This is a genomic window from Streptomyces sp. NPDC048420 (assembly GCF_040651535.1).
Lineage (GTDB): Bacteria > Actinomycetota > Actinomycetes > Streptomycetales > Streptomycetaceae > Streptomyces.
The window spans coordinates 149756-204739 of record NZ_JBEZKG010000012.1 but is presented as its reverse complement, the minus strand read 5'-3'; the positions used below and the strand labels follow the sequence as shown (position 1 = coordinate 204739).

The 54984-nt window shown below is 71.5% G+C and carries 55 protein-coding genes and 3 pseudogenes (1 of these 58 running past the window's edge); 35 read left to right on the top strand and 23 right to left on the bottom strand.

The window, feature by feature from the left end; translation table 11 throughout:
* The 5 genes and pseudogenes from AB0D34_RS23920 to AB0D34_RS23900 all read left to right on the top strand — a co-directional run.
* On the top strand, positions 1–335 hold the 3' portion of the coding sequence (locus tag AB0D34_RS23920; protein ID WP_362664525.1) for a hypothetical protein. Its footprint begins 58 nt before the window's first position; only the last 335 of its 393 coding nucleotides appear in the window; its start codon lies beyond the left edge, outside the window; it ends in the stop codon at positions 333–335.
* A 9-nt stretch (positions 336–344) separates the two neighbouring features.
* Positions 345–1016: a class I SAM-dependent methyltransferase gene (locus AB0D34_RS23915; protein ID WP_362664523.1), complete on the top strand. Its 672-nt coding sequence runs from the start codon at positions 345–347 to the stop codon at positions 1014–1016.
* 45 nt (positions 1017–1061) lie between these two features.
* Positions 1062–1700, top strand: a complete 639-nt coding sequence (locus AB0D34_RS23910) for a dihydrofolate reductase family protein (protein ID WP_362664521.1) — start codon at positions 1062–1064, stop codon at positions 1698–1700.
* Between the two features lie 93 nt (positions 1701–1793).
* Entirely contained in the window at positions 1794–1976 is a 183-nt protein-coding gene (locus AB0D34_RS23905) for a hypothetical protein (protein WP_362664519.1), read from the top strand.
* A 90-nt stretch (positions 1977–2066) separates the two neighbouring features.
* A pseudogene (locus AB0D34_RS23900) lies at positions 2067–2342 on the top strand (pectate lyase); the annotation flags it as partial.
* Positions 2343–2376: 34 nt separating this feature from the next.
* On the opposite strand, the gene murQ reads toward AB0D34_RS23900, so the two are convergent.
* The gene (gene murQ, locus AB0D34_RS23895) at positions 2377–3309 is read right to left on the bottom strand and encodes an N-acetylmuramic acid 6-phosphate etherase (protein ID WP_362664517.1); all 933 of its coding nucleotides are present in this window, start codon (positions 3307–3309) and stop codon (positions 2377–2379) included.
* 49 nt (positions 3310–3358) lie between these two features.
* Positions 3359–4234: a MurR/RpiR family transcriptional regulator gene (locus AB0D34_RS23890; RefSeq protein ID WP_362664831.1), complete on the bottom strand. Its 876-nt coding sequence runs from the start codon at positions 4232–4234 to the stop codon at positions 3359–3361.
* 67 nt (positions 4235–4301) lie between these two features.
* On the opposite strand from AB0D34_RS23890, the gene AB0D34_RS23885 reads away from it, so the two are divergent.
* From AB0D34_RS23885 to AB0D34_RS23865, 5 genes are all read left to right on the top strand, one after another.
* Positions 4302–4685 carry a hypothetical protein gene (locus AB0D34_RS23885; RefSeq protein ID WP_362664515.1) on the top strand — a complete coding sequence of 128 codons (384 nt, stop codon included), beginning with the start codon at positions 4302–4304 and terminating at the stop codon, positions 4683–4685.
* Positions 4682–4963, top strand: a complete 282-nt coding sequence (locus AB0D34_RS23880; protein WP_362664513.1) for a DUF4031 domain-containing protein — start codon at positions 4682–4684, stop codon at positions 4961–4963. Before AB0D34_RS23885 ends, AB0D34_RS23880 begins: the two co-directional genes overlap by 4 nt.
* A gap of 105 nt (positions 4964–5068) precedes the next feature.
* Entirely contained in the window at positions 5069–5593 is a 525-nt protein-coding gene (locus AB0D34_RS23875) for a PadR family transcriptional regulator (RefSeq protein ID WP_362664511.1), read from the top strand.
* Positions 5590–6288 carry an ABC transporter ATP-binding protein gene (locus AB0D34_RS23870; protein ID WP_362664509.1) on the top strand — a complete coding sequence of 233 codons (699 nt, stop codon included), beginning with the start codon at positions 5590–5592 and terminating at the stop codon, positions 6286–6288. Before AB0D34_RS23875 ends, AB0D34_RS23870 begins: the two co-directional genes overlap by 4 nt.
* Positions 6285–8582 carry an FtsX-like permease family protein gene (locus AB0D34_RS23865; protein WP_362664507.1) on the top strand — a complete coding sequence of 766 codons (2298 nt, stop codon included), beginning with the start codon at positions 6285–6287 and terminating at the stop codon, positions 8580–8582. Before AB0D34_RS23870 ends, AB0D34_RS23865 begins: the two co-directional genes overlap by 4 nt.
* Before the next feature lie 10 nt (positions 8583–8592).
* Here the strand turns inward: AB0D34_RS23865 and AB0D34_RS23860 are convergent, their stop codons facing one another.
* Complete coding sequence (locus tag AB0D34_RS23860; RefSeq protein WP_362664505.1) at positions 8593–9705, bottom strand: GNAT family N-acetyltransferase; 1113 nt, start codon at positions 9703–9705, stop codon at positions 8593–8595.
* A 26-nt stretch (positions 9706–9731) separates the two neighbouring features.
* Positions 9732–10379, bottom strand: coding sequence for a hypothetical protein (locus tag AB0D34_RS23855; protein WP_362664503.1), 648 nt, complete (start codon positions 10377–10379; stop codon positions 9732–9734).
* A gap of 42 nt (positions 10380–10421) precedes the next feature.
* Between AB0D34_RS23855 and AB0D34_RS23850 the strand changes: the two genes are divergently transcribed.
* A complete protein-coding gene (locus AB0D34_RS23850) occupies positions 10422–11087 on the top strand; it encodes a maleylpyruvate isomerase family mycothiol-dependent enzyme (RefSeq protein ID WP_362664501.1) in 666 nt (221 codons plus the stop codon).
* 89 nt (positions 11088–11176) lie between these two features.
* Positions 11177–11869, top strand: a complete 693-nt coding sequence (locus tag AB0D34_RS23845; RefSeq protein ID WP_362664499.1) for a copper homeostasis protein CutC — start codon at positions 11177–11179, stop codon at positions 11867–11869.
* 108 nt (positions 11870–11977) lie between these two features.
* Here AB0D34_RS23845 and AB0D34_RS23840 read toward each other — a convergent pair whose 3' ends face one another.
* Both AB0D34_RS23840 and AB0D34_RS23835 read right to left on the bottom strand, forming a co-directional pair.
* On the bottom strand, positions 11978–12532 hold the full coding sequence (locus AB0D34_RS23840; RefSeq protein ID WP_362664497.1) for a hypothetical protein: 555 nt from the start codon (positions 12530–12532) through the stop codon (positions 11978–11980).
* A 246-nt stretch (positions 12533–12778) separates the two neighbouring features.
* The gene (locus AB0D34_RS23835; protein ID WP_362664829.1) at positions 12779–14749 is read right to left on the bottom strand and encodes a UvrD-helicase domain-containing protein; all 1971 of its coding nucleotides are present in this window, start codon (positions 14747–14749) and stop codon (positions 12779–12781) included.
* Positions 14750–15119: 370 nt separating this feature from the next.
* On the opposite strand from AB0D34_RS23835, the gene AB0D34_RS23830 reads away from it, so the two are divergent.
* The gene (locus AB0D34_RS23830; protein WP_362664495.1) at positions 15120–15302 is read left to right on the top strand and encodes a hypothetical protein; all 183 of its coding nucleotides are present in this window, start codon (positions 15120–15122) and stop codon (positions 15300–15302) included.
* A 13-nt stretch (positions 15303–15315) separates the two neighbouring features.
* On the opposite strand, the gene AB0D34_RS23825 is transcribed toward AB0D34_RS23830, so the two are convergent.
* Positions 15316–16959 carry a DNA repair helicase XPB gene (locus tag AB0D34_RS23825; protein ID WP_362664493.1) on the bottom strand — a complete coding sequence of 548 codons (1644 nt, stop codon included), beginning with the start codon at positions 16957–16959 and terminating at the stop codon, positions 15316–15318.
* A gap of 146 nt (positions 16960–17105) precedes the next feature.
* Here AB0D34_RS23825 and fxsA point away from each other — a divergent pair, with 146 nt between their 5' ends.
* The 6 genes from fxsA to AB0D34_RS23795 all read left to right on the top strand — a co-directional run bounded on the left by fxsA (position 17106) and on the right by AB0D34_RS23795 (position 25699).
* Positions 17106–17288: an FxSxx-COOH cyclophane-containing RiPP peptide gene (gene fxsA / locus AB0D34_RS23820; RefSeq protein ID WP_362664491.1), complete on the top strand. Its 183-nt coding sequence runs from the start codon at positions 17106–17108 to the stop codon at positions 17286–17288.
* 156 nt (positions 17289–17444) lie between these two features.
* A complete protein-coding gene (gene fsxC, locus AB0D34_RS23815; RefSeq protein WP_362664489.1) occupies positions 17445–18722 on the top strand; it encodes an FxsC protein in 1278 nt (425 codons plus the stop codon).
* Positions 18712–22686 carry an FxSxx-COOH system tetratricopeptide repeat protein gene (fxsT, locus tag AB0D34_RS23810; protein WP_362664487.1) on the top strand — a complete coding sequence of 1325 codons (3975 nt, stop codon included), beginning with the start codon at positions 18712–18714 and terminating at the stop codon, positions 22684–22686. The genes fsxC and fxsT overlap by 11 nt, the downstream gene beginning before the upstream one ends.
* Positions 22687–22830: 144 nt before the next feature.
* Positions 22831–24039 carry an FxsB family cyclophane-forming radical SAM/SPASM peptide maturase gene (locus AB0D34_RS23805; protein WP_362664485.1) on the top strand — a complete coding sequence of 403 codons (1209 nt, stop codon included), beginning with the start codon at positions 22831–22833 and terminating at the stop codon, positions 24037–24039.
* Between the two features lie 35 nt (positions 24040–24074).
* Complete coding sequence (locus AB0D34_RS23800) at positions 24075–25112, top strand: HEXXH motif-containing putative peptide modification protein (RefSeq protein ID WP_362664483.1); 1038 nt, start codon at positions 24075–24077, stop codon at positions 25110–25112.
* A gap of 50 nt (positions 25113–25162) precedes the next feature.
* Positions 25163–25699 carry a hypothetical protein gene (locus tag AB0D34_RS23795; protein WP_362664481.1) on the top strand — a complete coding sequence of 179 codons (537 nt, stop codon included), beginning with the start codon at positions 25163–25165 and terminating at the stop codon, positions 25697–25699.
* Positions 25700–25718: 19 nt separating this feature from the next.
* Here the strand turns inward: AB0D34_RS23795 and AB0D34_RS23790 are convergent, their stop codons facing one another.
* The gene (locus AB0D34_RS23790; RefSeq protein ID WP_362664479.1) at positions 25719–28241 is read right to left on the bottom strand and encodes a helicase C-terminal domain-containing protein; all 2523 of its coding nucleotides are present in this window, start codon (positions 28239–28241) and stop codon (positions 25719–25721) included.
* Positions 28242–28387: 146 nt separating this feature from the next.
* Between AB0D34_RS23790 and AB0D34_RS23785 the strand changes: the two genes are divergently transcribed.
* Together AB0D34_RS23785 and AB0D34_RS23780 are read left to right on the top strand one after the other, a co-directional pair.
* Positions 28388–29422 carry a hypothetical protein gene (locus AB0D34_RS23785; RefSeq protein WP_362664477.1) on the top strand — a complete coding sequence of 345 codons (1035 nt, stop codon included), beginning with the start codon at positions 28388–28390 and terminating at the stop codon, positions 29420–29422.
* A gap of 52 nt (positions 29423–29474) precedes the next feature.
* Entirely contained in the window at positions 29475–30107 is a 633-nt protein-coding gene (locus AB0D34_RS23780; RefSeq protein WP_362664475.1) for a haloacid dehalogenase-like hydrolase, read from the top strand.
* On the opposite strand, the gene AB0D34_RS23775 is transcribed toward AB0D34_RS23780, so the two are convergent.
* Positions 30092–30352 carry a hypothetical protein gene (locus AB0D34_RS23775; RefSeq protein WP_362664473.1) on the bottom strand — a complete coding sequence of 87 codons (261 nt, stop codon included), beginning with the start codon at positions 30350–30352 and terminating at the stop codon, positions 30092–30094. The two genes, AB0D34_RS23780 and AB0D34_RS23775, sit on opposite strands and share 16 nt — an antisense overlap.
* Before the next feature lie 173 nt (positions 30353–30525).
* Between AB0D34_RS23775 and AB0D34_RS23770 the strand changes: the two genes are divergently transcribed.
* Positions 30526–30909, top strand: a complete 384-nt coding sequence (locus AB0D34_RS23770; protein ID WP_362664471.1) for a cold-shock protein — start codon at positions 30526–30528, stop codon at positions 30907–30909.
* Positions 30906–31325, top strand: coding sequence for a hypothetical protein (locus AB0D34_RS23765; RefSeq protein WP_362664469.1), 420 nt, complete (start codon positions 30906–30908; stop codon positions 31323–31325). The genes AB0D34_RS23770 and AB0D34_RS23765 overlap by 4 nt, the downstream gene beginning before the upstream one ends.
* A 16-nt stretch (positions 31326–31341) precedes the next feature.
* Here AB0D34_RS23765 and AB0D34_RS23760 read toward each other — a convergent pair whose 3' ends face one another.
* From AB0D34_RS23760 to AB0D34_RS23745, 4 genes are all read right to left on the bottom strand, one after another.
* A complete protein-coding gene (locus tag AB0D34_RS23760; protein WP_362664467.1) occupies positions 31342–32187 on the bottom strand; it encodes a 1,4-dihydroxy-6-naphthoate synthase in 846 nt (281 codons plus the stop codon).
* Positions 32177–32821, bottom strand: coding sequence for a futalosine hydrolase (locus AB0D34_RS23755; protein WP_362664465.1), 645 nt, complete (start codon positions 32819–32821; stop codon positions 32177–32179). Before AB0D34_RS23755 ends, AB0D34_RS23760 begins: the two co-directional genes overlap by 11 nt.
* Entirely contained in the window at positions 32821–33324 is a 504-nt protein-coding gene (locus AB0D34_RS23750) for a hypothetical protein (RefSeq protein WP_362664464.1), read from the bottom strand. The genes AB0D34_RS23755 and AB0D34_RS23750 overlap by 1 nt, the downstream gene beginning before the upstream one ends.
* Before the next feature lie 62 nt (positions 33325–33386).
* Positions 33387–34787, bottom strand: a complete 1401-nt coding sequence (locus AB0D34_RS23745; protein WP_362664462.1) for an MFS transporter — start codon at positions 34785–34787, stop codon at positions 33387–33389.
* Between the two features lie 336 nt (positions 34788–35123).
* Here AB0D34_RS23745 and AB0D34_RS23740 point away from each other — a divergent pair, with 336 nt between their 5' ends.
* Positions 35124–36050 carry a DUF3027 domain-containing protein gene (locus tag AB0D34_RS23740; protein WP_362664460.1) on the top strand — a complete coding sequence of 309 codons (927 nt, stop codon included), beginning with the start codon at positions 35124–35126 and terminating at the stop codon, positions 36048–36050.
* A 31-nt stretch (positions 36051–36081) separates the two neighbouring features.
* Here the strand turns inward: AB0D34_RS23740 and AB0D34_RS23735 are convergent, their stop codons facing one another.
* Positions 36082–36462 carry a hypothetical protein gene (locus AB0D34_RS23735; protein WP_362664458.1) on the bottom strand — a complete coding sequence of 127 codons (381 nt, stop codon included), beginning with the start codon at positions 36460–36462 and terminating at the stop codon, positions 36082–36084.
* Positions 36463–36849: 387 nt separating this feature from the next.
* Here AB0D34_RS23735 and AB0D34_RS23730 point away from each other — a divergent pair.
* From AB0D34_RS23730 to AB0D34_RS23715, 4 genes and pseudogenes are all read left to right on the top strand, one after another.
* Positions 36850–37225 (top strand): annotated as a pseudogene (locus AB0D34_RS23730) (esterase); the annotation flags it as partial.
* A gap of 132 nt (positions 37226–37357) precedes the next feature.
* Complete coding sequence (locus AB0D34_RS23725; protein WP_362664827.1) at positions 37358–40498, top strand: molecular chaperone Hsp90; 3141 nt, start codon at positions 37358–37360, stop codon at positions 40496–40498.
* A 115-nt stretch (positions 40499–40613) separates the two neighbouring features.
* A complete protein-coding gene (locus AB0D34_RS23720; RefSeq protein ID WP_362664456.1) occupies positions 40614–41468 on the top strand; it encodes a DUF5707 domain-containing protein in 855 nt (284 codons plus the stop codon).
* Positions 41469–41600: 132 nt separating this feature from the next.
* Complete coding sequence (locus AB0D34_RS23715; protein ID WP_362664454.1) at positions 41601–42395, top strand: hypothetical protein; 795 nt, start codon at positions 41601–41603, stop codon at positions 42393–42395.
* A gap of 3 nt (positions 42396–42398) precedes the next feature.
* Here the strand turns inward: AB0D34_RS23715 and AB0D34_RS23710 are convergent, their stop codons facing one another.
* Together AB0D34_RS23710 and AB0D34_RS23705 are read right to left on the bottom strand one after the other, a co-directional pair.
* On the bottom strand, positions 42399–44789 hold the full coding sequence (locus AB0D34_RS23710; RefSeq protein ID WP_362664452.1) for an HAD-IC family P-type ATPase: 2391 nt from the start codon (positions 44787–44789) through the stop codon (positions 42399–42401).
* Positions 44790–44901: 112 nt separating this feature from the next.
* Complete coding sequence (locus tag AB0D34_RS23705) at positions 44902–45180, bottom strand: DUF2530 domain-containing protein (RefSeq protein WP_362664450.1); 279 nt, start codon at positions 45178–45180, stop codon at positions 44902–44904.
* Positions 45181–45292: 112 nt separating this feature from the next.
* Here AB0D34_RS23705 and AB0D34_RS23700 point away from each other — a divergent pair, with 112 nt between their 5' ends.
* A complete protein-coding gene (locus tag AB0D34_RS23700) occupies positions 45293–46687 on the top strand; it encodes an NCS2 family permease (RefSeq protein ID WP_362664448.1) in 1395 nt (464 codons plus the stop codon).
* Positions 46688–46691: 4 nt separating this feature from the next.
* Here AB0D34_RS23700 and AB0D34_RS23695 read toward each other — a convergent pair whose 3' ends face one another.
* Positions 46692–46874 (bottom strand): ribbon-helix-helix protein, CopG family, encoded by a 183-nt coding sequence (locus tag AB0D34_RS23695; RefSeq protein WP_362664446.1) that lies wholly within the window; start codon positions 46872–46874, stop codon positions 46692–46694.
* Between the two features lie 151 nt (positions 46875–47025).
* Between AB0D34_RS23695 and AB0D34_RS23690 the strand changes: the two genes are divergently transcribed.
* Together AB0D34_RS23690 and AB0D34_RS23685 are read left to right on the top strand one after the other, a co-directional pair.
* Positions 47026–47463, top strand: coding sequence for a MarR family transcriptional regulator (locus AB0D34_RS23690; protein ID WP_362664445.1), 438 nt, complete (start codon positions 47026–47028; stop codon positions 47461–47463).
* A gap of 25 nt (positions 47464–47488) precedes the next feature.
* Positions 47489–48838, top strand: a complete 1350-nt coding sequence (locus AB0D34_RS23685; RefSeq protein WP_362664443.1) for an MFS transporter — start codon at positions 47489–47491, stop codon at positions 48836–48838.
* Positions 48839–48984: 146 nt separating this feature from the next.
* On the opposite strand, the gene AB0D34_RS23680 is transcribed toward AB0D34_RS23685, so the two are convergent.
* Positions 48985–49515, bottom strand: coding sequence for a GNAT family N-acetyltransferase (locus AB0D34_RS23680; RefSeq protein WP_362664441.1), 531 nt, complete (start codon positions 49513–49515; stop codon positions 48985–48987).
* A gap of 25 nt (positions 49516–49540) precedes the next feature.
* On the opposite strand from AB0D34_RS23680, the gene thpR reads away from it, so the two are divergent.
* Positions 49541–50113: an RNA 2',3'-cyclic phosphodiesterase gene (thpR, locus tag AB0D34_RS23675; protein WP_362664439.1), complete on the top strand. Its 573-nt coding sequence runs from the start codon at positions 49541–49543 to the stop codon at positions 50111–50113.
* Between the two features lie 186 nt (positions 50114–50299).
* Here the strand turns inward: thpR and AB0D34_RS23670 are convergent, their stop codons facing one another.
* Complete coding sequence (locus AB0D34_RS23670; RefSeq protein WP_362664437.1) at positions 50300–51292, bottom strand: aldo/keto reductase; 993 nt, start codon at positions 51290–51292, stop codon at positions 50300–50302.
* Between the two features lie 121 nt (positions 51293–51413).
* Between AB0D34_RS23670 and AB0D34_RS23665 the strand changes: the two genes are divergently transcribed.
* On the top strand, positions 51414–52343 hold the full coding sequence (locus AB0D34_RS23665; protein WP_362664435.1) for a nuclear transport factor 2 family protein: 930 nt from the start codon (positions 51414–51416) through the stop codon (positions 52341–52343).
* Between the two features lie 102 nt (positions 52344–52445).
* Here the strand turns inward: AB0D34_RS23665 and AB0D34_RS23660 are convergent, their stop codons facing one another.
* From AB0D34_RS23660 to AB0D34_RS23645, 4 genes are all read right to left on the bottom strand, one after another.
* Entirely contained in the window at positions 52446–53360 is a 915-nt protein-coding gene (locus AB0D34_RS23660; RefSeq protein WP_362664433.1) for an RNA polymerase sigma-70 factor, read from the bottom strand.
* 24 nt (positions 53361–53384) lie between these two features.
* On the bottom strand, positions 53385–53768 hold the full coding sequence (locus tag AB0D34_RS23655; protein ID WP_362664431.1) for a DoxX family protein: 384 nt from the start codon (positions 53766–53768) through the stop codon (positions 53385–53387).
* Between the two features lie 75 nt (positions 53769–53843).
* Entirely contained in the window at positions 53844–54473 is a 630-nt protein-coding gene (locus AB0D34_RS23650) for a 1,4-alpha-glucan branching protein (RefSeq protein ID WP_362664429.1), read from the bottom strand.
* Positions 54474–54490: 17 nt separating this feature from the next.
* Positions 54491–54646, bottom strand: a complete 156-nt coding sequence (locus AB0D34_RS23645) for a hypothetical protein (RefSeq protein ID WP_362664428.1) — start codon at positions 54644–54646, stop codon at positions 54491–54493.
* Between AB0D34_RS23645 and AB0D34_RS23640 the strand changes: the two are divergent.
* Both AB0D34_RS23640 and AB0D34_RS23635 read left to right on the top strand, forming a co-directional pair.
* Positions 54629–54823, top strand: a pseudogene (locus AB0D34_RS23640) (aminoglycoside adenylyltransferase domain-containing protein); the annotation flags it as partial. The gene AB0D34_RS23645 and the pseudogene AB0D34_RS23640 overlap by 18 nt on opposite strands.
* 18 nt (positions 54824–54841) lie before the next feature.
* A partial coding sequence (locus tag AB0D34_RS23635; protein ID WP_362664825.1) for an aminoglycoside adenylyltransferase domain-containing protein occupies positions 54842–54984 on the top strand: 143 nt, incomplete at its 3' end.

Here is a 54984-nt window from a genome sequence, read left to right as displayed (position 1 = left end):
TCGTACTGCCGTCCCTCGCCGTAGACCCCCTCACCGGCGCCGGTGACGAACCCTTCCCGCTGGTCGACCTGGGCCGCTGCAACGTACGCACGGCCGAGCGGCTGGCGTCCGTGCTGCGCGGGGTGTGGCCGCCGGTCGGGGCGTACGTCGTGGACGTACGGGACGGGCGGGTGGGGGAGGTGATGGGGCACCTGGGCGGGAGAGTGCAGCTCAGGCCCCTCGGCGGCGGGCGGGAGTGGGACTGTCCGCCGGAGTCCACCGGGCCCGCGCCGCAGGGCGAGGTGCTGCGGGCGAGGGTGCGGAAGGTCAACAGGGAGGGGCGGATGCCCTGCTGAAATGAACCCATGCCTCTCCTGGACGCCCTCGCCCGCTTCAACGACGCCCACCCCTGGTCCCACAACACCCACTACCACCCCTGGCTCATGCGCCGGTTGCCGCCCCGCTTCGACCGCGCCCTCGACGTCGGCTGCGGTGCCGGAGATCTCGTGCGGCTGTTGGCGACCCGGGCGACACATGTGTACGGCATCGACAGTGACGAGCGGATCATCGGTAAGGCAAGGGAGTTGACCGGTCCCGGCCTCCCCGTCACCCTCTCCGTCGCGGACGGGTTGTCGTACGACGAAGGTGCCCCCTACGACGTCATCACCTGTGTCGCCGTGCTCCACCACCTACCCCTGACCGAGACGCTCACCCGGTTCCGGGACCGGCTCGCCTCCGGCGGAACCCTGGTGATCGTCGGTGTCGCCCAGGAGGACACCCGGCTCCAGCAGTTGCTCGGGCTCGTCTCCGTGCCGCTCAACCTGATCAACGGCTGGGTCAAGAACCGGGGGCGGAGGGTGGCCGAGACGCCCGTCGCGATGACCGCCGTGACCCGGAACCCGGACGTCCCCTACACCGAGATCCTCCGCGAGGCCCGCCGGGTCCTCCCCGGTGCCCGGCTGAGGCGTCGGCTGTTCTGGCGCTACACCCTCGTCTGGAAAAAAGTGCGTGGTGATGTCGATTCGGTCAGCCTCTGAACGACGTACAGGTGAGGAACGACATTTACACGAGAGGTGAAAGCCATGCCCAAGGTGCGCGTACACAACGTCACGATCTCCCTCGACGGCTTCATGGCCGGCCCGAACCAGCGGCTGGACGCCCCGTTCGGTGACGGTGTCGGCTGGGGCGACGAGCTGCACAGCTGGTTCATGTCCGCGTCGGAGGACGCGGCCGCGGGGAAGACCGGCGTCGACGTCGACTACTTCGTCCGCGGTGACCAGAACATCGGCGCCACGATCATGGGCCGGAACATGTTCGGACCGCAGCGCGGGCCGTGGCAGGACGAGTCCTGGCAGGGCTGGTGGGGCGACAACCCGCCCTACCACCACGACGTCTTCGTCCACACCCACCATTTGCGCCCGGCGCTGGAGATGGCCGGCGGGACCACTTTCCACTTCACCGACGAGCAGCCGGAGGCGGTGCTCCGGCGTGCGTTCGACGCGGCGGACGGCAAGGACGTCCGGATCGGCGGCGGGGCGGCGGTCATCCGGCAGTATCTGCGTGCCGGCCTCATCGACGAGCTCCACCTGGTGATCGCGCCGATGCTCATCGGACGCGGCGAGCGGCTCCTCGAAGACCTGGGCGAGGGGATCGACGGCTACCGGGTGTCGGAGTTGGTCGGCTCCCCGAACGTCACTCACGCGATGCTGGTCCGCCGCTGACCGTCGGGCGCTCCGGGCGCCCGACGACCCCGGCGACCACCGTTCGGCCTGCCCGGAATGCAAAGATCGCGTGAATTTGGTGAGGATGCGTCCATGACCATCCGCACACGCACGCTCACGCGGCCGACCGCACCCGCGGCCCCGCCCATACCGGTCAGGACCGGCGGCATGATCCGGTTCCGTTCGCTGCGCGCCGTCGGCATCGCCCTGGCCGCCGCCACCGCCGTACTGAGCACCACGGCCCCGACCGCGCAAGCGCAAGCAGAAGCGCCATAGGCACAGGCACAGAAACAGGCACAGGCACAGAAACAGGCACAGAAACAGGCACAGGCACAGAAACAGGCACAGGCGCAGACTCGCCCCACCGCCGTCTGGCCCACCGCCAAGCGCACCGAGAAGGTCTCGAAGACCAAGCCGGTCAGCGGCAACCAGAACTTCGACCTCACCCGCTTCGTCGGCACCGGCGCCCTCGGCGGCGGCGGTCAGGGCGAGGGCCAGGACCCGATCCTGGAGCTGGCCGAAGGTGCCACGATCTCCAACGTGATCATCGGTTCACCGGCCGCCGACGGCATCCACTGCCGGGGCACCTGCACGCTCAAGAACGTGTGGTGGGAGGACGTCGGCGAGGACGCGGCCACCTACGCGTACTCGGTGAGCGTGAGCTAGCCGCTCTCCGTCACCCCGTGGCCGACAGCGCCGCCCGCAGATGGCCGCCCGTCTCCTCCAGGAGGCGGGCGGCCGTCGGGCCGTCCACGTCGGCCAGGATCGTCAGGATCGCGTTCTTCACCTCGCCGTCGGTGGCGGCCAGGGCGCGCTCGACCTCCTCGTCGTCGGCGCCGGTGGCGAGCGCGACGATCCGGCGGGAGCGGGCCCGCAGCTTCTCGTTCGAGGCGCGCACGTCGACCATCAGGTTCCCGTACGTCTTGCCCAGCCGGATCATCGTGATCGTCGACAGCATGTTGAGCACCAGCTTCTGCGCGGTGCCGGCCTTGAGGCGGGTCGAGCCGGTGAGCAGCTCCGGGCCCACGACGACCTCGATGCCGTGATCGGCGGCGGCCGCCAGCGCACTGCCCGCGTTGCAGGACAGGCCGACGGTCAACGCCCCCCGCGCGCGGGCGTGTTCCACGGCTCCCACGGCATAGGGGGTACGACCGGACGCGGACACCCCGACCACCGTGTCCAGGGACGTCACCGCGAGCTCGTCCAGGTCGGCCCGCGCCAGCTCCGCGGAGTCCTCGGCGCCTTCGACGGAGGTGACCAGCGCCTCCCGGCCACCCGCGATCAGGCCCACGACCCGCGCCGGGTCCGTGTTGAAGGTCGGCGGGCACTCGGAGGCGTCCAGCACGCCCAGCCGTCCGGCGGTACCGGCCCCGGCGTAGATCAGTCGGCCGCCGCGGGCCATGCGCTCGGCGACGGCGTCGATGGCCGCGGCGATCTGCGGCAGCTGCCGGGACACGGCCGTGGGCACGGAGGCGTCCTCGCCGTTCATCAGCCGGGCGATGTCGAGGGTGGGCAACCGATCGATGTCGGCGAGCTCGGGTCGGAAGGCCTCGGTGGTCAGCGACTCCAACTGGGCTTGCAGATCGCGGGGGTTGGAGGTGGAGGTCATGGCGGAACGGCTCTTTCTTCTGACTGGCGTCTACCGGGAACTGAGGTCGCTACCGACGGTGCCGGTGCGCGAGGGCTTCATAGGACGCGGCCAGCGCCGGCGCCGCCGTCTCGTACGTCCGCTGCGCCACCCCCACGAACAGACAGTCCACCACCAGCAACTGACTCGTCCGGGACGACATCGCCGCAGGCCGCAGCTCACTCTCCCGGGCGGTGGACGTCGTCAGCACATGGTCGGCGTACTGCGCCACCGCCCCGCCCGGCCGACCGGTGATCGCCACGGTCGTGGCGCCGTGCTCGAAGGCGACCCGCAGCGGCTCGATGACATCCCCGGTCGACCCCGAGTGGGTGATCGCGATGGCGACATCCCCCGCCCGCAGCTGCACCGCGTTCGTCACGGCGAGGTGCGGATCGCTGTGCGCCTGCGCTATCAGTCCTATCCGCAGCAGCTTCTGCGTGAGGTCCTGGGCGACGAGACCGGACGCCCCCACGCCGTACACGTCGATCCGGCGGGCCGAGGCCGTCGCGCCGACCGCCGCCCCCAGCTGCACGGTGTCCAGGCCGGCCGCCGTGTCCGCGAGGGTCTGCTGCTCGTCGTAGGCGAGCTTGGCGACCACGTCCGCGATCGGATCGTCCACCGCGATGTCCGTGGTGATCGCGGGCGCCCGCCCGGACTGCTGCTGCGCGGCGAGCCCGGCGAGGGCGAGGCGCAGGTCGCGGTAGCCGGGATACCCCAGCAGCCGGGCCGTACGGACGACGGTCGCCTCACTGGTCCCGGTCAGCTCCGCGAGGCCCGTGACGGTGAGGGCCGCGCATCCCGCGGGGTCGTTCGCCACGGCCTCGGCGACCCGCTGCATGGAACGCGTCATCGACGGACCCAGCGTGCGCACCTTCGACGCGAGCGCGCTGCCGAAAATTTCCTTCACTTCCTGGGGCACACATGAAAGATATTTTTGGCGCAGGCCCGTGGTCAAGAGCGCGCACAATGGCTGCATGGAGTCGATCGGTCCACTTGAGCAGACCCTGCACACGGCCCGCGCCCTCGTGCTCGCCGACCTGGCCGCGGCCGAGGTCGCGGCGGCGGACGTGGTGTCGATGGTCGAGGACTCCGTCGTACAGCGGCGCTGGTGGGTGGAGCAGTGGCCCGAGGGTGCGGACTTCGTGGCGGGCCTGGTCGCGCAGGACGTCCAGGACGCCCTTCTGGAGCGTTACGGCCGCTGGCCTCTCTGCCCGGTCTGCGGCTCCGGCGACCCGCACGCCCTGGAGGTCGAACCGGAGCTCGGCCCCGACCCGCACTGGGTGTGCCACCAGGCGGGCGTGAAGGTCGCGGCGGTCGGCTCGCTGGGAACCGCGACGGGCGGGACCCCCTCCTCGTGACCGTCTACATCGACCCACCGACCTGGCCGGGGCACGGCCGTATGTGGTCCCACCTCATCAGCGACGTCTCGTTCGACGAACTCCACGTGTTCGCGGATGAGTTGGGCGTCCCCAGGCGGGCCTTCGAGCGCGACCACTACGACATTCCCTCGCACCGGTACACCGATGTGGTGGCCGCCGGTGCGGTGGAGGTGAGCAGCCGGGACGTGGTGCGACTGCTCACGGGGGCGGGGTTGCGGCGACCGAAGGGGCGGGCGGTTCCTCCGGGGTTGGGGTGAACCAGGTTTCGGCTTCGTGGCGGATGTTCGGCGCGGCGGTGTTCCTCGCACCATTCGTGCGGGGCTCGTTGACCGCAACTAGATACTGAGTGTAGATACTGAGGTATGACTGTTCCTCTGGTGCTCCTCGGGCTCCTTGAACGGGAGTCGAGCCACGGCTATGACCTCAAGCGCGACTACGACACCTTTTTCGGCCGGGGCAAACCGCTGCCCGCCGGGCAGGTCTACTCGACCCTGGGGCGCCTCGCCCGTGACGGGAAGGTCGAGGTCGGCGAGACCGGGCCCGGGTCGGGGCCGGACCGCAAGCGCTACGTGATCACCGAGCTCGGGGTCACGCAGGTCGAGACCTGGCTGACCGAGCCGGTCGCGGGTGAACCGCACCTGCAGACGGTGCTGTTCACCAAGGTCGTACTGGCGGTGCTGCTGGAGCGAGACCCCCGCACGTACCTCGACATCCAGCGCGCCGCCCACATGGAGCGGATGCGGGAGCTGACCGAACTGCGCCGGACCGGCAGCACGGTCGACTCGCTGCTCGCCGACCACGGCGTGTTCCACCTGGAGGCCGATCTGCGGTGGATGGACCAGACCGTGGCGCGGCTCGCCGCCCTGACGGCGGAGGTGCGCTCATGAGTTCGGACGACGGCTTCCTCATGGAAGCGCGGAACGCCGTCCTGTCGTTCGGGCAGACGCCCGCGCTGCAGGGGGCGAACCTCTGCGCCCGTGCCGGCGAGATCCTCGCTGTCACCGGTCCGAGCGGCTCCGGCAAGTCCACGCTGCTGCACTGCCTGGCCGGGATCCTCGTCCCAGACTCCGGCGAGATCTGGTTCGACGGCCGCCGCATCGACACTCTGGGCGAGCCCGAGCGCAGCGCGCTGCGCCGGGATCACTTCGGCTTCGTCTTCCAGTTCGGTCAGCTCGTCCCCGAACTGACCGCCGAGGAGAATGTCGCCCTGCCACTGCTGCTGGCCAAGTCCCGCAGGGCGAGCGCGCTGGCCGAGGCCCGATCGTGGTTCGGACGGCTCGGTCTGGACGGTCTCGAGGGGCGCCGGTCGGGCGAGCTCTCCGGCGGACAGGCGCAGCGTGTCGCCCTGGCCCGCGCCTTGGTCGCCCGGCCCACGGTGCTGTTCGCCGACGAGCCGACCGGGTCGCTCGATTCGCTCACCGGCGAGCATGTGATGGATCTGCTGGTCGCCTCCGCACGGGAGGAGGGCACCACCGTCGTCCTCGTCACCCACGAGCCGCGGGTGGCAGCGTTCGCGAAGCGTGAAGTCATCGTCCGCGACGGCAAGGTCACGCCGCTCTTCGTCGAACGGCTCACCTCGTGATCCGCCTCGGCCTGCGCCTCACCCTGAGCGGCGGCAGGGAGGCCGCCGCCCGCCTCGCCGTCATCGTGGCCGCCGTCGCCCTCGGCGTCGGCCTGTTGCTGAGCATCCTGGCGGCCATCAACGCCACCGCCACCCAGAACAGCCGCAACGCCTGGCTCAACACCGGCTCTGGCACGGCGACATCGAGCCAGTCGGCAGCGAAGGCAGACACCGACCCGCTGTGGTGGCTGCTCAGGGCGGACCACTTCGACGGCGAGATCATCGGCCGTGTCGACGTCGCCGCCACCGGCCCGAACTCCCCGGTTCCACCGGGCCTTTCACGCCTCCCCGGACCGGGCGAGTTCTACGCCTCACCAGCCCTCAGCAAGCTCCTCCACGCCACCCCGGCCGCCGAACTCGCCGACCGCTACCCCGGCCGCCAGGTCGGCACGGTCGGCAAGGCGGCACTGCCGGGCCCCGACTCCCTGCTCATCGTCATCGGCCACCGTCCCGACCAGCTCGCGAAACAGCACGACGCCACCCAGGTCACCTCGATCACCACCGCGACGCCCAGCAGCTGCAACGGCACCAACTGCGCTGTCAGGGTGGGCATCGACAGCAGGGGCATCAAGCTCATCCTCTCCGTGGTGGGCACCGCCCTGATCTTCCCGATACTCATTCTCATCGGCACGGCCACCCGGCTGGCGGCCGCCCGCCGTGAGCAGCGCTTCGCCGCGATGCGCCTGGTCGGCGCCACACCGCGGCAGATCTCGATGCTCTCGGCCGTCGAGTCGACGGTCGCCGCGGTCATCGGTACGGCCGTCGGCTTCGGCCTCTTCTACCTCTTCCGTGCGCAACTGGCGGCGGTCAACCTCACGAGTACGCCGTACTTCGCCGACGACCTCACGCTCCGGACCGGCGACATCCTGCTTGTCTGCGTCGCGGTTCCGGTGGGGGCCGCCATCGCGGCCCGGATCGCCCTGCAGCGCGTGCAGGTCTCCCCGCTCGGGGTCACCCGGCGCGTCACGCCACGCCCGCCGCGGGTCTACCGGCTGATCCCATTGGCCGTCGGAATCGCCGAACTCTCCTACACCATCGGCCGGGTGCCCAGGAGCACCAACGGCCAGATCTGGGTCTTCGTCCCGGGAATCCTGCTGGTCCTGACCGGACTCGTCATCGCCGGCCCCTGGCTGACCATGACCGGAGCCCGCGTCCTGGCCCGGCAGACCGCCCGCCCCGCGCTGCTCATCGCGGGCCGACGGCTCGCGGACGACCCGAAGGCCGGCTTCCGCGCGGTCAGCGGTCTGGTCCTCGCCCTCTGCGTCACGAGCGCAGCCGTCGGGATCATCGGCTCACTCAACGCCGAGCGCAGCATCCCGCAGGCCGGCCGGGCGGTCGCCGGCGCCTTGGACGCCAACTACGTCCAAGGCTTCAATCCCACTACCGGGGGTCGGATCGGCAGTGTGCCCCCGCTCTCGAAGGCTGCGCTCGGCGACCTCAACTCCGTGCCGGGAGTCAAAGGCGTGCTGATGATCCACACGAACCCGCTCGGCACCACGGACCCGGCCTATCGCGGCCCACAAGGCACCGCGACCCCGCCGGTGGCCGGCCTGGCCTCGTGCACGGAGCTTGCGCGGATGCCGGCCCACAGCGCATGCGCCTCCGGAGCCCAAGTGGCGTCGGTCACCCAGAACTACGGCAGCTTCGGCACGTACCACTGGATGCACTGGCCCACGGCATGGCCGGCCGCCGACATCTCCGCCCAGCGCCTGGCCCGCCTCCCCGTGCAGGAGATCGTCGTGGCCACCAACGGTTCGACGTCGGCGATCGAACGCGCGCGCACCATCCTCGCGAACACGTATCCCGACCAGGACGTCCCATGGACCGTCCGCGAAGACCACGCCCAAAGCGGCGCACAGCTCGCCGGATACCAGCAACTGGCCAACGTGGTCATCCTGGTCACCTTCCCCATCGCCGGCTGCAGCCTGGCGGTGAGCGTGGCCGGGGGCCTGCGCGACCGCAAACGCCCCTTCAGCCTGCTGCGGTTGACCGGAACACAGCTCGGGGTGCTGCGGCGGGTGGTGCTTCTGGAGAGCGCGGTCCCGCTCCTGGTGGTTGCCGTGGTGGCGATCGGGATGGGCTTCCTTGCTGCCCAGCTGTTCGTACAGGCACAGTTCAGCTACTCGATCCGGGCGCCGGAGATCCAGTACTACGTGATCGTGCTCGCCGGGCTTGTCGCTTCGCTGGCGGTGATCGCGTCCACAATGCCGCTGCTCAGGCGCATCACGGGACCCGAAACGGCACGCAACGAGTAAGAAGAGCTGGTCATGGCCGGGCGGGCAGGACGTACAGCCGCAGCCCCGGCTCCGCCTCTCCGTACGCCTGCTCCTCCTCCACGGTCGCGCGCGCGAACCCGGCGCGGGCGATCACGCGTTGGGAGGGGGCGTTGTCGGGTTCGATGGTGGCGCAGAGGCTGCGGACGTCGTCGCGGGCCAGGGCCCAGTCCGACAGGGCGCGCAGAGCCTCCGTGGCGTAGCCCTGGCCGCGGGCGCTCTCGGCGAGGTCGTAGCCGACCTCCGCGCGGCCGTCCTCGTCGGGTGCGCCGTGGAAGCCCATGCCGCCGATCGCGCGGCCGTCCTCCCGTCGTACGAGGACGAAGAGGCCGAACTCGGGGCGGTGGACGCCCGCTTCGTAGGCCTTGATCGTCATCCCCGCGGCCTCGCGGGTGCCGTCGAAGGGGCCGTCGGCGACCCAGTCGAAGCCGCCGGTGCCGCCCGTGGCGAGGTCGGCGGCGGCCGCGGGGGTGACGCCCTGCAGGGTGAGGCGTTCGGTGGGCAGGACGAGGTTGTTGCTCCAGCGCCACCGCGTGCGCGGGGCGCGGCCGGGCAGCTCGCCGCGGCCGGTGGCCCACAGGAGGGTGCGCCAGGCGTCCGGGCCCGGCTGGACCTCGGGGAAGATCCGGGTCAGGACGTGTTCGGGGAGGTGGGCGGGGGGCTCGTACGCCAGGCCCAGGCCCTCCGCGATGTCGTACGTGTGCAGCAGGACCTCGGCGATGCCCATCGCGGCGAAGCCCTCACGGTTCGCGCTGCGGAAGGGGTAGGGGTGGAAGGCGCGGACCTCGCGCGGGGTGGTGCGGAGCGTGGCGGCGAACAGCGCGCCGCCCGTCTCGATCACCTGGAGGGCGCCCTCGGCGTCGGTGCCGTCTTCGAGATGGATCTCGAAGGGGATGTACGTCTCCTGCGCCCGGCCCGCCAACTGGCCCGCGTACGCGATGAGGTCGCTCGCGATGTGCTCGGCCGTCTCCAGGCAGTTCCAGTCCACCCGGCCTGCCCGCACCGCGCCCCAGTCCCGGTCCACCCCCGTCCGCAGCGTCGCCACCGCGTGCGCGACGGCCTCCGTCACCCGCTCCGCGCCCACGTGCCCGCCCGTGTCTGTCATGCGGGCAGGCTAAGCCGCCGGGCGCCTCAGAGCGACAGCATTTCCAGCTCCGACGCGAGGTTGTAGCGTGCCGTCGCCTCCCATTCACGTGCTCCGTACGGCGTCCTGAACAGACGGGGCAGGGCGAGCAGTTGCCGCAGGATCGCGGACCGGCCCTCGCGGAAGGCGTCGGACGGGACGAAGCCGTACTCCTCGCGTACGGCGGCCGTGTAGGCGGCGTACGCGGAGGGCGGGGCGGCGAGGATCGCGAGGTCGGCGTCGCACAGGACCTGGCCGTTGCGGTCGTCGTCGGCGGGGTCGTGGGTGACGGTGAGGCGGACCAGGCGGGCGACCTCGGCCGTCCCGTCGTCCGGGACCCCGGCTTCGGGGAGGGCGCGTTCGGCGAGCCGGGCGGAGCGGTCCTCGTTCTCCGAGCGCTCGGGGAGGTAGACGGCGTCGTGGAACCAGGCCGCGAGACGCACCAGGTCCGGGTCGGCCGCGTACTCCTCCAGTACGTCGACGTGGTCGAGCACCGCCGTGAGGTGCGTGAGCGTGTGGTAGTGCCGCTGCGGCTCCTGCCAGCGGTCGAGGAGACGGTCGGCGTACGGCGCCGGATCGGGACCGCCCGCCCCGGACCGGGCGCTCTCCAGGGCGCGGGCGAAACGGACGCGGAGATCGTCGAGCTGATCGGCCATGGCGTCATTGTCCCCCCGGGCCACCCCTGGCAGGTTGATCCCATGACTGCTGACGCCGTACGAGACCCCGCACTGCCCGGCCGCCTCCTGACCACCGAACGCGACGCGCTCATCCCCCTCCTGCGCTCCCGCCCGGACGCCGACTTCGCGCTGCCGACCGCCGCGTGTCCGGGGTGGAGCGTGCGGGACGTGCTCGCGCACTGTTCGTCCGCGCTGATCCGGGTGGTGGAGCGTCGGTTGGAGAAGGGCGTGTTCTCCCCCGAGGCGAACGACCGGGACATCGCCGAGCGCGCGGAGTGGACCAACCAGCAGGTCGTCGACGAGCTGGAGCGCGGGATGACGGAGGCGGGCCCGGCGATCGCCCGGACGAGCGGGGTGCTGGATCTCATCGCGCTGGGGGAGTGGGTGCACGCGGGAGATGTGCGGGAGGTGTTCGGCGAGCCGGGGGCCTACGAAGGCGCCGGCCTCCCCGACGCGCTCGCTCTCCTCACCCGCACCACCCGGGAACGCGGCCACCTCCCTCTCCACGCCGACCTCGACGACCTGGACGAACCGCTCCGCCTGGGCGACACAGCCGGTGACCGCACCCCGGCGCGGTTCATCGGGGACGCGGCGACTCTCGTACGGCTGTACTCGGGGCGGTCGGTCGAGGGGCGGACGTACGAGCTCGCCGGGGCGGAGGCGAAGGAGCTGAACATCTTCGGCTGAGACGCGCTGGTGAAGGGGCCCGTGTACCGGCGTATTCTTGAAGTGGACTAGACCTTTAGCCGCCCGGGAACGTCGACGAATGGGGTCCCATGAAGCAGCGTGCAGTCCTGGAGGTGATCGCCCTCGACGTCGAGGACGCCCTCGCCGCCCAGGCCGGAGGCGCGGACCGGCTGGAACTGGTGACCGACATGGCGGCGGACGGTCTGACGCCGACGGTCGCGACGGTCGCCGGGATCCGGGAGGCTGTGGACATCCCGGTGCGGGTGATGCTGCGGTTGTCGGAGGGGTTCGAGGCGGGGGACGTCTCGCGGGTGGTCCAGGTCGCCCGGGAGATGCGGTCCGCCGGCGCTGAGGAGTTCGTCCTCGGCTTCCTGGACGCTTCCGGCGAGGTGGATCTGGCTGCCGTGGAGCGGGTCGTGGAGGTGCTGGACGGGTGCCGCTGGACCTTCCACCGGGCGATCGACCACGCGGCGGACCGAGACGCGCTGCGCAAGCAGTTGGACGGCCTTCCGGGGCTGGACACCTACCTCACGGCGGGATCCGCGGCGGGCGTCGACGAAGGGCTGGCCGTGCTGCTCGCGGAGGCGTCGAGGACGGGGGAGCCGGGGTACGAGCAGCGACTTCTGGTGGGTGGAGGGCTGAGGCTGGACCACGTGCCGGGGCTCCGGGCGGCGGGGGTCGACGCGTTCCACATCGGGGGAGCGGCGAGAGCGGCGGGCTGGGGGATGCCGGTGTCGACGGAGGCGGTCCGCAACTGGCGCCAGGCTTTGGACGAGGGGTGAGTGGACTCCCCCCAGGGGCGCGGGACTGTATCAATCTGCGGCTCCGCCGCGTGGGCGCGACCAGCCCCCACGCGCCCGCACCCTGCAACCACCAGGACCCGGCACCCCCTATCCCTTCAGCGGCCTCAGACACAGGGTCGTGTCGCCCTTCTCGCTGTACTCCAGGTCTGCGAGGTAATCCCCGGAGGGACACGTGGCGTCAACGGGCGCGTTGACGCGGAACTGCGCGTCGGAGGACCCGCAGTCCACGGTCTCGAGATCCTCGTCGGTCCAGGTGCCGTCGTTGCGGACGCACGAGCCGACCGTCAGTTTCTCCTGGCCACCCAGCCCGCCCGGGCCGGCCACCAGCCCGATGACCAGGAGGGCCGTGAACGCGAACACCGCCAGGCCCAGCAGGCCCACCGGGATCAGCGCGAGGATCCCGGCGGGCCGCTTGAACACCGGTTTGCCGGGATCCAGCGGGGGCCGGAAGCCCGGGGTGACCGGCTCGGGGATGCGTCGGATGCCGGACAGCGCGCTGAGGTTGGTCAGCAGGGTGAAGGGCGTGATCAGCACCGACAGCGGCCCCCACCAGCCCAGCACCATCGTGTCCGCCTGCATGTCCCGGAAACTCGCCAGCGCACAGGTGCGGCAGAACACACCCTCCCGCTTCAGGAAACGCATGATCACCAGCATTCCCTGGTGGCCACGGATCGTTGCCGGGGCGGCGGGGGACGCTCCACAGATCTGACAGCCGGCCGGCACCCCGCCGCCGTACTGCTGTGGCCAGGGGGCGGGTGCCGGCGTTTGCTGGTACGGCCCCGAAGGTTGGTGGTACGGGCCCGGGGACGGCGGATACGCGGGGTGCGAGGGTGGCGGCGTGCTCAACGGGGGCCCTTTCAGGGGGACATGGCGGAACGGATCAGCACCCTACTCGGCGAGCTGCGCCGGCAGCGGCGCCGAGTGCGTCACGATCAGCCCGGACACCGCCCGGGTCAGTGCCACGTACAGCCGCCGCAGTCCCGTGCGTTCGTCCGGCTCGCCGTCCACCACGGCCCGCGGCTCGTCCAGGACGACGTAGTCGTACTCCAGACCCTTGGCGAGGGACGCCGGGACCAGGGTGAGGCGGGCCTCGGCCGTCGTCTCCTCACCCGGGGCGAGATACGGGATCCCCGCCGCCGTCAGCGCCTCCGCGAGGGCCGGCACGCGCGCGTCCGCCGCGATCAGACCCGTGGAGCCCTCGTGGCGCAGCAACTCCTCGCACGCGGCGACCACTTCGGCCGTGCCGGAGGTCTCGCGGAGGTCGAAGAAACCCGGGTTCTCACGGACCGACGCGACCGGGGTGAGGCCCGGCGCGATGTGCGGGAGGAGACGGGAGGCGTACGTGATGACGTCCGTCGGTACGCGGAAACCCGCCGTCAGCTCCTCGATCACCCCGTCCGACTTGCCGAGGTGGGCCAGCGCCTCGTCCCAACTCCGCGTCGCCCAGGGCGTGGTGCCCTGCGCGAGGTCGCCGAGGACGGTCGCCGAACCGGTCGAGCAGCGCCGCCCCACCGCGCGGTACTGCATGGGGGACAGGTCCTGCGCCTCGTCGAGGACCACATGCCCGAGAGAGTGCGTGCGCTCCACGATGTCCGCCGTCTCGTCGACCAGCACCGCGTCCGCCGCGGACCACTTGGCCGACTTCACCGACCGCACCGGCTTCGCCCACAGGATCGTCTTCTGCTCGTCCTCGTCGAGGATCCCTTCCGCGTGTACGGCGAGGAAGTCCGCGTCCGTGAGCAGGCGGAGGACGAGTTTCGCCGGGTCGACGGGCGGCCAGATCTGCTTGACCGCCGCCTTCACCGCGGAGTTGCGGGCCACCGCGTCCTGCACCCGGTCGTCAGGGGCCTCCCCGGACCGCTCCATCTGCACCAGCACGGCGTGCGCGATCCGCTGTGGGAGGGCCTCGCGGGCGGCGCCGTAACGGATACCCCGGTCGAGCAACTCCCTGACGATCTCCTCGATCTCGTACGCCGGGATGCGCCACCGGCGTGACCCGCGCACCACCATCACCGGCTCGGTGGGCATGCTCACGTGGGAGTAGACGGCCCGCCTCAGCACCTCCGCCATCCTCGCGTCTCCCTTGAGGACGGCGGCGGGCGCGTCATCGGTGCCACGCACCTCCAGGCCCGCAGCCACCAGGTCGTCGACGGTCGCCTGCTTCACCGTCAACTCGCCCAGCGCGGGCAGCACTTGCTCGATGTAGTGCAGGAAGGACCGGTTCGGTCCGATGACGAGGGTGCCGGTGCGGGCGAGCCGCTCGCGATGGGCGTAGAGGAGGTACGCGACCCGGTGCAGGCCGACGGCGGTCTTTCCGGTGCCGGGACCTCCCTGCACGCAGACCGTGCCGCCGAGACCGGACCGTACGATCTCGTCCTGCTCGGGCTGGATGGTCGCCACGATGTCGCGCATCGGGCCGACGCGCGGGCGCTCGATCTCCTGCTGGAGCAGCTTGCTGGTGGCCGCGGCCTCTGCCGGGTCGGAGAGGTGTTCGTCCTCGTAGGCGGTGATGTCACCGCGGGTGTAGCCGAAGCGGCGGCGCAGCCCGACGTCCATCGGGTCCTTCTTGGACGCCCGGTAGAACGGCTGCGAGACCGGCGCCCGCCAGTCGATCACCATCGGGTCGCCGTCGTGGTCGTGGACGTGCCGGCGCCCGATGTAGAAGCGCTCGCCCTCGGCGCCTTCCGCCTGGTCGGCGCCGGGGGAGTGCAGGTAGTCGAGGCGGCCGAAGAACAACGGGGTGTCGCTGAGGTCGGCCAGCGCCTTGATCCGCTCGCCGATCTGACGGGCCAGAACCTCGGCGTTGACCCAGTTCGCGGTGACGTCCTTGATGTCCAGCGACTCCACGTCCTCGCGCATGGCCCGCAGGGCGGCTCGGGAACCGGCGAGGTGGGAGCGTTCGCGGGCGAGGGGGTCGTCGTCGGTGGGCGCGGGCAGGGCAGACAAGGGGGTGCCTCCGAAGGTGCTGCGGGGTGGGCGGCCGCCGGGTGGGTGGCGGCGAGGTGCCGACCGGTTTCCGTCCGGTCGGCGGCGCTCCGGGAGGGAGGCGGGCAAGAGCGGAGATTTTAGAGGAGGCGGCCGGCAGGCCGCCAACTGTTTTTCGGTCCCCTAGGGGACCGACCCTCAGGCCGCCGGGGGAGGCTCCACCCACAGGGTGTACTCAGGTAGCACAGGGAAAGGGGACCTGGGGCCGATGCCCTCTTTATGCCTGCTCAGCCACCATGGATGCATGAGCGCAGCGACCTTCACTCCGGCCCCCGGTCGCCCGTCCGGGGCGACCCCCCTCTCCGGTACCCACAGCACCCACCGCCTGGGCAACGCCCTCCGCGCGGTCCGCGTCTTCGCCGGCGCCGCCTTCGACGTCGTCATACTCGGTGAGTACGGCGAGGAGGCGGGCGTCCGCCGCCGCTGACCGGAGTTCCGGGTCAGCCGTCCGCCAGCAGTTCGTCCGCGTCCACGATCCGGTAGGCGTACCCCTGTTCCGCCAGGAACCGCTGGCGGTGCGCGGCGAAGTCCTGGTCGATCGTGTCCCTCGCCACCACCGAGTAGAAGTGGGCCTGGTGGCCGTCCGCCTTCGGGCGCAACACCCGGCCGAGCCGCTGGGCCTCCTCCTGGCGGGAACCGAAGGTGCCCGAGACCTGGATGGCGACCGTCGCCTCCGGCAGGTCGATGGAGAAGTTCGCGACCTTCGACACCACCAGCACGCTGATCTCGCCCTCCCGGAAGGCGTCGAAGAGCTTCTCGCGCTGGGCGTTGGAGGTCTCGCCCTTGATGACGGGGGCGTTCAGATGCTCGCCGAGTTCGTCGAGCTGGTCGATGTACTGGCCGATCACCAGGATCTGCTGCCCCGCGAACCGCTTGACGAGCGCCTCCGTGACCTTCCGCTTGGTCGCGGTCGTGGCACAGAAGCGGTACTTCTCCTCCTGCTCGGCGGTGGCGTAGGCGAGCCGCTCGGAGTCGGTGAGGTTCACCCTCACCTCGACGCAGTCGGCGGGTGCGATGTAGCCCTGCGCCTCGATCTCCTTCCACGGCGCGTCGAACCGCTTGGGCCCGATGAGCGAGAAGACGTCCGACTCCCGGCCGTCCTCCCGCACGAGGGTCGCGGTCAGCCCGAGTCTGCGCCGGGCCTGGAGGTCGGCGGTGAACTTGAAGACGGGCGCGGGCAGCAGGTGCACCTCGTCGTAGACGATGAGCCCCCAGTCCCGGGAGTCGAAGAGCTCCAGGTGCGGGTAGACGCCCTTCCGCCGGGTGGTGAGCACCTGGTAGGTGGCGATGGTGACGGGCCGGATCTCCTTGCGCGTCCCGCTGTACTCGCCGATCTCCTCCTCGGTCAGGGAAGTCCGCTTCACCAGCTCGTGCTTCCACTGCCGGGCCGAGACGGTGTTGGTGACGAGGATCAGCGTGGTCGACTTGGCCTGCGCCATGGACCCGGCCCCGACGAGGGTCTTCCCGGCCCCGCAGGGCAGGACCACGACCCCGCTGCCGCCGTGCCAGAAGTTCTCCACGGCCTGCTTCTGGTAGGGCCTGAGCGCCCAGCCGTCCTCGGCCAGCTCGATCGGGTGCGCCTCACCGTCCACGTACCCGGCGAGGTCCTCGGCGGGCCAGCCCAGCTTCAGCAGCGTCTGCTTGATCTGCCCGCGCTCGGAGGGGTGCACGACCACGGTGTCCGGATCGAGACGCGCCCCCACCAGCGGGGTGATCCGCTTCGAGCGCAGGATCTCCTCCAGCACCGGCCGGTCGGTGGTGGTGAGCACGAGACCGTGGGCGGGGTGCTTGCTGAGCGTGAGCCGCCCGTAGCGGTCCATCGTCTCGGCGACGTCGACGAGCAGCGCGTGCGGCACGGGGTAGCGGCTGTACTGCACCAGCGCGTCCACCACCTGCTCGGCGTCGTGCCCGGCCGCGCGCGCGTTCCACAGCCCCAGCGGGGTCACCCGGTAGGTGTGGATGTGCTCCGGCGCCCGCTCCAGCTCGGCGAACGGCGCGATGGCCCTACGACACTCGTCGGCCTGCTCGTGGTCGACTTCCAGGAGCAGGGTCTTGTCGGACTGGACGATGAGAGGACCGTTCACGTAGTGCATCCTTCCGCACGGGCCAAACCTCCAGTGTGCCCCATCCTGCGGGCCGTGCGGCGCCTGGAATCAGGCGGCGCGATCCCGATAGGGTGTGACATGTTTCGCGTGCCTCCTGACAGCACGCGTAGGTGCGAAGGATGCCGATGGACGCTAGCGCCGGGGTCGACTCATGTCTGCTTGATGTCGCGGACCTCAGTATGGAAGCGCTGGACGAGATGCTCGAAGAGCTGCCCGACACGGTGCTGGGCGCGGTGCTGCGCCGCATGGTCGACGAGGCGGTCAACCCGGTCGGGGTGCCGTACGCCGCCTTCGACTCCTCGATCTGACGGGCGTCCCGTCCCCCCTCCTCCCTCCCCTTTCGCCCTCGGACGGATGTCCGAAGACGACAGCTTGAGGCGTCGTCGCGCTGGGTATGACCCGGACGTGCTCCGACGTACAGGTGGCATGCCGGCGGGCCGGCCAGGGAGGTATCGGGGGACACCTTGGTTCAGGAGCCGTACTTCTTCCTCAGCTACGCGCGCAAGGACAATCCCGACGAGTTCGTCAAGCGGTTCTACGACGACCTCGTGCTGGAGCTCCGCCGGATCGGCGCCGACCCGGCCGCGCAGCCGCCCTTCCGGGACGTCGAGCGGCTCGGCCTGGGCGATGACTGGGCCCGGGTGCTGGGGGAGGCGGTCGGGCACTGCCGTGCCTTCGTCGCGCTGTACTCCCCGGCGTATCTGAACAGCCTGTACTGCGGCAAGGAGTGGACGGCCTTCCGGGCCAGGCTGCACGAGTACCGCCGGGAGACCGAGATGGACGTCCCCGCGCTGGTGCCGGTCCTGTGGGCGCCGATGGAGGGGGAACTGCCGGAGGAGATCGCCCGCTTCCAGTACCACGAGGCGGGCATGGGCCAGGAGTACGTCACCCACGGGCTGATGCAGATCCTGCGCACCGATCCGACCGGCCGTGCCTACCGCGGGATCGTCGAGCGGGTCGCCGCCCGGGTGCGGATGGCCGCGGACCGGTTCCGGCTGCCGTTCACGCCGGGCCTGGACCTCGGCGAGGTGCACGGACTGTTCCCGGTGGCCGAGCACCAGCGGGCCGCGGCACCCGGCGCCGGACATGTCCAGGTCTTCATGGCCGCCGGGGTCGTCGACCCGCTGCCGGAAGGGCGCCGGCGGTCCGAGTACTACGGGCGCTCGCCCCGGGAGTGGACGCCCTACCACCCGCCCAAGCACCCCACGGTCGCCCACCGGGCGCAGAAGGTGATCGTGGAGGAGGGCTACACCAGCAACATCGAGCTCGTCGACGCCGAACTGAGCACCCGGCTCGACGAGACGATGGTGAACAACCAGACCAGCATCCTGCTCGTCGACCCGTGGTCGGTGCGCACGCCTGGCTACCGCGAGCCGCTCGCGGACTACGACGGCCAGAACCGCCCCGCCACCGGTGTCCTGGTGCCGTGCCACGAGTCCGACGAGGAGTCCGGCGACGACATCGTCTGGCAGGACCTGAGCCGGGTGTTCTGGCGCAACTGGCGTCGGCAGAACGACCCGCACGACCCCCTGTTCCGGGTGCGGGTCGGCGCGGACGAGTTCGACGACCGGCTCGCCGTGATGCTGGCGGTGGCGCAGAACCGGCTGATGGAGATGGAGAGCACCACCCCTTACCGGCTGCCCGAGGGCCCGCCACCGCCTCCGATGAGCGGGCTCACCATCCCGAACCCGCCCGACCCCCCTGACTTCCCCGCCCCGAAGGACCCAGACGATGACCAGTAGCCCCACCGGACCGGGCAAGATCGTCACGTTCTACTCGTACAAGGGCGGCACCGGACGCACCATGGCGCTCGCGAACGTCGGGTGGATCCTCGCCAGCAACGGGCACCGGGTGCTGCTGGTCGACTGGGACCTGGAGGCCCCCGGCCTGCACCGCTATCTGCACCCCCTGCTGGTCGACCCCGAACTGCGCTCGTCCGACGGCCTGATCAACATGGTGCAGTCCTATGTGCGCACCGTGCTGAGCCCCGAGCCGCCGACCGCCACCGGGTTCGCCGACGACGACTGGCTGCGGGCCGCCGCGGACCTGACGCCGTACACCGTCGGGCTGCTGCTGGAACTCCCCTCCGGAGGACGGCTGGACTTCCTGCCCGCCGGACGCCAGTCGGCCGCCTACTCGGCCGCCGTCACCAGCTTCAACTGGCACAGCTTCTACGACCGGCACGGCGGCGGGCACTTCCTCCAGGCGCTGCGGGAGGAGATGATCGCGAACTACGACTACGTGCTGATCGACAGCCGGACGGGCGTGAGCGACACCTCCGGGATCTGCACCATCGTGCTGCCCGACGTCCTCGTCGACTGCTTCACGATGAGCGTCCAGAGCATCCGCGGCGGTGTCGACGCGGCGGCCGCCGTGCAGCGCTCCGCACCCCGCCCCATCAAGGTGCTGCCGGTCCCCATGCGGGTCGAGGAGGCCGAGACCGAACGGCTGGAGGCCGGACGGGACTTCTCCCGCGCCGAGTTCGAGCCCTATCTGGCCTGGCTCTCGGAAGGCGAGCACACTCGCTACTGGGGTGAGATAGAGATCCCGTACAAGGCGTTCTACGCCTACGAGGAGATCCCCGCCACCGTCGCCGACCGGCCCCACCAGGAGCGTTCGCTGCTCACCGCGTTCGAGCGGCTCACCGAGTGGGTCTCGGAGGGCCGGGTCCGCAGACTCGCCCCGCTGCCCGGAGACCGCCGGGCCGAACTGCGCGCCGCCTATCTGCGGGCGCCCCGCGCCCTGCCCACCCAGGTCTACCTCAGCTACGCGCCGCTGGGCCGCGTCTGGGCGGAGTGGGCGGCGGAGGCCCTGGAGTCGGTCGGCTACCAGGTGTCGCTGCACAGCACGGTCGCACCGGACAGTGCCGTCCTGCCCGAGGTGGCCGGCACCCTGAACGGCCAGGGCCGGGTGCTGGCCCTGCTGTCGCCGGAGTACGCGGCCCAGTCACGGGCCGCCACGATCCGCCTCCAGCTGGCCGGACACGAGACGCTCGGCGGCCCCGGCCTGCTCGCCGTCCGCCTCCAGGACCTCGACGCGGCGGCCGTGGGCCCCTACCTCGACAGTGCCGTCGCCGACCTCAGCAGATGCGGCCCGGCCGAGGCCGTCGACCAGCTGCTGGCCGTCCTCGGGCCGCCCCCGGGCCGTCGCCTTCCGGACGGCTCCGCCTCGGTCGGCGCCACGGCCCTGCCCGGCTTCCCCGGCTCGATCCCGGCGGCCCAGCGCCTGCCGTCCCGCAACCTCACCTTCACCGGTCGCGGCCCGCTGCTGGAACGCCTGCGTGACCACTTCACCGCAGGACCCACCGCCGCCGTGCCCAGCCAGGTTCTCTACGGCCTCGGCGGCATGGGCAAGACCCAGGCCGCACTGGAGTACGCCCACCGCTACAAGTCGGCCTACGACGTGGTCTGGTGGATGAACGCCGCCCAGCCCGGCCTGATCCGCTCCGCCCTCGCCGACCTCGCCCCCTACCTCGACCTGGAGGAGGGCGAGGACGTGGGCAGCACCGCCGAGGCCGTCCTGCGCGCACTCGGGCGGGGACAGCCGTACGACCGCTGGCTCCTGGTGTACGACAACGCGGGCAGCCCCGTGGAACTCGACGGCCTCCTGCCCGCCGGGCCGCCCGGTGGGCATGTGCTGATCACCTCCCGGGACCGGGCCTGGGTCAACAGCGCGGGCCGGGCCGAGGTGGAGGTCTTCACCCGGGCCGAGAGCGTCGAACTGCTGCACAGGTTCAGCCCGTCGCTCTCCGCCGAGGACGCGGAGCAGATCGCCCGCGAACTCGGCGACCTCCCCCTCGCGGTGGGACAGACCGCGACCTGGCTCGGCGAGAGCAACATGCCCGTCGAGATCTACCTCGCCCAACTGCGCGACCGCCCCGCCGACATCCTCGACCACACCCAGCTGCCGCCCCGCGAATACCCCAACTCCGCCGCCCGGACCTGGCAGATCGCGGTGGACGACCTGCGCAGGCGGGACCGGGCCGCCGCTGAGATGCTGGAGATCTGCTCCTTCTTCGGCTCCGACCCGATCCCCATGCGGCTGCTCTACGGCCGGGCCGTCACCCGGGCCCTGACCATGGACGCGGACGAACCCCGTGACGAGATGGCCGTCGCCCAGCTGTTACGCCTCCTCAACCGGTACGGACTGGCCCGCAGCGACCAGGGCAGCGAGACCCTGACCGTGCACCGGCTCGTCCAGGCGGTCATCCGGGACGGAGTCGGCGGACCGCGCTGGGCGGAACTGCGCGGGGTCGTGCACACCGCGCTGGCGGACGCGAACCCCGGCAACCCGGAGGCCACCGCGGACTGGGACGAGTACGACGAACTCCTCCCGCATCTGGAGCCCTCGCGCGCGGCGTCCGACCCCAACCCCGAGGTCCGCAAGCTGATCATCGACTCGGTGCGCTACCTGTGGAAGCGCAGCCTCTACGGCACCGCCCACGACCTCGCCGTACGCACCCTGGAGCGCTGGGCGCGCCCGGACTTCCCGGGCGGCCCCGACGACACGCACACCCTGCTGCTGCGCACCCAGCTCGGCAACGTGCTGCGCTCGCTGGGGCGGCTGGACGAGGCGTACGAACTCGATGTCGACGTACTGCGGCGGCTCACCGTCACCAGGGGCGCCGAGTACCCGGCCACCCTCGCCGCGGCCGGCAACGTCGGCGCCGACCTGCGGGCCCTCGGCCGCTACCAGGAGGCCCGCGAACTGGACCGCACCACCTACGAGGCGGCGTACGCCGAGTTCGGCGAGGACCACCAGCGAACCCTGATGTACGCCAACAACCTGGGCATGTCCGAGTACCTCGCGGGCGACCGCCGGGCCGCCCTCGACCTGCACCGTTCGGCCTACGAACGGCAGCGGCAGAACCAGGGCAGCATGAAACCGCGCACCCTGAACCTCGCCAACAACTACGCCCGCGACCTGCGTGAGACCGGGGAGCTCCAGCAGGCACTGAGCCTCCTGGAGACGACCACCCGCCTCTACCAGCAGTTGCTCGGCGACGGGCACAGCGACACCCTGCGGGCCCGCAAGAACCTCGCCGTGGCACTGCGCCGGGACGGCCGCTACGTCGAGGCCCGTGACATCGACCAGGACATCTACAACCGCTATCTCCAGGCCCACGGCCCCGACCACTACGACACGCTCGCGGTCGCGTGCAGCCTGGCCGGCGACCTCGCCGCGCTCGGCGAGACCGCGCAGGCGCTGGAGCTGGCCGAGCGGGCCCTCGGCCGCTACAAGCACTACCTGGGAGAGGAGCACCCGGTCACCCTGGTCTGCGCCAACAACATCGCGGTGTACCTGAGGCTGCTGGGCCACGGGGAGCAGGCGCTCGCGGCCTCGGCGCGGACCACCGAGCACCTGCGGACCGTCCTCGGGGAGTCCCACCCGTACACCCAGGCCTGCATGCTCAACCACGCCAACGACCTGGCGACGGCCGGCCGGACCCAGGAGGCCGCCGACCTGGAGGCCAAGGCCCGCGAGGGGCTGCTGGCCGCCCTCGGACCCGACCACTACGACGTCATCGGCAGCGGCTCCAACCTGTCCCTGAGCCTGCGCGCCCTGGACCGCACGGCGGAGGCGGACAGCCTGCACGAGGACGCCCTGGCACGCGCCCGCCGCACCCTCGGCGACGACCACCCGACGACACTCGCGATCGCACGCGGGGTACGCCTGGACTCCGACATCGAACCGCCCACCACGTGAGACAGGTGGTCCCCAAGGCCGTACGGGAGCCCGTGGGAGCCGAAGGTGACGGGTTGTTAGGATGCCGTCACCCGCCCCACCCGTTCCCGTGTCGACCCGGCCGTCGGCGGGAGCGGCTCCGGCGCGTCCCCGCGAGGCTGGTCCATGGTTCCCTTCCGGCAGTTCCTGCTGAAGATCCACAGCCGCTGCAATCTCGCCTGCGACTACTGCTACGTCTACGAGTCGGTGGACCAGAGCTGGCGCGACCGCCCCCGGGCCATGGCCCCCGGCACCGTGCGACGCGCGGCCGCCCACATCGCCGAGCACGCCCGGACGCACGCCCTGGGAGAGGTCCACGTCGTCCTGCACGGCGGTGAGCCGCTGCTGGTGGGAGCCGCGCGGCTGGACGCCGTACTGCGCACGCTCACCGACGCCCTCGACGGGGTGGCCGAGCTGCGGATCAGCATGCAGACCAACGGACTTCGGCTCGCCGAGGACCCCGCCCTGCTGCCCGTCCTGGCCCGCCACGGGGTACGGGTCGGCGTCAGCCTCGACGGCGCCCCCGCCACCCACGACCGGCACCGCCGGCGCCCGAACGGACGCGGCAGCCACGCCGACGTCGCGCGGGCGCTGCGGCTGCTCACCGACGGCCCGTACCGCGACCTGTACGCCGGCCTGCTCTGCACCATCGACCTGGCCGCCGACCCCGTGGAGACCTACGAGGCCCTGCTGGACTTCTCGCCGCCCCTGCTCAACCTCCTCCTCCCGCACGGCACTTGGCACACCCCACCGCCCGGCCTCGCCACCCGCGCCACCCCGCCCGCCACGGCACCCGGGCCCACGCCCGCGGAACCGGTGCCGTACGCGCGATGGCTGTGCGCGGTGTTCGACCGCTGGTACGACGCACCGCGCCGGGAGACCGGGATCCGGCTCTTCGAGGAGATCCTGGTGCTGCTGCTCGGCGGCACCGCCCGCAGCGAGGTGGTCGGACTGACCCCGGTCGACCTCGTGGTCGTCGAGACCGACGGCACCATCGAGCAGGCCGACTCGCTCAAGGTGACCTACCCCGGGGCACCCGCCACCGGACTGGACGTCTTCCGGCACACCTTCGCCGACGCCGCCCGCCAGGAGGCCTTCCGGGTCCGCCAGCGCGGGCGGGCCGGACTCGCCCCGGTCTGCGCGGCCTGCCCCCGCTCGGCGGTCTGCGGAGGCGGCCTGTACGCCCACCGCTACCACCCCGGGGCCACGCCGACCCCCTTCGCCGTGCCGTCCGTCTACTGCGCCGACCTCGCCGTCCTCGTCGACCACATCGCCGACCGCCTGCGCCGGGACGTCACGCGGCTGCGGGCCACGGCAGAGCCGGTACCGAGATGACGGCGGCGCCCCGGCCCGTGCGGAGCCGGCTCCCCGTGCCCGCCCCGCCCACCGCGCACGTCGTCGCCCCGGCCACGTTCGACGCCCTCGCCCGCGCCCGGGGCGGCGCACCGGCCGTGGCCGAGCTGCTCCGCGGCCAGCTCAGCAAACGCCTGCTGCTGACGGTCGCCGTACGCCGCTCGCTGCCCGCCGACGCCGGTTTCGACGAGGCCTGCCGGCGGCTGGACCGGATGCGCCGGGACGCCCCCGAGGGCTGGCGGGCGACGATGCTCCACCCCTACCTCGACGAGGGCCTGGCCCGCGCGCTCGCCGAACACGCCCACGGCGCCCGCCCCGACCTCGACTGGTTCGGCGAGCTGGTGCACGGCGGACCGGCCGCGCTGTCCGGGCCGCACCTGCTGGCCACCGAGTGCGACGGCCTCGTCCTCAGGCTGCGGCTGGCCGACCGAGGCCCCTTCCGCACCGTGCACGGACACCGGCCGGCCGACCCGCAGACCGACGACGAGGTACGGCACTGGCAGCGGCTGCTGGACGGCGCCTGGCAGGTCCTGGTCCGCCGCCATCCCTGGCACGCCGAGGCCGTCGCCGCCGGACTGTCCACCCTGGTGCCGCTGCGCCCCGCGCCCGGCGGCACCTCGGTGAGCTCCGCGGCCCGCCGGGCCTTCGGCGCGGTCGCCCTCTCCCCGCCCGCCGACCCGGTGCTCCTCGCCCTCACCCTGGTCCACGAGTTCCTGCACATCCAGCTCGGCGCCCTGCTCGACCTCGTCCCCCTGCACGGCCCGGTGTCGGCGGCCCGCTATCACGCGCCCTGGCGCCCCGACCCCCGCCCGCTGGACGCGCTCCTCCAGGGGACCTATGCCCACCTGGGCGTGTGCGACTTCTGGCACACCGAACGCGACACCGACCCGCCCGACCCCCGGGCCGCACGCGAACACGCCACCTGGCACGGCTACACCCGCGGCGCCGTCGACACCCTGCTCGGCAGCGGGGAGCTCCTTCCGGCCGGACGCCGCTTCACCGAGGTGATGCGCCGGGTCCTGACCAGGTCGGAGGGCGACACCGGGCAACCATGAGCGGCCCGCGCCTGTCTGAACAGGCGGGAACGGGGTGGGAGGGGAAGCGCATGGCGATGTCCGCGGGCAGATGGGTGGTCGGTGGGGGCGCGGTCGTGGTGCTGGTGGTGACCGGGGCGTGGGTGCGGGGGTCGACGGATGTGGACGCCCCGCTCTGGACGGAGATACGGCCCGTCATCGAGGCCCGGCTCGCCGCGGACTCCGCGGGCGAAGGACCCGGGCAGGACACACCGGCCCTCCGCGCCCGCTGGTTCTGCCGGGCCGAGCCCCTGGAACTGGAGGAGCACGCGGGCCGTGTCCGGGCCGGAATCGACGCGTACTGCCTGGAGTACGGCTCCCGCGACGGCACCCTCGTGGAGTGCGGCGGCTCACACGTCCCGCAGGTGGTGCGGCTGCGGCGGGAGCCGGACGGCGGCTTCCTCGTCGTGGCCCGCGAGGAGCCGCCGGACGGGGCCGGCTACGCGGAATGGACCCGCCACACCTTCGGCTCCCGGCCCGTCACCGCAGCGAACTCCGGCACTCTGGCCAGCGAGGCCCGCACCCACTTCGGCCTGACGGCGTCGGCGCCGGTGGTCCAGGACTGCTGAGCGGCACCGGAGCCCGCGGTCAGTCCTCCGCGAGCTCGGCCACTCCGGTCACCCGGTGCAACGGATACGTCCGCACCTCGTCCGCAGTGTGGTCGTACGCCGTCACGAAGCCGCCCTCGACGCGGATGGGGGCGATGACGCGCTGGCTGGCGGCGCCCTCGGCGTTGACGTAGCCGATCCACAGGGCCTCGCCGGTGAGGACGGCGGCCTGCATGGTGGCGAGGGTCTCGGCGGAGCTGGTGCGGGGGAGTTCACCGGTGGCGGGCAGGGCCCGGTCGCCCTGTCGGCGTGGGGTTGTCGAGGCCAGGTCACCGGCGCGGATCGCCCGGATCGCGGCCGACAGGAGGGTCGCGTCGGGGATCGGGGGGCCGTCGGGGACGGGCTCGGGGGCCGTGCGCGGCGGGGTGCGGTGGGCGTGGGCGCGGGTGATCAGGACGTCGCCCTCGGCGGACTCGGCGGCCGGCGCGAAGCCCATCGCGCGCAGGCCGTCCAGCAGCGACGCCGGGTCGGCCTGCGCCGCCAGCACCGTCGGGGCCAGGCGGCGCAGACGCAGGCCCGCGGCGCGCTTGTCGGCGAGGATCTCGTTGAGCAGGGCGTCGTCGTCGCAGCGGACGTACGCCGAGGCCGCGCCCACCCTGAGGTGACCGTGCCTGCGGGCCACGTCGTCGATCAGATACGTCAGCGGCTGCGGGACCGGCGTCCGTGAGTGCGCGGCGAGGAAGGCGTGCAGGTCGGAGGCCGACTGCCCGGCGTCCAGGGCACGGCGTACCGACCCCGGGGTGAAGCGGTACACCGTCGCCCCGCCCTTCGACTCCACGTCCGCGAGCACGCCCAGCACCTCGGCGAGCGGCCGCTCCAGCGGGCCGGGGGCCACCGCGGTCAGGTCGGCCTGGAGCAGGACGTGGTCGAGGGGCTCGGGCAGGAGGGGGGCGAGGAGCCGGGCGGCCGCGGCGGAGGCGGTTGCCTGTTCGGCGGGGGAGAGGGGTTCCGGGACAGGCGCGGTGACGGTGGGCCGATGGTGCACGGGGAGTTTGTCCCCGGGCCCTTCCGGCTCCTTGCCCGGCGTCTTCGGCGCGGCCGCGCCCAGCAACGCCCGCCCGTGCGCCGACAGCGCACCCCGCCCCGTCACCCCCAGCAGTTCGGCTTCCTTCAGGGTCCACTCGGCGAGACGGGACCGCAGATCCTCCTCGCGGCGTTGCGGGCGCTCCCAGCGCAGCCGGGCCAGCACCGACTCGGCCGACGGCGACGCCCCCTCCGGCAGCCCCGCCAGCAGCGTCAGCACCCGGTGCCGTACCTCCGGCGCGGCGCTGCGGTCCAGACCCGGGCCCAGCGTCGACAGCGTGCGGTCCTTCGCGTCGCGGCCGCCGACCAGCCCGGACACCCGTGTCGCCGTCAGCCACGCCTCCGCGAGCCGGGCCCAGCGCTGTGCCGGGGGCTGCTCCAGCCACTCGTCGTGGGCCGGGGTCGCCGCGTACCGCTCGTCGGCCTCGCCGTCGGAGGCCAGCAGGCCCGCCGCGTACGCCAGCTCCACCCAGAACGCGGCCACCGGCTCCGCCACGTCCAGGGCGACCGCCGTCCGCTTGAGGTCGCGGACGCTCAGCCCGCCCGCCCGCAGCACCGCGGGCCCGCCCTCGTCCCAGTCCTTCAGCAGCTCCTCGACGGTCGCGAGCGCGGTGTACGCCTGCCCGGCCGCCGTCGCGTCCACAACCTGTGGACGGTGCGTCGCGGCCGGCTCCACCGCCGGCGGCACCGGCTCCACCTGACGGTGCGCACGGCCGCCCCGCAGATGCAGGGCCACCTCCCGCGGCAGTACGACCGTCCCGGGCGCCGTCGGCACCAGCAGCCCCAGGTCAAGGAGCCGCCGCAGATGGGCCGCCGGATCGGAGGTGACCTGGCCGTACGGCGGCCCCCACACCAGCCGCGAGAGCACCTCCCGCGACTCCTCCGGGAGCCCGGCGAGCAGCGCCGACATCCGCTCCCGGTCCGTGAACAGGGCCGTCAGCGACGCCACCGCCGACACCGCGTCGTGGGTCGAACCGAGCCCCGCCTCCGTCACGATGTCCTGGATCCGGCCCGGCGACATCCCCGCCGTGGCCTCCTGCACGGTCGGCCCGAGCCCCGTCGGCGACGGATGCTGCGGCGAGGGCGCGAGCAGCTCACGGACCGTGCGGACCAGCCGCAGCCGCTCGTCGTCGCCCCACACCAGGGCCTGCTCCCGCAGCACCCCGAGGGAACGGGGGAGCGCCGCCGTGACCGCCGGGTCGCCCGCGTCACCGGTCAGCAGCGCAAGGAGTTCGTCGTACGGCGCCGGGTCCGCCGCCACGGCCAGCGCCTCCGCCGTCTGCAGCGCGAAACGGTCCAGCCGCTCCAGCGCCCGCACCACCGACGCCCGCGTCCCGGCCCGGGTCGCGAGCTGCGTCAGGTCGGTCGGCACGGGGGTGATGAGGTCGGGGCGGGCACGCAGAAGCGCGGCCAGGGAGACGTCGTCCCTGGCCCGGAGCGCTTCCGCGAGGGAGCGCGGCGGTACGGCCGGGTTGCTCATCCGACCAACGGTAGCGGGTGGCGGGGCGGGGCAGGGGTGTCGCCGGGGTGTGAGCCGAACCGGTGCCCGGGCCCGTCCGCTCGGCGGCTGCCTGCGCTAACGTCGTCCCACGGGGTATCCAACGCACCCGCCCCGGAGGGGACTTCGTGGGTATCGAGAGCGACCAGGTCGTCTACGAGTATCTGAGCCGCGTCGGCGACGTCGCGCAGCAGCGGCAGTTGCCGTCGTCCACCCGGATGCGGCTCGTCTCGGAGCTGCGGGGCGAGATCGACCGGCGGCGTGCCAAGGCCCCGGTGGACTCGCCCGCCGCCGTCCGCCGGATCATCGCCAGGCTCGGCAGCCCCGACGAGGTGGTCACCGCCGCGGGAGGCACGGCGGGCAGCGCCCCGCAGGCGCCGGTCGTCTCCATGCCCGTACAGCGGGACCGGGAGTCGCAGGACGACGGCGAACAGCGGCGGAAGGGGCTGCGCAAGTCGGTCCCGCAGCCGCGTCCCGCCGACTCCGCCCCCTCCGGACCCCACCTTGCCGGCCTGGACGAACTCGGGGACACCGCCTCGCAGCCCGACTGGTGGCGGGTGGACAGCAGTCCCTTCGGCGTCGGCGACAGCGTGCCCGGCTTCGTCGGCGGAGTGGAGATCCCGGAACTGCTGAAGCCTCCGCCGCCGAAGGAGACGGAGGCGGAGAAGCCGGCGCCGGTCGTCGAGAAGGCCGCCGAAGCACCGGTCACGCAGCGCCGTACGGCCTGGTGGCGGCCCAGACAGGTCGCTGCGGAACCGGTCGTCGAGGCCGCCGCCGCCCCGGTCCGCCGCCGCCCCTTCGCCCGGGCCGGAGGACTCGGCACCGGAGGGTGGAGCAACCCGCTCCTCCTGCTCGCCGCAGCCCTCCTCATCGCCGGCGCCGTGCTCGGCAACCTGCTCGTCCTCGTCGTCGGCTGGCTCATCGCCTGGGCCTCCCGCCGTCTCACCGACGCGGAGACGAAGTGGGCCGTCGTCTTCCTCCCCGCCCTCTCCCTCACCGCGGGCCTCGTCTGGCTGTGGGGCCGCAACGAGGGCCGGTGGGGCGAGCCCATCGCCGAGGGCCACATGAACGACGCGATCGCCGAGACCTGGCCGTGGGTGGTCCGGGGCGCGGCGGTGGCATCGGCCCTGTTCCTCGTGTGGCGTTCGCAACGGCGCCGGTAGGCCGCGGAAATCCGTTGTCTGTGTGCCGCACGGCCCGGGCACAATGGCCTATATGGCCTCTGCAAGCATCCCCCCGCAGCCCCCCACTGTCGGCTTCGACCTCGACATGACGCTCATCGACTCCCGGCCCGGCATCCACGCCTGCTGGGTGGAGCTGGGCGCGCGGACCGGGACGTACGTCGACGCCGACCAGGTGGTCACCAGGCTCGGGCCGCCGCTGGAGGAGGAGATGGCGTACTGGTTCCCGGCGGACCGGATTCCGGCCATGTCGGACCTCTACCGCGAGCTCTACCCGACGTACGCCATCACCGGCACCCTCGCGATGCCCGGCGCCCGCGAGGCGATCGAGGCCGTACAGGCGGCCGGCGGACGGGCCATCGTCGTCACCGCCAAGTGGGAGCCCAACGCCAAGCTCCACATGAAGCACCTCGGCATGGAACCCGACGCGGTGATAGGCAACCTGTGGGCCGAGCAGAAGGGCGACGCGCTGCGCGAGCACGGCGCGCGCGTGTACGTCGGCGACCACGTCGGCGACGTCCGGGGCGCGCGCAGGGCGGACGCCCTGTCCGTCGCGGTGGCCACCGGGCCGTGCAGTGCGGCGGAACTGACCGAGGCCGGCGCGGACGTGGTGCTCACCGACCTGACGGAGTTCGGGGAGTGGTTTTCGGACTACGACGGCCGCTGATGACCGGCCCGCGCCTGACGCCTTCCCGCCGCGACTGATTGAAAGACCCCCGCACCGGCCACCACGAACCCGACGGCCATGAGCATGCTCAATCCGAACATGTACGTCGGAAATGGCGTCGTTCCGAGCAGGAACGGGGCCACGGTGACCAGAGTGGCCACCGCACCGACGAAGAACACGATGGCTCCGGCACGGATCAGTCGGTCACCGGGAGCGGCGGAATTCGTTTGGGTTTTGTCACGCACCGGACCAGGGTAGTTCCCTGCCCGAAGGAACAACCGGGCGACGTCTTGTCACCGGGGGTATGACCATTAGCCTTGGTACCGGCGGGTCCCGATGACCCGCCCCAGTGCTATCAAGAGCGGTTCCTGGGCGTTTCCGAAGCAGTTTTCCGACGAGTACGAGGACGAGGACAGACGTGCCTACCGGCAAGGTCAAGTGGTTCAACAGTGAGAAGGGCTTCGGCTTTCTCTCCCGTGACGACGGCGGCGACGTCTTCGTCCATTCCTCGGTCCTCCCCGCCGGAGTCGAGACGCTGAAGCCCGGTCAGAAGGTGGAGTTCGGCGTGGTCGCCGGTCAGCGCGGTGACCAGGCCCTTTCGGTGACCCTCCTGGAGCCCGCGCCCTCGGTCGCGGCGGCCCAGCGCAAGAAGCCGGACGAACTCGCCTCCATCGTCCAGGATTTGACGACTCTCCTGGAGAACATCACGCCCATGCTGGAACGCGGCCGCTACCCCGAGAAGACCGCCGGCAAGAAAATCGCCGGCCTGCTGCGCGCGGTCGCCGACCAACTCGACGTGTGAGCGACCACGAACTGCCGGAGCGTGTACGGCGGGAGCGACGGCACACTCTGGAACTGCTCACCGTGTGCGCCGTCGGCCTCGTCCCCTGGACGATCCTGCTGTGGTTCACCCTGCCCAGCGGCTACACGGTCCGCCAGTGGCGCACCGCCTGGGTCGGCTTCGACATCCTGCTCGTCCTCGCGATGGCGGCGACGGCCGTACTCGGCTGGCGCCGCCATCGGGCCGTGATAGTGGCGGCGGTGGCCACGGGCGCCCTGCTGGCCTGCGACGCGTGGTTCGACGTGTCCCTGGCCCTGGGCACCCCCGAGGTCTGGTGGTCGGCGGCGCTGGCGGTGTTCGTGGAACTCCCCTTGGCGGGCTTCCTGATCCACAAGGTCCTGAAAATGCTGACACTGCTTCACTGGAGCGTCCCCTGAGGCGTGCGGGGAAATGTCAGACGAACGACAACGCGCCAGGCCCCACTGCCGGCACAAGCCCTTCCGCCGCCGCCCGGGTCAACAGCCCCCGAACCGCCGCATACCCGTCCTCCCCCAGGTCCGCGGTGAACTCGTTGACGTACAGCCCGATGTGCTGATCGGCGACAGCAGGATCCATCTCCTGCGCATGCTCCATCACATACGGCCGCGACACCTCGGGCTCGTCCCAAGCCGCCCGCACGGACGCCCGGATGGACTCGGCGAGCAATGACAGCCTCTCCGCCCCCAGCGCCCGCTTCGCGATGATCGCCCCGAGCGGAATCGGCAACCCCGTCGTCGACTCCCAGTGCTCCCCCATGTCCGCCAGCTTGTGCAGCCCGTAGTTCTGGTAGGTGAACCGGGCCTCATGGATCACGAGCCCCGCGTCGACCTGCCCGTCCCGCACGGCCGGCATGATCTCGTGGAACGGCATCACGACGATCTCCCCGACCCCGCCCTCGAGGACGTCCGCGGCCCACAGCCGGAACAGCAGATACGCCGTCGACCTCTCGGACGGCACCGCCACCTTGCGGCCGGTCAGATCGAGACCGGCCTCCCGCGTGAGCACCAGCGGCCCGCACCCCCGTCCCAGCGCACCCCCGCACGGCAGCAGCGCGTACTCGTCGAGGACGTACGGCAGCACGGCGTACGACACCTTCAGCACATCGAACTCACCGCGCTCGGCCATCCCGTTGGTGACGTCGATGTCCGCGAAGGTCACGTCCAGCGCGGGCGCCCCCGGCACCCGGCCATGGGCGAGCGCGTCGAAGACGAACGTGTCGTTCGGGCAGGGCGAGTAAGCGATCTTCAGGTCACCGGTCATACGGTTTCCAACCCTCCAGTACGGGCGCCAGCTTCCCGAAGCCCTCCGTCAGCGCCGCGAGCGCCTCACCGATGCGCCAGGCGGCCCGGTCGCGCGGCCCGACCGGGTTGGACACGGCTCGGATCTCCAGCATCGGCAGGTCCTTGGCGGCGGCCGCCTCGGCGACCCCGAAGCCCTCCATGGCCTCGGCGAGAGCGGTGGGATGGCGTTCCCGCAGCAAAGCCGCGCGCGCGGCCGTGCCGGTCACCGTGGAGACGGTGAGCACGGCCCCGGTACGCGCTCCGGTGGCCGAGGCGGTCTCCCGAACGAGTGCCTCCGGCGGATGGTGGCTGACGGTTCCGAAGCCCAGTTCGGTCACCGGGACGAACCCGTCCGCGGTCTCGGCCCCCAGGTCCGCCGCCGTGATCTCGTCGGCGACGACGAGGGAGCCGACCGGCGCGTCCGGCAGGAACCCGCCGGCGATCCCGGCGGAGACGACGAGGCCGTAGGGGGCGGTGGCGAGGGCGGCGGCGGTACGGGCGGCGGCCCGCGCGGGCCCCACCCCCACGGCGAGGACGTCGACCGGCGCCCCCGACAACGCACGGGCCACTGCGTCCCGTTCGGCCGGGACGGCGGTGGCCACGAGGATGCGCATCAGTAGTCGGAGTTCTCCAGCTTGAAGTTCCACACGCCCTTGAACGCCTTGCTCTCGCCGGAGGTCTGCTTGTCCTGCTCGACGATGCTGATGTACAGCGTCTTCTGCGGGGCCTGGCCCTGCTGCTGGGCGAAGAGGTCGACGCCCTCGAAGGAGTAGTACGTCTTCTTGTAGGCGTACGTCATCTGCTGGCCGTTGATCCACAGCGCCCAGCCGGTGTCCGCGACCTCGGGGTCGACGCCGACGCGCAGGGTCTCGCTCTGCTTGACCTTGAGCGTCTTGACGTCCGACTTCTCCAGGGCGCACTTGGCGGCCTTGGCCTTGCCGAGATCGTCTCCGTCGTTGTAGCAGGTGGCCTCGGAGCTCACCGAGGTCGAACCGACCGTGACGGTGACGCGCGGCGTCGGCTTGTCGCAGGCCGACAGGACGAGCAGTCCGGCGGAAACGAGGCCGGCGGCGGCGACGGCGCGGCGGCGTCGCACATCGGATTGCAGCGTGGTCATGGCGGAAGGCTATCGGGCGGGTACACCAGCCCCCTTATGCGGGGTACGGCGAGCCCTGATCGTTACGCCACACGCGCCCTGGACGGGCTCCCCTGCCGGGCCGAGCTCAGCAGCCCCTTCGCGGTGGTCAGCCAGCCCGCGGCGACGACGGCGGCGGCCACGGAGAGGCCGAGGTAGCCGTTGAGCGGCATCACGATGCCGACCGCGCCGCCGAACACCCAGGACACCTGGAGCAAGGTCTCGGAGCGGGCGAAGGCGGAGGTGCGGACCAGTTCGGGCACGTCCCGCTGGATCAGCGCGTCCAGGGACAGCTTGGACAGGGCCTGCGAGAACCCGGCGACCGCGGCCAGACAGGCCACCAGCAACGCCCCGAAGAAGATCGCGGCGGTGATCGCGGCGCCCAGGACGAACGCCACCACCGTCACGATGATGATCTCCGGCGCCTTCGATCTCAGCCACGCCCCGACGGCCGTACCCAGCGCGTTGCCCGCGCCCGCCGACACGGCCACCAGGCCGAGCGAGACCGCCGCGCTCTCCCCGGTCAGCGGGTGCTCGCGGAGCAGGAAGGCGAGGAAGAAGGTGAGGAAGCCGGAGAGCCAGCGCAGGGCGGCGTTGGCTCCGAGGGCGTGGGTGACGGCGATGCCGACGGTCCGCAGGCCGGGGCGCTTGACCTCCTTGCGGTGCGGCCCGTGCAGATGTTCCTCGTCGGCGGCGAGCAGCGCCACGTCCTCGCCCTTGGCGGAGTCGACCTTGGGCGGCAGGGAGAAGGACAGGAACATCCCGGCGATGAAGATCACGAAGGCGCCGTAGAGCGGCCAGCGCGGCCCGATGGCCTGCAGCCCCGCGCCGACGGGTGCCGCGATGCCGGTGGCGAGGAGTCCGCCGAGGGTGACACGGGAGTTGGCCTTGACGAGGGAGAAGCGTGGCGGGAGCAGACGGGGCACGACCGCGCTTCTGACGACCCCGTACGCCTTGGAGGCCACCAGTACGCCCAGGGCCGCCGGATACAGCTCCAGGCTACCGGTGGCGACCGCGCCGGAGATGATCAGGGCGAGGAGGGCGCGGGCGAGCATGGCGCCCGCCATGGCGGCCCGGCGGCCGTGCGGGAGGCGGTCCAGGAGCGGGCCGATCACGGGCGCGAGGACCGTGAAGGGCGCCATGGTGATCGCCAGGTAGAGGGCGACGCGCCCGCGGGCCTCGTCGGTGGGGACGGAGAAGAAGACGGTCGACGCGAGGGCGACGGTGATCATCACATCGCCCGCGCCGTTCACCGCGTGCAGTTCGATCAGTTTGCCGAGGCCCGACTCGCCCGCGCCGTGGGCGTGGGTCGCCTTGCGGATGCCGCGGGCCGTACCGGTGAACGGGAAGTGCAGGGCACGGCCGACGGCACGGACGGACCCTGTCTTCCGGCCCGAACCGCCACCGACTCCGGCGGCTCCCTGGGGTGTCCTCGGCGCTGCCACCCCGTCATAGTGCCCCGAGAAAGCTGTGAGTAGTGCGGTTACCGCGCGTATGAACGCATATGAAGCGCCTCCGGAGGACGACTTGAGGATCTTTGGAGGCAACGAACCATCACGTCGGTGTAGGCCGAGCGGCGGCGAACAGGTAGCGTGCGTAGCGCGCCGTGGCGAACGTTCTCGGCCGCGCGCCTCTCGGACATCCCGCAGAATGGATGGGAGCAGGTGCGCCCGAGCGCGATCGGGCGCGGACGTCGACGCGGTCCTCCGGTCCGCTCCGTCCGCACCCACCGCCTTCAGGCCGGCGCACCCGAGTGACGGCGTAGGAGAGAAGCGATACCTGTGAGCGCAGCGACAACGCGAAGCCGCACCCCCGACCGCCTGTGCGCCGAGGCCGTCGACCTCGCCCGCGCCGCCGCTGAGGAGGCCGCCGCGCCCGGCGTGGTGGGCGAGCACGCGGGCCTGGTCTCCGAGGGCGATCGTGTCGTCACGCACTTCTTCGAGTGCAAGGAGCTCGGCTACCGGGGCTGGCGCTGGGCGGTGACCGTGGCGCGCGCCTCCCGCGCGAAGCTCGTCACCCTGGACGAGGTCGTGCTGCTGCCCGGCCCGGACGCGCTGCTGGCCCCCGAGTGGGTGCCGTGGAGCGAACGCCTGCGCCCCGGCGACATGGGCCCCGGCGACCTGCTCCCCACCGACGCCGAGGACCTGCGCCTGGAGCCCGGCTACACCGGCGAGGACGAGCCGCTGCCCAGCGCGCCGGTCTCGGAGGAGATGGCCGAGCTGGTGGAGGCCGAGGACGCCGACGTCACGGAAGGCTCGCCGGCGAACCTCCCGATGGCCCCGTCCCGGGGTTCGATCGCGGCGGTCGCCGAGGAACTCGGCATGCGCCGGGCGCGGGTCCTGTCCCGCTACGGCCTCCATGTCGCCGCCGACCGCTGGGAGGACTCCTTCGGCGCGCAGACCCCGATGGCCCAGGCGGCCCCGGCGCCCTGCGTCAGCTGCGGCTTCCTGGTCCCGCTGGGCGGCTCCCTGGGCCAGGCCTTCGGCCTGTGCGCCAACGAGTTCGCCCCGGCGGACGGCCGGGTGGTGTCGTTGTCGTACGGCTGCGGAGGGCACTCGGAGGCGGCGGTCATGCCGAAGCCGCCGCAGCCGGCGGCGCCGGTGATCGACGAGACGAGAGTGGACCCGTTCCCGCTGCGCCCGGCCCGGGACTCGGGGTCGGTGCCGGTGCTGGCGGACGAGGACGCGGCGGAGCTGGGGCACTCGTAGGAGCATTCGACCCGCACCGACTGCAGCCTTTTCAGCTGGAATGGAGGGAATGGTATTGCGCGTACATGCTGGCCACCGCCATCACGTCATCCCGTACCGCCAGGAACTCGATCAGGAGGGTGAGGAGCAGGTCCACAGCCGCCTGTTCCTGCTGCGGGTTCACTTTGTCCAGCTTGTTCCAGCCCACCGGCTCGACGTCGGGTAGCGCCTCGTCAAGGACGAGGGCCTGCCAGCCGAAGCCGGAGCATTCGCCCTTGCGTACGACCAGCCACTCGGTGAATCCGCGGAGCAGCCCACCCGAGCGGGCCTGGTCGAATCCGGTGAGGAACATGACCGTGGCTCGGTAGGAGCCGTCGAGGCCATGGAGTCCGGGCCTGGCGGCAACCTGCTCGAAGTATTTCCGGTCGTTCACAGATGTCCTCAAAACCCGGTGTGAATGCGTCATAGGCTCGGCCATTCAGGACGACTACGGCATGGTAGCCGTTGGTCCAGTTGTAGGTGCCCCGGGACGTTGTTGCTGCCGATGAGGGCGCCCACCGCGAGGCTGCTGCAACTGTCGAAGTCCTTCTCGCGCAGGCAGTCCTCGGCGTAGTAGGCCGCGGTGGCTGCGGACGCCTGTGCCGACTCGGCTGAGATCGTTGCGTCGGCCGCAGACTTCGCGGCCCTGGACGCGGCGGCGTCCGCCTTGTTCGCCGAGGACCTGCCGGTCGGCGACTCCCCCAACCCGGACGCGGGCCGGGTGATCCTCTTCCGCGTCACCGCCGCGGGTGCCGGCAGCCAGCTGGCCGAGCTCAAGCAGGGCACCGCCGACGACGACGTCAGCGGCTCCGCCGAGTCCGGCGACCGCATGGGCGAGACCGTCACCGCCATCAACACCGCGCCGCGCTCGGTGAGCACCACGGCGACGATGAAGCTCGAGGTCGGCGTCCCCGGCGAGGCCGTCGGCGCGGTCCACACCTTCTCGCTGCTCGGCACCCCGGGCGCGAACGACCGCTGGCTGGAGGCCGGCGACGGCGACGGCATCCCCGGCACCCCGGGCGCCAACCCTGTACGGCGGCATGCCCAACGGCCCGTCCACGTACGGCGCCCTGCACGCCCTGCCGCTGTCCAACGTGACCGCCGGCGGGACGGTCGCCGCGGTGACCACGTACCAGCCCGGCACGGGCGGCCTCCCGTACCTGCACACCGACGGGCGGCGGGGCTCACACCCCGCCGCCCGTCGGCGTCCGCGCCGCGAACCCTCCCCGAGTCACGGTCCCCGCCCCTCGCGGTACCTTCGTCGTCACGCCGACGAGGAGAGTGTGAACGTGAGCAAGTTCGTGCGGCCCGCAGCCGAGGGTGCCGACCCGTTCGGGACCGCCCGGCTCAGGCGAGGTGTGCTGGACGCCTGGGCCACCAGTCCGGCCCGTTTCCGGGAGGACGCCAACGCCGAGGAGGACCTGGTCCTCGGCGGGTACCGGGACCGGCTCGTCGTCGAACTCGCGCAGAACGCCGCCGACGCGGCGGCCCGGGCGGGAGTGCCGGGGCGGCTCAGGCTCACCCTCCGCGAGGGCGTCCTGTTCGCCGCCAACACCGGCGCCCCGCTGGACGCGGCCGGCGTGGAGTCCCTCTCCACCCTCCGCGCCTCCGCCAAGCGCGACAACCAGGACGGCTCGATCGGCCGGTTCGGTGTCGGGTTCGCCGCCGTGCTCGCCGTCACCGACGAGCCCGCCGTCGTCGGCCGGCACGGCGGGGTCCGCTGGTCCCTCGCCGAGGCCCGCGACCACGCCGCCGAGACGGCGCGCCACAGCCCCGGGCTCGGCGACGAGATCCGCCGCCGTGACGGCCATGTCCCGCTGCTGCGGCTCCCGTTCGCCGCCGAGGGCTCCGCGCCCGACCCCTACGACACCGTCGTCATCCTCCCGCTGCGCGACACGGCCGCCGCCGACCTCGCCGAGCGCCTCCTGAACGCCGTCGACGACGCCCTCCTTCTCGCCCTGCCCGGGCTGGAGGAGGTCGTGATCGAGACGGACACGACCCGCACGATCAGCCGTCGCAGCGAGGACGACCTCATCGTCGTGGAGGACTCGCGAGACGGTACGACCCGGTGGCGCACCGCGTCCGCGCACGGGCCGCTCACCCCGGAGCTGCTCGCCGACCGGCCCGTCGAGGAGCGGCTGCGGCCGCACTGGTCGCTGACCTGGGCCGTGCCCGCCGACCCCGACGGCACCCCGGCGCACCCCCGCACCAGCCCCGTCGTGCACGCCCCGACCCCCAGCGACGAGCCCCTCGGCGTCCCCGCGCTGCTCATCGCGTCCTTCCCGCTGGACACCACCCGCCGGCACACCGCGCCCGGGCCGCTCACCGACTTCCTCGTGCAGCGCGCGGCGGACGTGTACGCCGAACTCCTCGCCGGCTGGCGGCCGGTGAGCGAGGGCATCATCGGGCTCGTGCCCGGCCCGCTGGGCAAGGGCGAACTGGACGGCGCCCTGCGGCAGGCGATTCTCGATCGCCTCCCGCGAACTGCGTTTCTCCCGCCCGCCCTCCCAGCGTTTCTCCCGCCCGCACTCGAGCCCGGCGACGACTCGGAACTCCCGGAGGTCCTGCGCCCGCGTGAGGCCGAGGTCGTCGAAGGAGCGGGCGCCGACACCGTGCGGGTGCTCGCCGAGGTACTGCCCACCCTCCTGCCCGCCGGTCTCGAACGGCGCGTGGAACTCCGGACGTTGGGCGTCGCCCGGGTCCCGCTGACCGACGCCGTCGACCGGCTCGCCGGGCTGGAGAAGGAGCCGGCGTGGTGGCAGCGGCTCTACGACAGCCTCGCGGGCGTCGACCCCGACCGGCTCTCCGGGCTGCCCGTGCCGCTCGCCGACGGGCGGACCACCATCGGGCCGCGGCAGGTGCTGCTGCCCACGGCCGACGGCTCCCTGACCGACCCCGAGACGCTCGCCCGGCTCGGCCTCAAGGTCGCCCACCCGGACGCCGCCCACCCGCTCCTGGAGAAGCTCGGCGCGCTGCCCGCGACACCGCGCGCGGTGCTCACCACGCCCCAGGTGCGGGCCGCGGTGGCCGCCTCCCTCGACGACGACGGGGGACTGAGCTGGGAGCAGGACACCCCGGACGCCGAGGAACTGGCCGACACCGTCCTCGCGCTCGTCCGGGACGCGGGCCTGGAGCCCGGCGACGAGCCCTGGCTGGGCGCGCTCGCCCTGCCCGACGAGGAGGGCGAACTGGTCCCCGCCGGTGAACTCGTCCTGCCCGGCAGCCCGTTCGCGCAGGTCATGCGGGAGGACGAACTCGCCTTCGTGGACGCAGAGCTGGCGGACAAGTGGGGCGAGCAGCCGCTGGCCGCCTGCGGTGTGCTCGCCAACTTCGCGCTGGTCCGGGCCACCGACGTGGTCCTGGACCCGGACGAACTGGAGCCGCGCGAGGGAGACTTCGCCGAACCGGACGACGCCGGGCTCCTCGACGCCGTCGACGTGTGGTGCGAGGACATCCTCGACCGCTTCCCGGACACCCCGGTACCGCCGGTCGCCACCGAACTGGTCGCCGTACGCGATCTCGACCTGGTCGACGAGGACAAGTGGCCCCAGGCCCTCGCCCTCCTGGCCCAGCCCCCGCTGCGGGACGCGCTCACCCAGCAGGTCCGCATCCTGCTGCCGGACGGCACCCATGAGGTCGTACGGCCGTACACGGCCTGGTGGTTGCGCGGGAACCCGGTGCTCGACGGCCGCCGTCCCGCCGGTCTGCTGGCGGCGGGCGGGGACCCGCTCCTGCGCGGCCTGTACGAGGAGGCCGACGCGACCGGGTTCGACGACGAGCAGGTGCTGCGGGCGCTGGGGGTGCGGACGTCGGTGGCCGCACTGCTGGAGGAGCCGGGGGGTGCCGCAGAGCTCCTCGACCGGCTGGCCGACCCGGAGCGGCCGGTGTCCTCCGGACAACTGCACGCGCTCTACGGGTCGTTGGCCGACCTCGACCCCGAACAGGTCACCCTCCCCGACGAGTTGCGGGCCGTGACCGACGGCCGCGTCGAGGTCGTGGAAGCGGCCGACGCGGTGGTCGTCGACTCACCGGACCTGCTGCCCTTCACGCAGGGCGTCCCCCTTCTCCCCGTACGGCCTTCCCGGGCGGCGGAGTTGGCCGAACTCTTCCAGGTCCGCCGCCTGAGCGAGTCCGTGACGGGCTCCGTCGACTCCGAGGGCACGGAGCACGAGGTCCCGGAGTCGGTACGGATCCTGCTGGGCGCGAGCACCCCGTCCTCGTACGTCGAACACGAGGAACTCGTCGTCGACGGCGTGGAGATCGACTGGCGCCTCACCAACGACGGCGTCCTGCACGCGGCCACCCTGGAGGGCGTGGCCGCGGGCCTCGCCTGGGCGGCCCGGCAGTGGCCCCGCCGCTTCGAGGTGGCGGCCCTCCTTGAGGACCCGACCCGCACGGAGGAACTGGCGAGGGACCGCTGGTTCGACTGAGAGCGGAGTTCCGGGGACTCGTAAAAAATCAGCCGCGCCTCCGCAACGATTCCCCCAATTCGCGCATCTGACCCCACGAGCCGCCAGGCTCCACGACCAGTCCCTGGGGGAACGCATGCGCATCCGCACCACCGTGGCCGCCGTCTCCGGCGGTCTCGTCCTCGCCGCCCTCGCCGTCCCGGTCGCACAGGCCGACGGCGGGGGCCTCCACAAACCCACGGCCGCGGAGCGGTTCGGCGTCTCCAGAGCCACGATGAGCGCGGCCGCCGACGAGGCGGAACTGCCGGTCGTCTCCAAGGTGACGGTCAACGGCGGCAAGAGCATCGTGGCCGGTACGACGGGGACCAAGACCTTCGACGTCTCGCTGACCGCCAGTCACTCCGCCGGTATCCAGGACGCGTACATCGACCTGTGGCACGGCAGGGACCACGACCACTACGACGGTGTGTTCGTCCCGAACGAGCAGAACGCCACCTGCACCGCGGTCAGCGCCACCACCTCGACCTGCAAGCTCACCATCACGGTCGACTTCCGCCGCGAGCTGTACATGAACTCGCTGGCCGGCACCTGGCACGTGACGGCCGCCGCGTTGGCCGCCGACGAGGCCGGCACCGACTACTGGAACGACTTCTACGGCACCCACAAGGTCCAGCGCCTCTCCAAGCTCACGGCCAACGCCTCGCCCGAGCCGGTGAAGAAGGGCAAGACCATCACCGTCACGGGCAAGCTGAGCCGGGCCAACTGGGAGACGCGGAAGTACGCCGGTTACACCGGCCAGCCGGTGAAGCTGCAGTTCCGGAAGAAGGACTCCGACACCTACACCACCGTGAAGACCGTCAAGACCAACAACAAGGGGGACCTGAAGACCACGGTCAAGGCCACGGTCGACGGGTTCTTCCGCTGGAGCTTCGCGGGTACGTCCACCACTCCGGCAGTCAACGCCGCGGGCGACTTCGTCGACGTCAGGTAAGTCGGCCCGAAGCAAAGCGTCGCGCATGTGCGGACAAAATCACGCCCCATCCGTACAACCAGTCCCATGAGTCACGGGTCTCCGGAGTGAGTCATGAGACTCCGAGAACTTCTCTCCTCATGGGGAACGCACATGCGCATACGCGCCCTCGTCCTCGTCGCCTCCGGCGCCGTGGCACTCTCCGCCCTCGCTGTGCCGGCCGCGCAGGCCGCCACGGCCGGGCCCGCCGTCACCTTCTCCCAGCTGAAGGTGAACGGCGGCAAGAACATCGTGGTCGGTTCGACGGCGATGGTCACGGTCTCGGCGACCTACACCGTGACGAAGCCCGCGAGCCTGAACGCGAGTTCCCTCCAGACCGGGCCCGTGCTCTACCGCGGCACCCTCAGCCTGGACTCCGAGACCGTGCTCGGCGGGGACGAGCCCGGCACCTGCACGGCATCCTCCTCGACGGTCCTGAAGTGCACGGCGAAGATCCAGTTCCGTCCCAAGGGCTCCGACGAGGACGGCGACCTCGTCAGCAGCGACGCCGGTACCTGGAAGCTGGGCGCCGTCGCGGTCAACGCCAACGGGGTCACCCTGCAGGGCGACCTCGGCACCACCCACCTCCAGCGCAGGGCCACTCTCACCACCAACGCCTCGCCCGAGCCGGTGAAGAAGGGCAGGACGATCACCGTCACGGGCAAGCTCGCCCGCGCGAACTGGGACACCAACAAGTACGCCGGCTACTCGACCCAGCCGGTGAAGCTCCAGTTCAAGAAGAAGGGCGCCACCACCTGGAGCACCCTGAAGACCATCAAGTCCAGCACCACGGGCGCCCTGAAGACCACGGTGACGGCCTCCACCGACGGCTACTTCCGCTACGTCTTCGCGGGCACGACGACGACCTCGCCGGTCAACTCGTCTGCGGACTACGTCGACGTCCAGTAGGACTTACGCGGGCACGCGGCGGTCGACCCACCTCCAGGCGAGTTCCAGGGCGGCCGCCGCCACCACCGAGATGCCGACCGCGATCCACGGCATCGTCACCCCCACCAGCTTCAGCGCGAAGAAGTCCTGGAGCCACGGCACCACCATGACCAGCACGAACCCGAGGCCCATCGCCGCGACCAGCGCGACCCGCCACCAGGTGTACGGGCGCGCGATGATCGCCAGCACCCACATCGAGATCAGGAACAGGGTCAGGGTCGCCGCGCTCGTCTCCGCGTCCAAGGCGCCCGCACCCGTGTAGTGGTGACGGGCGATCAGATACGTGGTGAAGGTCGCGACCGCCGCCACCACCCCGCCCGGGATCGAGTACCGCATCACCCGCCGCACGAAATGCGGTTGCGCGCGTTCGGTGTTGGGCGCGAGGGCGAGGAAGAAGGCCGGCACGCCGATCGTCAGGGTGGAGAGCAGGGTCAAGTGGCGGGGCAGGAAGGGGTATTCGACCTGCCAGCACACCACGAGGATCGCCAGCAGCACCGAGTACACGGTCTTCACCAGGAACAGGGTCGCGACCCGGGTGATGTTGCCGATGACCCGGCGGCCCTCGGCGACCACCGAAGGCAGGGTCGCGAAGCTGTTGTTGAGCAGCACGATCTGCGCGACCGCCCGCGTGGCCTCCGACCCGGAGCCCATCGCGACGCCGATGTCGGCGTCCTTGAGGGCGAGGACGTCGTTCACCCCGTCGCCGGTCATCGCGACCGTGTGCCCGCGTGACTGCAGCGCCCCCACCATGTCCCGCTTCTGCTGCGGGGTGACCCGTCCGAACACCGTGCCCTCGTCGAGCGCCTCGGCCATCCCGCCCTGGTCGGCGGGCAGTCGCCGCGCGTCCACCGTGCTGCCGCTCAGCCCCACCTTGGCCGCCACCGCCCCCACCGACACCGCGTTGTCCCCGGAGATGACCTTGGCGCGCACGTCCTGGTCGGCGAAGTACCGCAGGGTGTCGGCCGCGTCGGGCCGCAGCCGCTGTTCCAGTACGACGAGGGCGGTCGGCCGCGCTCCCCGGGCCACCTCGGGATCGTCGAGGTCCCGGACGGCCTGCGCCAGCAACAGCACCCTGAGCCCCTGCTCGTTGAGCCGCCCGGTCTCGGCGAGCGCCGGGTCGTCCGCGCCCAGCAGCACGTCCGGCGCCCCCAGCAGCCAGGTACCGGCCTCGCCGTCACCCTCGCTGAAGGAGGCGCCGCTGTACTTGCGGGCGGAGGAAAAGGGCAGCGACTCGGTGCAGCGCCACTCCTCGATGTCCGGGTAGGCGTCGATGATCGCCTGGAGCGAGGCGTTGGGCCGCGGATCGGACTCGCCCAGGGCGCCCAGGACCTTGCGTACGTACGACTCGTCGGCGCCCTGCAGCGGCCTGAGCTCGGTGACGTCCATGCCGCCCTCGGTGAGGGTGCCGGTCTTGTCGAGACAGACCGTGTCGACGCGGGCGAGGCCCTCGATGGCCGGGAGTTCCTGGACGAGGGCCTGTTTCCGGCCAAGCCGGATGACGCCGATGGCGAAGGCGACGGAGGTCAGCAGGACGAGTCCTTCGGGGACCATCGGGACGATTCCGCCGACGGTCCGGGCGATGGAGTCCTTCAGGTCGTTGTCCTTCACGAACAGCTGGCTGATGACCAGGCCGATCGCGGTCGGGACCATCATCCACGTCACGTACTTGAGGATCGTGGAGATACCGGAGCGCAGCTCGGAGTGGACCAGGGTGAACCGGGAGGCCTCCTCGGCGAGCTGGGCGGCGTAGGCCTCGCGGCCCACCTTGGTCGCCTTGAAGGCGCCGCCGCCGGCGACCACGAAACTCCCGGACATCACCTCGTCGCCGGGCCGCTTCACCACCGGGTCGGCCTCACCGGTCAGCAGCGACTCGTCGATCTCCAGGCCGTCGGCCTCGATGCACACCCCGTCCACGACGGCCTTGTCGCCGGGCCCGATCTCGATGAGGTCGTCGAGCACGATCTCCGACGTGCTGACCTCGGCCGCGGTCCCGTCCCGCCGTACGGTCGGCTTCGCCTCGCCGATCACCGCGAGCGAGTCGAGGGTCTTCTTGGCCCGCCACTCCTGGATGATGCCGATCCCGGTGTTGGCGAGGATGACGTACCCGAACAGGCTGTCCTGGAAGGGCGCGACGAACATCATGATCAGCCAGAGCACGCCGATGATCGCGTTGAACCGGGTGAAGACGTTCGCCCGGACGATCTCCGCCAGGCTCCGGCTGCTGCGCACCGGCACGTCGTTGACCTGGCCCCGCCTCACCCGCTCGGCCACCTCGGCCGCGGTCAGCCCGGTCACCGCCGGAGGAGACAGGGTCGTCGTGGGGTCGAGTTCGGCGCCCGCGTCGATGTGCGTCATGCATTCGACGGTACGTGCGGTTTTGCGGCTTCACCCGCCGAGTGACCGGAAGTTCCGACCTGGGGAGGAGAAGGCCACGCGCGTGTGATGCCTCGGTACTAGGGGACGCTCGTCACTCGGCAGCAGGAGCGGCATCGGAGGCCGCCGCCCTCTTGAGGGCCGCGTCCCGCTTCCGTACGAAATAGATCCCGTACAGCCCGAGCACGCTCCCGGCGAGGCAGGTCCACAGCCACCAGGTGCGGTCGTGGTCCGCGAACCAGCCGTAGAACGGGAGCTGTACGAGGAAGAGGACGAACCACACGATCGTGCCACCGGTGATCGTGGCGACCACCGGGCCCTCCAGGGGCTCGGGCGCCTCGTGCTTCACGGGTCCCGAAAAAAAACCGGCCATGGGGACAGCTTACGAGGCGATCACATCTACGCGCGGAGATGGCCACGGTCGAAGGTATACGTTCATACTGAAACGGTTTATGCCTGTCCGCTTCTGCTCGTAGGAACATCTAATGCCGACCGCCCTCGACCGCTACTTCAAGATCTCCGAGCGGGGCAGCTCCCTGCCGCGCGAGATCCGGGGCGGCTTCGCCACGTTCTTCGCGATGGCCTACATCATCGTGCTGAACCCGATCATCCTCGGCAGCGCCAAGGACATGTACGGCCATCAGCTGGACAACGGCCAGCTGGTCACCGCCACCGCCGTGACCGCCGCCTTCACCACGCTCCTCATGGGCGTGGTCGGCAACGTCCCGATCGCGCTGGCCGCCGGACTCGGCGTGAACTCCGTCGTCGCGCTCCAGCTCGCGCCCCGGATGTCCTGGCCGGACGCGATGGGCATGGTGGTCCTCGCGGGCTTCATCGTGATGCTGCTGGTCGCCACGGGCCTGCGCGAGCGCGTGATGAACGCGGTGCCCTTCGGACTGCGCAAGGCGATCTCCATCGGTATCGGCCTGTTCATCATGCTGATCGGGCTCGTGGACTCCGGCTTCGTCTCCCGCATCCCGGACGTCGCCCAGACCACCGTCCCGCTCCAGCTCGGCGGCGACGGCCACCTCAACGGCTGGCCGGTCCTCGTCTTCATCCTGGGCGCCCTGCTCACCCTCGCGCTCATCGTCCGCAAGGTCTCCGGCGCCATCCTGATCTCGATCGTCACGATGACCGTCGTGGCGGTGATCATCGAGGCCGTGGCCAAGGTGCCGTCCTGGGGCCTGACCGCCCCGAAGTGGCCCGGCAACCCCGTCGCCACCCCCGACTTCGGTCTGCTCGGCAAGGTCAGCCTCTTCGGCGGCTTCGACAAGGTCGGCGTGCTGACCGGCATCCTCTTCGTCTTCACGGTCCTGCTGTCGTGCTTCTTCGACGCGATGGGCACGATCATGGGCGTCTCCGACGAGGCCAAGCTGACCGACGCCCAGGGTCAGATGCCCGGCATCAACAAGGTGCTGTTCGTGGACGGCCTCGCGGTCGCGGCGGGCGGCGCCAGCTCTTCCTCGGCCACGACGGCCTTCGTGGAGTCCACGGCCGGCGTCGGCGAGGGCGCCCGCACCGGCTTCGCGAACGTGGTCACCGGCGGTCTGTTCACGATCGCTCTGTTCCTCACGCCCGTCGCCACGATGGTCCCCTCGCAGGCGGCGACCCCCGCACTGCTCGCGGTGGGCTTCATGATCCTGGCGAACTCGGTCAGGGACATCGACTGGGCCGACCACACCATCGCCATCCCGGCCTTCATCACGATGGTGATGATGCCGTTCACCTACTCGATCACCAACGGCATCGGCATGGGCTTCATCACCTTCGTGGTGCTGCGCCTGGCGGCCGGACGGGGTCGGGAGGTGCCGGTGCCGATGTATGTCGTGGCGGCGGTGTTCGGCTTCTACTACCTGATGCCGGCCCTGGGTCTCACGTGATCCCTCACGTGACCCCGTAGAACTTCTCCGTCTCGTCGACGGCGGCCTGGAACCGCTCGTCGAAGTCGTCCCGAATGAGCGTCCGGATCACATAGTCCTGGACGCTCATCCCCCTTTTGGCCGCACGGTCCCGGAGCCGTTCGAGCAGCTCCCCGTCTATCCGCAGGCTGAGCACGCTGGTCCCCATGAACACGAGGGTCGCCGCCGACGGGGAGCGGCGTTCACGTTCCGCTGTCGACTCACTCGTATGGGTGAAGATCGGGTTTCAGTGGCCGGAGTCACGGGAATTCGCGCACACGCCAGCTTGTTTAGCGAGGGTAATGAGTTACGCTAAAGAGATGCCGGACCTTACCCATGGCGACGACGCTGCCGCCGTGAACTCCCTGCGATCAGCCGTCATGCTGCTGGCTCGTCGGCTCAAGCACCAGCGGGTCGACGAGTCGCTGAGCCCGACCGAGATGTCGGTCCTGGCAACCCTGTCCCGCTGCGGCACGGCGACCCCGGGCGAACTCGCCCGCAAGGAGCACGTCCAGCCCCCCTCGATGACCCGCATCGTGGCGCTGCTGGAGGCCAAGGGCCTGGTCCGCCTGGAGCCGCACCCCGAGGACCGGCGCCAGAAGGTCGTCACCAAGACCGAGCAGGCCGAGGCCATGCTCGAGGAGAGCCGCAACAAGCGGAACGCCTTCCTGGCCACCCTGGTCGACGGCCTCGACGAGGACGAGTGGGCGAAACTGCGCGCCGCCGCCCCCGTGCTGGAGAAGCTCGCACACCTGTAAGCCACAAAGAGGAGGCGAACGCACTTTGAGTACGGGACCCGGAGCAGACTCCGCACCCGCACCGACCACCCTCGACACCCCCGTCCCTCGCAAGTCCTCGATGTTCAGCTCGCTGAAGGTCAGGAACTACCGCCTGTTCTTCGTCGGCCAGGTCGTCTCCAACATCGGCACCTGGATGCAGCGCATCGCCCAGGACTGGCTGGTGCTCAGCCTCACCGGCTCCGCCACCGCCGTCGGCGTCACGACGGCCCTGCAGTTCCTGCCGATGCTGCTCTTCGGCCTCTACGGCGGTGTCCTCGTCGACCGGCTGCCCAAGCGGCCGGCGCTGCTGTTCACCCAGTCCGCGATGGGCGCCACCGGTATCGCGCTCGCCGCCCTTACCCTGACCGGCCACGTCCAGGTCTGGCACGTCTACGTTGCCGCCTTCGCCGTAGGACTCGCGACCGTCGTCGACAACCCGGCCCGCCAGACCTTCGTCTCCGAGATGGTCGGCCCGGACCAGCTGCAGAACGCGGTCAGCCTGAACTCCGCCAACTTCCAGTCGGCCCGTCTGGTCGGCCCCGCCGTCGCGGGCGTCATGATCACCGGCGTCGGCACCGGCTGGGCGTTCCTCTTCAACGGCCTGTCCTTCGTCGCGCCGCTCGTCGGCCTGATGATGATGCGGGCGCGGGAGCTGTACGCCGTCGAGCGCGCCCCGCGCGGCAAGGGACAGCTGCGGGAGGGACTGCAGTACGTGGCCGGACGCCCCGAACTGATCTGGACCATCGTCCTGGTCGGATTCGTCTCCACCTTCGGCTTCAACTTCCCCGTCTATCTCTCGGCCTTCGCCGACGACGTCTTCCACGCCGGCGCCGGCTCCTACAGCCTCTTCAACACGCTGATGGCCGTCGGCTCCCTGGCCGGCGCCCTGCTCGCGGCACGGCGCGGCACCGCCCGGATGCGGGTACTGGTCGTGGGCGCGGTGGCCTTCGGCACGCTGGAGATCGTGGCCGCGACCGCGCCCTCGCTGTGGCTGTTCGCCCTGCTCATGGTCCCGATCGGGATGTGCGGCATGACGGTCAACGTCACCGCCAACAGCAGCGTCCAGATGAGCACCGACCCGGCCATGCGCGGCCGGGTGATGGCCCTGTACATGATGATCTTCATGGGCGGAGCACCCGTCGGCGCCCCGATCGCCGGCTGGATCACCGACGCGTACGGCGTCCGCGCCGGCCTCGCGGCGGGCGGCGCGATCGCCGCGGCGGCGGCCGTGACGGTCGGCTTGGTCCTGGCCAGGGTCGGCAACCTGCGCCTGTCGGTGGGCTGGAACCGCGGCCACCCGCAGGTGCGGTTCGTGCCGCGCGAGGCGCGGGAGGAGCTGGCCGCGGCGGCGTGAGGCTTACGGCCGTATGCGTATGGCCGGCACGGCGGTGGCCGGTGTGACGGTCGGCCTGGTCCTGGCCAGGGTCGGCAACCTGGAACCGCGGCCACCCGCAGGTGCGGTTCGTGCCGCGTGAGGAGCTGGCCCCGGCTGCCTGAGGCCTACGGCCGTACGCGCATGGCCAGTACCTGGCCCGGCCAGTCGTTGTTCGCCCCGGCGGTGTATGTCTCCGTCGGGGCGAAGCCGTTGGCCTCGTAGTAGGCGACCAGCTTGCGGTCGTCGCCCGCGTAGCAGTCCACCCGCAGCAGGGCCACGCCCGCACGCCGGGTCTCCTCGGCCGCGTGCGCGAGCAGGGCGCTGCCGATGCCGTGGCCCTTGAAGCGGCGGTCGGAGGCGAGCCAGTGGATGTACCGCTCGGGCTCGCCGGGCGACGGGAGATGGGCGAGATAGGCGCCGGGCGAGTCGGTCACGGTGAGGGTCGCGGCCGGTACGCCGCCGGCCTCGGCGATGTACACACTGCCCTCGTCGATGTACCGGGCGACGGACTCCACCGTCTTCGGGCTCCCCGACAGCGGCTTGGTCCCCCACTGCCCGGGCCGCCCCTGCGCGACCAGCCACTCCACGCAGCTGTCGAGCATGCCGAGGATCACGGGTATGTCGTCGGGTCCGCCGTCCCTGATGCTGATCTCCATGCGTTCATGGTGACAGGCTGACCTCATGAGACTCTTCGCCGCGGTGCTGCCTCCGCAGGATGTCACCGAGGAACTCGCCGCCGTCGTCGCCGAGTTGAGAAAGCTGCCCGGAGCGGAGGGGCTGCGCTGGACCGGCGTCCCGGGCTGGCACTTCACGCTCGCCTTCTACGGCGAGGTCGACGACGACGTCGTACCGGAGCTGTCGGAGCGGCTGGAGCGGGCGGCTCGGCGGACGCCTCGATTTCCGCTGGCGGTGCGCGGGGGTGGGCAGTTCGGGCACGGGCGGGCCTTGTGGGCGGGCGCCTCGGGCGAGTTGCCGGTGCTGCGGTTGCTCGCCGAGCGGGCGGAGGCGGCGGGGCGGAAGGCAGGGGTGGGGATGGCGGAGCACCGGCGGTACAAGGCCCACCTGACCGTGGCGCGCAGCCGGGAGGCCGTGGATGTACGGCCGTATCTGGAGGTGCTCGACGGGTTCGTGAGCCGGACCTGGAGCGTGGAGGAGCTGGCGCTGGTCCGGAGCAATCTGCCGAAGTCGGGGGTGCCGGGGGAGCAGCCCCGCTACGAGGTGGTCGGGCGTTGGGCGCTCGGTGGGGGCGGTTAGGCTCGATGCGTGGACCCGAAGACACGGAACCGGATCATGGCCGGTGTGCTGGTGATGATGTTCGTCGTTGTGGCGTTGGCTGCGGCGCTCGGTAGGTAGGGGAACTGCGGCCAGTTGTCGGGCTGCCGGCCCGTTGTGGCTGGTCGCGCAGTTCCCCGCGCCCCTGGGTGTGCTGCCCCTAGCGAGTTACCAGGCGAAGGCCTCCGGCGACGGGCCCGGGCCCGGGAAGATCTCGTCCAAGCCGGCCAGGAGCTCCTCGCTCAGCTCCAGCTCCACCGCCCTGATCGCCGACTCCAGCTGTTCCGCGGTGCGGGGGCCGACGATGGGGCCGGTCACGCCGGGGCGGGTGAGGAGCCAGGCCAGGGCCGTCTCGCCGGGCTCCAGACCGTGCTTCTCCAGCAGGTCCTCGTACGACTGGATCTGGGCGCGCTTGGCCGGGTCCTTGAGGGTGTCGGCGGCGCGGCCCGAGGCGCGGCGGCCGCCCTCGACCTCCTTCTTGATGACCCCGCCGAGCAGACCGCCGTGCAGCGGCGACCAGGGGATCACGCCGAGGCCGTACTCCTGCGCGGCCGGGATGACCTCCATCTCCGCGCGCCGCTCGGCGAGGTTGTAGAGGCACTGCTCGCTGACCAGGCCGATGGTGCCGCCCCGCCGGGCGGCGATCTCGTTGGCCTGGGCGATCTTGTAGCCGGGGAAGTTGGAGGAGCCGACGTACAGGATCTTGCCCTGCTGGACGAGGGTGTCGATCGCCTGCCAGATCTCCTCGAAGGGGGTGGCGCGGTCGATGTGGTGGAACTGGTAGATGTCGATGTAGTCGGTCTGAAGGCGCCTGAGTGAGGCGTCGACGGCCCGGCGGATGTTGACCGCGGAGAGCTTGTCGTGGTTCGGCCAGGCCTCGCCGTCCGCGGCCATGTTGCCGTAGACCTTGGTGGCGAGGACGGTCCGGTCGCGGTTCGCGGCGCTCTTCGCGAACCAGTTCCCGATGATCTCCTCGGTACGGCCCTTGTTCTCGCCCCAGCCGTACACGTTGGCGGTGTCGAAGTAGTTGATGCCGGCGTCCAGAGCCGCGTCCATGATCGCGTGGCTGTCCGCCTCGTTCGTCTGCGGTCCGAAGTTCATGGTGCCGAGGACGAGTCGGCTGACCTTGAGGCCCGTGCGTCCGAGTTGCGTGTACTTCATGACTACCCAGCCAACGGCGTGGAGTGCGCTCTAGGCAAGCGATCTTGACGCTAACTACGAGTTAGTGCTTTCCTGTGGTGCGTGTGAGCTTGAAGTTTCAATATAGGCCTCAGGAGATCCAGTGCCCCCCACCAAGCCCGTCCGCAGGACCCTCGCCGCCCTCGTCGCCTCCGCCGCGCTCCTCGGTGCCGCCGCCGTACCGGCCGTGGCCACGCCGCACACCGCTTCTTCGGTGCAGGCCGGCTACGGCGACTCGGCCCGCCTCGGCTACCAGAAGGCCGTCGCCGTCCAGGTGCTCAAGGGAGTGTTCGAGCGGGGCGACACCAAGGTCGTGGACCGTTTCGTACGGCCCGACTACATCCAGCACAACCCCCTCGCGCCCGACGGCGCCGAGACGCTGAAGAACCTCGCCACGTTCGTGCACCAGCAGTTCCCGGACGCCGAGTACCGCGTCCAGCGGGTGATCTCCGAGGGAGATCTCGTGCTGGTGCACTCCAACGTGGTGATGGCGCCGGGGACCAAGGGGACCGCGGTCTTCGACATCTTCCGCTTCCAGGGCGGGAAGATCGCCGAGCACTGGGACGTCGGACAGAACGTGCCGGACACCACCGCGAGCGGCAACGACATGTTCTCCACGGTGAGCTGGCCGCGGACCTCGTGGCCCGGCCCCGGTTTCCTCACCGCGTACAACAAGAAGCTGGTGGTCACCGCCTTCGACCAGCTGATCGTGAAGAAGGACCTGTCCGCCCTCGACCGCTACTGGGGACCCGGGTACGAGCAGCACAACCCGACCATCGCGAACGGGGTGTCCGGGGTGAAGGCCGGGCTCGCGGCGTACTTCAAGGCGGCGCCGCAGCTGAAGGTGGAGCCGAAGCGGGTCATCGCCGAGGGCGACCTCGTGGCCGTCCACAGCCACTACATCCCGGCGCCGGGGGAGCGGGGGCAGGCTGTCGTGGACCTGTTCCGGGTGGTGGGCGGGAAGATCGTGGAGCACTGGGACGTGATCCAGGACGTGCCGGCCACCTCGGCCAACGACAACACGATGTTCTGACGGTTCCTGCGGCCCGCCCCCCGGTGGAATCGGAGGGGGGCAGCCGTAGGGATTCGGGCGGGTTCCGGAATCGAGGGGCGGACGTGGGGTGCTGACGTCGGCTCAGGGGCGGCTCGTCCGGACCTCCCGGTCGATCGCCCACGCGTCCGCCACCGGGCCCAGGTGCGCGAGCTTGTCGGGGTTGATCACCGTGCGGATCGTCTGGATGCGGCCGTCGAGGATGTCGAGGGCCAGGGTGTGCAGGACCTGGCCGTCACGGTCGTAGAAGACCGCGCCCGGCTGGCCGTTGAGCTCGTGCGCCTCGAAGGTCACCTCGACGCGGGCCATCCTCGGGAAGACCGAACCGAGCAGCCGGGCCACGTTCGATGCGCCGACGACCGCCCTCGCCAGCTGCGGTGCCTTGCCGCCGCCGTCGCCGACCATCGAGACGTCGGCGGCCAGGAGTCCCTGGAGGCCGTCGACGTCGCCCTCGCGGAGGGCGTCGAAGAAGCGGGAGGCGAGTTCCGCGCGCTCTTCTCGGTCCGCCTCGAAGCGGGGGCGGCCCGCCGCCATGTGACGCCGGGCCCGGGACGCGAGTTGGCGGCAGGCGGCCTCCGTACGGCCCACCGCCGCCGCGACCTCGGGGAAGCCGAAGTCGAAGACCTCCCGCAGGACGAACACCGCGCGCTCCAGCGGGCTGAGCCGCTCCAGGAGCAACAGGGCCGCCATGGACACCGAGTCGGCGAGTTCGGCCGCCCGCTCGGGATCGTCGTAGGGGTCGTCGAGGAGCGGTTCGGGGAGCCAGTCGCCGACGTACTGTTCCCGGCGGACCCGGGCCGAGCGCAGTACGTCGATGGCGAGACGGGTCACCGTGGTCGAGAGGTAGGCCTTCACCGAGCGGGGTTCGGTCGCGGTGGACTCGTAGCGCAGCCAGGTCTCCTGGACGGCGTCCTCGGCCTCGCCGACGCTGCCGAGGATGCGGTAGGCGATCGAGAACAGCAGCGGCCGCAGCTCCTGGAACTCCTCGGTCCTGGTCATCCCTGATTCCTCTGTTGTCGTGGGTCAGCCGGTGAAGGACTCGGGGCCGAAGCGGCCCCACGCGATGAACACCGCGAGTGCGAGGTAGGCCAGGTTCAGCGCGACGAACGCGGACTCGCCGCGGCGGCCGTGGGTGATCATCGCGCCGATCATCAGCAGGACCCAGCAGACGGCGGTCACGGGGACCAGGACCGGTGCGATGTCGAGCGCGGCGGTCAGGACCAGGCCTGCCGCGGCCAGGATCTCCAGGACACCGAGGCCCTTGACGAAGGCCGTACCGGCGTCCCCGGTCCAGCCTCCGCCGTGGGCCGCGGCCAGCTTCTCCCTGGGTACGAAGGTCTTGGTGACACCACCGGTCAGGGCCACCGCGGCCAGCAGTCCGGCGGCGATCCACAGCGCGAGGTTCATCGTCCACTCCTTGGTAGAGGCCTGCCTTCACCTCCCGGGACGAGACAGCCGCCGCCGCTGTGACATCCCCCGGTCTCAGGGTGTGCGCAGGCTCGCGAACACGGAGCGCACACGGGTGCCGTCCAGGGCGTTCCAGGCCGCGGAGACCTGGCCGGACGCTCCCTCGGGGGCCGTGGGCGACAGGACGCGGTGGACGCGGAGGGTGGTGCCGTCCGGGTGGGTGAGCCCGGTGCCGTCCTGGTCGTCGGTGACCTCGGCGGGGCCGGTGGGCAGGCCGGGGCCGGTGTAGGAGTGGGTGACCTCGTGGTCCGGGGTGTCGCTGATGCTCTGGGCCATGGCCTGGGCGCGGCCCTCGAACAGGGCGAGGAGTTCGGTGCGCAGAACCGGGTCGTGGACGCCGTCGTAGGCCCAGCGGGGGCCCAGTACGCCGTGTTCCATGGTGCCGACGAGGGCGTGGTCCGCGCCGGGGAGCGGGGCGGCGCGGTAGGTGAGGGGCACGTGGTAGGCGACGGGCTCGGGGCCGGAGGTGTCGAGCGCCACCATGAACTCGATGCCGACCTCGCCCTCCGGGTCGTCCAGCCGGAATCCGCCGGCCTTGGCCAACTCCGGTGTGCCGGAACCGGCGTACCAGGGGCGGGTGGGCAGCCAGGTGGTGAGCAGTTCCAGCTTGGTGGGCTTGAGCGTGGTGTGGTGGATGATCGCCATGCGGCGGATTCTGTCAGTCAGTCGCGGGGGAACTCATCTGTTTTGAGGACGAGGTCGATCACCGTGCCGGTCAGGTCGAGGTCGGTGCCGAAGTCCACCCGCGTGGCCTCGGCGTAGTCGCCGTCCTTGGGGTGCGTGTAGATGTGGCAGCGACCCTGGACGACCTGGACCACGACACCCGTAACGTCCTGCTCACCCTCGCCCGGATCTGGACGACGCTCGCCACGGACACCATCCGCTCCAAGGACGCCGCCGCCGACCGGGCCATCGAGCGGCTGCCGTCGGAGCACCGGGGTGCGCTCGCCCACGCCCGGGCCGGCTACCTCGGGGACGAGGAGGAGCGGTGGGGCGGCGAGCTGCTTGCCGGCGTGCGGGCCTGCGTGGACTCCTTGTCCGCGCCATCGAGCGTCAGTTCCAAGGACGCCGCCGCCGACCGGGCCATCGAGCGGCTGCCGTCGGAGCACCGGGGTGCGCTCGCCCACGCCCGGGCCGGCTACCTCGGGGACGAGGA

Excerpts from the sequence above, each read along its gene's own strand:
- AB0D34_RS23915 (WP_362664523.1), top strand. The coding sequence starts at position 345 with ATGCCTCTCCTGGACGCCCTCGCCCGCTTCAACGACGCCCACCCCTGG.
- AB0D34_RS23910 (WP_362664521.1), top strand. The coding sequence starts at position 1,062 with ATGCCCAAGGTGCGCGTACACAACGTCACGATCTCCCTCGACGGCTTC.
- AB0D34_RS23905 (WP_362664519.1), top strand. The coding sequence starts at position 1,794 with ATGACCATCCGCACACGCACGCTCACGCGGCCGACCGCACCCGCGGCC.
- murQ (WP_362664517.1), bottom strand. The coding sequence starts at position 3,309 with ATGACCTCCACCTCCAACCCCCGCGATCTGCAAGCCCAGTTGGAGTCG.
- AB0D34_RS23885 (WP_362664515.1), top strand. The coding sequence starts at position 4,302 with ATGGAGTCGATCGGTCCACTTGAGCAGACCCTGCACACGGCCCGCGCC.
- AB0D34_RS23875 (WP_362664511.1), top strand. The coding sequence starts at position 5,069 with ATGACTGTTCCTCTGGTGCTCCTCGGGCTCCTTGAACGGGAGTCGAGC.
- AB0D34_RS23870 (WP_362664509.1), top strand. The coding sequence starts at position 5,590 with ATGAGTTCGGACGACGGCTTCCTCATGGAAGCGCGGAACGCCGTCCTG.
- AB0D34_RS23860 (WP_362664505.1), bottom strand. The coding sequence starts at position 9,705 with ATGACAGACACGGGCGGGCACGTGGGCGCGGAGCGGGTGACGGAGGCC.
- AB0D34_RS23855 (WP_362664503.1), bottom strand. The coding sequence starts at position 10,379 with ATGGCCGATCAGCTCGACGATCTCCGCGTCCGTTTCGCCCGCGCCCTG.
- AB0D34_RS23850 (WP_362664501.1), top strand. The coding sequence starts at position 10,422 with ATGACTGCTGACGCCGTACGAGACCCCGCACTGCCCGGCCGCCTCCTG.
- AB0D34_RS23845 (WP_362664499.1), top strand. The coding sequence starts at position 11,177 with ATGAAGCAGCGTGCAGTCCTGGAGGTGATCGCCCTCGACGTCGAGGAC.
- AB0D34_RS23840 (WP_362664497.1), bottom strand. The coding sequence starts at position 12,532 with ATGCGTTTCCTGAAGCGGGAGGGTGTGTTCTGCCGCACCTGTGCGCTG.
- AB0D34_RS23835 (WP_362664829.1), bottom strand. The coding sequence starts at position 14,749 with ATGCGCGAGGACGTGGAGTCGCTGGACATCAAGGACGTCACCGCGAAC.
- AB0D34_RS23830 (WP_362664495.1), top strand. The coding sequence starts at position 15,120 with ATGAGCGCAGCGACCTTCACTCCGGCCCCCGGTCGCCCGTCCGGGGCG.
- fxsA (WP_362664491.1), top strand. The coding sequence starts at position 17,106 with ATGGACGCTAGCGCCGGGGTCGACTCATGTCTGCTTGATGTCGCGGAC.
- fxsT (WP_362664487.1), top strand. The coding sequence starts at position 18,712 with ATGACCAGTAGCCCCACCGGACCGGGCAAGATCGTCACGTTCTACTCG.
- AB0D34_RS23805 (WP_362664485.1), top strand. The coding sequence starts at position 22,831 with ATGGTTCCCTTCCGGCAGTTCCTGCTGAAGATCCACAGCCGCTGCAAT.
- AB0D34_RS23795 (WP_362664481.1), top strand. The coding sequence starts at position 25,163 with ATGGCGATGTCCGCGGGCAGATGGGTGGTCGGTGGGGGCGCGGTCGTG.
- AB0D34_RS23790 (WP_362664479.1), bottom strand. The coding sequence starts at position 28,241 with ATGAGCAACCCGGCCGTACCGCCGCGCTCCCTCGCGGAAGCGCTCCGG.
- AB0D34_RS23780 (WP_362664475.1), top strand. The coding sequence starts at position 29,475 with ATGGCCTCTGCAAGCATCCCCCCGCAGCCCCCCACTGTCGGCTTCGAC.
- AB0D34_RS23760 (WP_362664467.1), bottom strand. The coding sequence starts at position 32,187 with ATGACCGGTGACCTGAAGATCGCTTACTCGCCCTGCCCGAACGACACG.
- AB0D34_RS23755 (WP_362664465.1), bottom strand. The coding sequence starts at position 32,821 with ATGCGCATCCTCGTGGCCACCGCCGTCCCGGCCGAACGGGACGCAGTG.
- AB0D34_RS23750 (WP_362664464.1), bottom strand. The coding sequence starts at position 33,324 with ATGACCACGCTGCAATCCGATGTGCGACGCCGCCGCGCCGTCGCCGCC.
- AB0D34_RS23720 (WP_362664456.1), top strand. The coding sequence starts at position 40,614 with ATGCGCATCCGCACCACCGTGGCCGCCGTCTCCGGCGGTCTCGTCCTC.
- AB0D34_RS23715 (WP_362664454.1), top strand. The coding sequence starts at position 41,601 with ATGCGCATACGCGCCCTCGTCCTCGTCGCCTCCGGCGCCGTGGCACTC.
- AB0D34_RS23710 (WP_362664452.1), bottom strand. The coding sequence starts at position 44,789 with ATGACGCACATCGACGCGGGCGCCGAACTCGACCCCACGACGACCCTG.
- AB0D34_RS23705 (WP_362664450.1), bottom strand. The coding sequence starts at position 45,180 with ATGGCCGGTTTTTTTTCGGGACCCGTGAAGCACGAGGCGCCCGAGCCC.
- AB0D34_RS23700 (WP_362664448.1), top strand. The coding sequence starts at position 45,293 with ATGCCGACCGCCCTCGACCGCTACTTCAAGATCTCCGAGCGGGGCAGC.
- AB0D34_RS23695 (WP_362664446.1), bottom strand. The coding sequence starts at position 46,874 with ATGGGGACCAGCGTGCTCAGCCTGCGGATAGACGGGGAGCTGCTCGAA.
- AB0D34_RS23690 (WP_362664445.1), top strand. The coding sequence starts at position 47,026 with ATGCCGGACCTTACCCATGGCGACGACGCTGCCGCCGTGAACTCCCTG.
- AB0D34_RS23680 (WP_362664441.1), bottom strand. The coding sequence starts at position 49,515 with ATGGAGATCAGCATCAGGGACGGCGGACCCGACGACATACCCGTGATC.
- thpR (WP_362664439.1), top strand. The coding sequence starts at position 49,541 with ATGAGACTCTTCGCCGCGGTGCTGCCTCCGCAGGATGTCACCGAGGAA.
- AB0D34_RS23670 (WP_362664437.1), bottom strand. The coding sequence starts at position 51,292 with ATGAAGTACACGCAACTCGGACGCACGGGCCTCAAGGTCAGCCGACTC.
- AB0D34_RS23660 (WP_362664433.1), bottom strand. The coding sequence starts at position 53,360 with ATGACCAGGACCGAGGAGTTCCAGGAGCTGCGGCCGCTGCTGTTCTCG.
- AB0D34_RS23655 (WP_362664431.1), bottom strand. The coding sequence starts at position 53,768 with ATGAACCTCGCGCTGTGGATCGCCGCCGGACTGCTGGCCGCGGTGGCC.
- AB0D34_RS23650 (WP_362664429.1), bottom strand. The coding sequence starts at position 54,473 with ATGGCGATCATCCACCACACCACGCTCAAGCCCACCAAGCTGGAACTG.